The sequence below is a fragment of the Deinococcus sp. AB2017081 genome, from assembly GCF_034440735.1.
Lineage (GTDB): Bacteria > Deinococcota > Deinococci > Deinococcales > Deinococcaceae > Deinococcus > Deinococcus rufus.
In genome coordinates this window covers 3,605,877-3,662,200 of the sequence record NZ_CP140098.1, presented here as the reverse complement: position 1 = coordinate 3,662,200, position 56,324 = coordinate 3,605,877, and the positions used below count along the sequence as shown (strand labels likewise).

Genomic DNA, 56,324 nt, shown 5'->3' with positions numbered 1-56,324 from the left:
CGAACAGCGCATCGCCGACGAGCAGCACGCCGTCCATCACGTCGGCCAGGGGCATGCCGGGCGCGGTGGCGATCGTGATCCGCGCCCCGCCCAGCGTGCCGACCTCGCCGCGCACGCTCTTGAAATACACGCGGCCGCCGTCGGGGCCCGAGGTGGCGGTCAGGCCGGCCACGCCGTCCGGCACGGAATAGGTTCTCAGGATCGTGAGCGGGCTCGGCTGGATCTCCAGCACGCGGTCGTTCGCCGCGTCGGCCAGGAAGACCCGGTCGCCCAGGCGCACCCCCTCGGTGAACCATGCAGCCTCGCGGCCGCCGGAGGACATGCTGGCGCTCACCCGGCCGCCCGCCACCACGCTCAGGGTGCCGGCGCGGTCGTTCGAGGCGATCAGCAGGGAGGTGCCGGTGCTGACCACCACTGCCGGATCTGGGAGCGTGGCCGCCGTGCCCCGCGAGGGCGTGAGCAGCGTGCCCAGGGCCAGGACGCCGCTGATCGCCGCCGCCACACCCAGCGCGGCCGGCCACCAGCGCCGGGCCGGGCCGGGAGTCTTCCGGGCCGCATCCAGAACGTGCATCCTCATGGCTGGGGGCGGCGTCACCTCGGGCACGTCCTCCAGCAGGGCAAGTGTCACGTCGCGCAGCAGTTCCAGGTGGGCGCGGCACGCCGGACAGCCCGCCAGATGCGCCATGACCGCCGGGGGCAGCGCCGCGCCCGTCCCGACGTGTGCCTCCAGCTCGTCCTGAACCTGCGCGTGGGTCAGGTCGTCCGGGGTCAGTCCAGCCATCCCTCCACCTCCTCTCCCAGCACCCGCTTGAGGTGCCGCAGGGCATACGTGATCCGGCTCTTCACAGTGCCCACGGGCACGTCCATGTGGGCGGCGATCTCCTCGCGGGTCTGCCCGTGCAGGAACGCGCGTTCCACCGACTCCCGGTGCGCAGGTGACAGCACGTCCAGAGCGGCCCGGACGCGGTCGCGGCGCTGGGCTGTCTCGGCGACGTGCGCCGGGCCCGGGCGGTCGTCTGGCAGGGGCAGCTCCGCGCCGTCGTCGGCGTACAGCGGCGTGGTCGGCCGCGTGGCCCGCAGGCGATCCAGGCCGCGTGACCGGGCCTTGACCAGCAGATACGCCCGCAGTCCCGCCCGCGCCGGGTCGAAGGCGCCAGGGTGCTCCCACAGGTGCAAGAAGATGTCCTGGGTGACCTCCTGGGCACTGGCCTCGCCGAGCAGCCGAACCAGCACGCCGTACACCGCGCCGGCATGTCGGTCATAGATCTCGGCCAGGGCAGACTCGTCGCGCCGGCGCAGCCGGGCGGCCAGGGCCACGTCGTCCGGCACGGCGCCGCGCCGGTCGGAGCGCAGGCCGCCCAGCGTGGGAGCGTCAGCCATGGGTATCCATGTCACGTCCAGGGTACGGGGCTGACGGGGTGAACGGTTCAACGCCGCGAAAACCCCCCGCTCGGGGCGGGGGGGATTGGCCGTTTCAGAGGTTCAGGCGGTGGTCTGGGGCATCGGGGTGGGCTGGCCGCCCGCGCGGGCCACCGCCTCCCGCACCACGTCGCCGGTGATCAGCTCCTGCGTCAGCAGGGCGTCGGCGACTTCCTGCATGGCCACGCGGTACTCGCTGACGATGTCGCGGGCCCGCTCGAAGGCGCGGGTCAGGATGCGCTTCACGTCCTCGTCGACGAGCTGCGAGGTGTGCTCGCTGAAGGCCTTGGGCTTGGTCATGTCCTCGCCGAGGAACACCGGGCCGGAGTCGGTGGTCAGGGCCATGTTCTTGAAGTTGTCGCCCATGCCCCACTCGAGCACCATCTTCCTTGCGATGTTGGTCGCCTTGCGGAAGTCGTCGGCGGCCCCCGAGGTCACGCTGCCCATGAAGACCTCCTCGGCGGCGCGGCCTCCCAGCGCGACGACCAGCTGGTTCTCCAGGCGTTCCTTGCTCATGAGCACCTGTTCTTCCGGCAGATAGAACGCGGCGCCCAGCGCCCGGCCGCGCGGGATGATGCTGACCTTCTGGAGCTTGTCGCTGCCGGGGATCACGGCGGCGGTCACGGCGTGCCCGGCCTCGTGGAAGGCGATGGCCTTCTTCTCGGCGTCGCTGATGGTCAGCGAGCCGTTCTCCAGACCCAGCGTGATCTTGTCGAGCGCGCGGTAGAAGTCGCTCATCTCGATCACAGTCTTGCCGATCCGGGCGGCCTCCAGCGCGGCCTCGTTGGTGACGTTCTTGAGGTCGGCCCCCGAGAAGTACGGCGTGCTCTTGGCGACCTCGTTGACGTCCACGCCGCTGGCGATGGGCTTGTTGCGCAGGTGCACCTTGAGGATCGCCTCGCGCTCCTTGAGGTTCGGCAGGTCGATGGTCACCTGACGGTCGAAGCGGCCGGGGCGCAGCAGCGCCGGGTCGAGCACGTCGGGGCGGTTGGTCGCGCCCAGCACGATCACCGACGAGGTCTTGTCGAAGCCGTCCATCTCCGAGAGGATCTGGTTCAGGGTCTGCTCGCGCTCGTCGTGGCCGCCGCCGATGCCCGCGCCGCGCTTGCGCCCGATCGAATCGATCTCGTCGATGAACATGATGGCCGGGGCACTCTTGCGGGCGTCCTCGAACAGCGTGCGCACGCGGCTGGCGCCCACGCCCACGAACATCTCCATGAATTCCGACGCGCTGACGCTGAAGAACGGCACGTCGGCCTCGCCGGCAATCGCGCGGGCCAGCAGCGTCTTACCGGTGCCGGGAGGGCCGACCAGCAGCACGCCCTTGGGGATCTCCGCGCCAATCTGGTGGTACTTGCCGGGGTTCTTCAGGAAGTCCACGACCTCGACGAGTTCCCGCTTGGCTTCCTCGTGTCCGGCCACATCGGTGAACTTGGTGGGCACGCGGTTTTCCTTGCCGTACTTCTTGGCCCGGGACTGCCCGAACTGCATGACGCCGTTCTGGCCGCCCTGGGCGCGCATGAAGAAGAAGTACATCATGCCGATCAGCAGGATGATGGGCAGGAAGTTCAGCAGGATGTTCAGCCACTGGCTGGGCTGCTCGAAGCGCAGGTTCACGTTCTGCGCCTGGAGCTGCTGGATCAGGCCGGAGTCCGGCGTGGCCAGCGAGTTGGGCAGCCGCACGGTGAACGCGCTGACGTTGTTGGTCGCGGTGCCCCGCGCCGTGTTGACGGTCACCGGGGTCTGCTCCTTGAGCGTGACGGTCGCCTCGCTCTCGCGCACGACGACGCGCTCGACCTTGCCCTGATCGAGCAGGGTCTTGAATTCGTTGTAGTTCACGCTGACGCGCGACAGGTTGGATGACTGCGAGAACATCAGGAACAGTGCCAGCACGAACAGCACGATCAGCCAGGGGTTAAGCCGCCTCAAGAACAGTCCTCCGGGAAGGTGAAAGGGTGGGCAGGGCGCAGGTCGCCCCGTGAAGTTGAGTGTACCAGACTCAAGGCTGACTGGACCGTGGGCCGGCACACAGCGGCGCAGTGGCGGGGAGGCCGGCACCGCCGACAGGTCGTGCCACAGAGCCGGCGCCGGCACTTCACGCAGGCTTAACCGCCCCCCGTACACTGCGGGCGTGAGACTGCTGTTCGTCGAGGACGACCCCCGGATCGCCCAGCCCACGGTCGCGGCGCTGCGCGAGGCGGGCTACGCGGTCACGTGGGAACAGACCGGCCCCGGCGGTCTGGAGGCCGGCATGCTGGGCGAGTATCCGCTGGTCATCCTGGATGTCATGCTGCCCGGCCTGGACGGCTTCGAGATCGCGCGGCAGCTGCGCGCGGGCGGGGTGGCCTCGGCCATCCTGTTCCTGACGGCGCGGGGCGACCTGGGTGACCGCGTGCAGGGCCTGGATCTGGGCGGCGACGCCTATCTGGTCAAGCCCTTCGCCACGGCGGAACTGCTCGCCACGCTGCGGGCCCTGAGCCGCCGCGAACGTGGTCAGAGCGCTCCGAATGCTGCCTTCGCGGGCGGTCGCGGCACCATCGATACCGTGGCCCGCACCGTCACCTGGGACGGCCAGGAAGTCGCCGTGACGGGCCGCGAATACGGTCTGGTCGAGGCGCTGGCGCTGGCCCCGGAGCGCTGGTTCACCCGCGAGGAACTGCTCGACCGCGTGTGGGGGCCGGAATTCGAGGGCGAGCCGCGCATCGTGGACGTGTATATCCGCTACCTCCGGCGCAAGCTCGCCCCCGAGGCCGTCACCAGCGAACGCGGACGCGGCTACCGCGTGGAGCGCTGAGGGCCGTGTCCAGCGCTGTCCGCCCCCTGCCCGTGGCCCTCGGCTCTCTGCTCTCAGCCCTCTGCTCTCCCTGCCCCCCATGCGCCTGACCCTGCGGGCCCGCCTGGCACTGTTCTCGGCGCTGGCGACCGCGCTGGCGGTGGTGCTGGTGGCCGCAGGACTGTATTTCGCGGTCAGCGGGCTGCTGTGGCGCAGTCAGGTGCAGCAGGCCCTGAGCGCCGCCGGAGCCGTGCAGACGCGGCTGGAAGCCATGCTGCGCGGGGGCGGCCCGCTGGGGCTGGAGGGCTGGCCTGGTGGTGTGGTGGTGGACGAGAACGATCTGGAACGGGTGGCCGACGAGAGTGGCCCGCGCTCCGGTCTGGAACTGCGGCTGGTGGGCGTGCAGGACGGTCAGCTGGCCCAGCTGAGCACGCCGCGCTTCCCGGCGGGCATTCCGGCCGAGCAGCGCGAGGGGGCGTACCAGAAAAACGAGCAGGTGATCATCGTGCGGCCCCTGCGCGGCACCCAGGCGGTACTGACGGTGGCCTCGGATGCGCGGGCGCTGGGCGTGGCGCGGCGGGCCTTCGGACAGGCGCTGCTGCTGTTGCTGCCCCTGGCGCTGCTGTCCACGCTGGCACTCGGCTGGATCGTCGCGGGGCGGCTGCTGCGGCCGGTGCGGGATCTGGAGGGCGCCGCCCGTGCCATCGGCTCCGGCGGCGACCTGCGGCGCCCCCTGCCCGGTGCCGGCGACACCGATGAACTCGCCCGGCTGGCCGGTACCCTGCAGACCAGCTTTCACACCCTGGCCGATGCCCGTGACCGCGAACAGGCCTTCCTGCGCGCCGCCGCACACGACCTGCGCAGCCCGCTGGCGGCCCTGACCGCCCGCGTGGACGGCGCCCTGGCCCGCGACCGCGACGCCGAACGCTACCGCGACGACCTGCGCGAGATCGGCACGGACATCACGCGGCTGTCGCAGCTGGCGAACCACCTGCTGCTGCTGGCCCGCGATCCGGCCGCGCTGGGCCACGCCCCGGTGCCGCTGCGCGACCTGGCCGCCGATGCCGTGGACCGGGCCCGCGAGTTCGCGCCGGAGGCCGACGTGGATCTCGACGCCCCCCAGGCCGTGACCGTACCCGGCGACCGGGTGCTGCTGGGGCAGGCGATCTGGAACCTGACCATGAATGCCGTGCGGCACGCGCCGGGCGCGACGGTCACCGTCCGGGTGGACTGTGTGTCCGGCCACGCCCGCGTCACCGTGCACGACGACGGCCCCGGCGTGTCCGGGGAGGTCCTGGCCCGACTGGGCGAGGCCTTCTACCGTCCCGACGAGAGCCGCAGCGGCGACGGGCACGGCCTGGGACTGGCCCTGGCCCGCCGCGCGGCCGAACTGCACGGCGGCACCCTGACGCTGGAGAGCGCCCCCGGCCAGGGGTTCACGGCCACGCTGGAGGTGCCCGCCCCGTCCTGAGCGCAGCGGTGCCGGGTACTGGATGCGCTCTGCTACGCTGAACCGCAATGTCAGAACCCGAGACCCGCTGGAGCGCCGTCGTGCTGGGCGGTGGCGATCCCGGCGACCCGTTTGCTGCCGCGCACGGTGTGAACGTCAAACCCCTGATCCCGGTGGGCGGGATCCCGATGGCCGCCCATGTCCTGCACGCCCTGCGCGGCAGCGGCCGGATCCGCTGCGTGGCGTATGTCGGCCCCACCACGCCCGAGATCGACGCGCTGATCGACCTGCGCGTCACCGACGTGGGCACGCTGCTGGGCAACCTGGAGGCCGGTCTGGAGGCGCTCGCGGCGACCGGCAGCGCCCCCGGCGAACGGGTGCTGGTCGCCACGGCCGATATCCCCATGCTGACCGGTGACCACGTGCGCGACGTGCTGGACAGTGCGCCGCCGGAGGCCGCCCTGGTCTATCCGGTCGTGCGCCGCGAGGTCTGCGAGGCCGCGTACCCCGGCGTGAAACGTACGTATGCCCGCCTGAAGGACGGCAGCTTCACAGGCGGGAACCTGTTTCTGGTCGATCCGGCCCTGGTCGGTCAGTTCCTGCCGCGCCTGCGCGACGTGCTGGCCGCCCGCAAGGCTCCGCTGCGGCTGGCGGGCCTGATCGGCCCTGGCGTGCTGCTGCGGCTGCTGACGGGTCGCCTGACGGTGCACGCGCTGGAGGAGACGGTCTCGGGGCTGCTGGGCGTGACCGCCCGGGCGCTGGTCACGCCCCACGCCGCTGTGGGCACCGACGTGGACAAGGACGCGGATCTGATCCTGGCAGCGGCACATCTGGGTTCCCCGGCGTCCTGACGCCAGCCGTCCGGGGTGACAGACGCCCCCGGAGGCCGCGACAGCGCATGAAATCCTGTCCATCTTCGCCCTTGCGCCCCCCTGGCGGCGTGTGCATACTGTCCCCCATGCCGCACATCATCACCAGCCCCTGCATTGGCACCAAGGATCAGGCCTGCACCGAAGTGTGCCCGGTCGAGTGCATCTACGACGCCGGCGAGATGTTCCTGATTCACCCGGACGAGTGCATCGACTGCGGTGCGTGCGTGCCCGCGTGCCCGGTCAGCGCCATCTTCCCCGAGGAGGACACGCCCGCCGGCGAGGAAAGCTACATCGAGAAGAACCGCGCGTTCTTCGGTCTGTAAGACCAGCGCAGCTCCGAGGCCCCCGGTTCGCTGGGGGCCTCGTGCTGTGTGGTGGGGTGTGGCTTGCCTCCGGTCATGCCCGCCCGCTACGATGACCGCGCCCATGCGGGAGCCCCGCGCTCCTGCCCGCCCCAGCCCGGCCGCGCGTCCGGCCCCCCACTCCGGCCAGGAGGTGATGTCCGTGAACCCCGAACCCGAACCGCCCAGTTTGCAGCCCGGCCACCGGATCACGCCACCTGCTCCCCGGAGGACGCGCCATGCCCCACACTGACCCGCGCCGGCAGGCCACGCCATGCTGACGTACTACCGCTCCATCGGCGGCAAACTCACCACCCTGGAGGCCTATACCGACGGCTGCTGGGTGAACGCCGCCGACCCCACGCCCGAAGAACTGGCCCGCGTGTCGCGCGAGACAGGGCTGGATCTCGACTACCTGTCGTATCCCCTCGACCCGGACGAGAGATCGCGCTTCGAGCGCGAGGACGGGCAGCTGCTGATGATCATGCAGACCAGCTACCGCCTGCCCGAGGAGAGTGACATCCCCTACGACACGGTGCCGCTGGGCATCCTGCACACGGATCACTGCGTCGTGACGGTGTGCAGCCTGCCGGAGAACCCGGTGATCAAGGACGTGTTGAGCGGTCTGGTCCGCCGCGTGAGCACCGTCAAGAAGAACCGCCTGACGCTGCAACTCTTCCTGCGCAACGCCCAGCGCTTCCTGATCGACGTGCGCCAGATCAACAAGCGCGTGGACGCGATCGAGGACAAGCTGGAGAACAGCCAGCAGAACCGCGAGCTGCTGAACCTCCTGAAGCTGGAAAAGAGCCTGGTGTACTTCATGACCGGCCTGAAGGCCAACGAGGCCATGATGGAGCGCGTCAAACGCGACCGGATCTTCGAGATGTACGAGGAGGATTCGGATCTGCTCGACGACGTCCTGATCGAGAATCTCCAGGCCATCGAGATGGCGTCGATCGCCAGCAACATCCTGACCAGCATGGCCGGGGCCTTTGCCAGCGTGATCAGCAACAACGTGAATCAGGTCGTGAAGGTGCTGACCGTGACCACGATCCTGGTCGCCATCCCGACCCTGGTGACCAGCATCTTCGGGATGAACGTGCCCGTGCCCTTCCATGACGATCCCTACGGCATCTGGATCGTTCTGGGGATCGCCGTGGCGCTGGCGGGCACGCTGGCCCTGGCCTTCCACCGGCTGCGGGTGCTGTGAGCACTTCCGATCAACCCTGGCCGCAGCCAGACGATGATTACGACGAGGCCGTGATCAGGAACATCAAGCAGTTTGGTTGGCATGTGGTTCTAATCCCGGAAGAAGATGATCTCCCAGCGTTTGCGTATACCATCGGACTCCAGAAAAGTTATGGCCATCCAGAAGTGATCGTGTTCGGGATGTCACTGGAGAACATGCACCTCATGCTGAACAATGTCGGGATCCTTGCAAGAGACGGGCATCGTCAATACGACAAGAACCCCTCCTCCGAGGTGATCGAAGGATACGAGGTTGCCTTTCGGACAGTGGATCAACAGCATTACCGCGAGTATCTTGGCACCGGTATGTGGTTCTACCAGGGCTTCAACTTCGCTACCTTGCAGATGATCTGGCCTGACCGGGAAGGGCGTTTTCCTTGGGATGACGGCTTCCATGCCGCGAATCTGCCGCGACAGCCGCCACTGTACTTGTAAGCGGCATATCTGCTACCGCTGTGCCTCAGTCCTGGCTGGTCACGTACAGCAGGGCACCGAACAGGGCGAGGTTCTTCAGGAACTGCACCTGCTGCTGCTGGCGTTCCTTGCCCTGTTTGTCCCAGAACGGGTGGCCGATCACGGTGGTCGGGATCAGGCTGGTCGCCAGGGCCGTGCTCATCAGGCGCGGGGCGACGCCCAGGGCCATCAGGGCCCCGGCCCCCAGCATGACGCCGGAATTGACCTTCACGGCCAGTTCAGGCTCGGGTACCTCGGCCCCCCGCGCCGCGCGCACGATCGGCTCCGGGTTCTGGAAATGCTCGATTCCCTGTTTGATGAACAAGCTCGACAGTAGCGCCCGCCCGATGAATCCCGTCACACTCATGCCAGACCTCCTTGGAATGCCGACGAGTCTAGCGCAGGCGTCTGCCCGGACAGCGCGGGCGGTGCTTCAGAGACCCTGAATCGCCGCGAGCTGCCGGGTCAGGTCGGCCATCACGCGCTGGACGGCGTCCGTCCCCGCCGTGAGGAGCTGCACGTACTCGGAGGGCGTGACCGGGCCGTCCTCGGCCCCGCCCTGCACCTCGATGATCAGGCCGGTGTCGGTGGCGACGACGTTCAGGTCGGCCCGCGCGGTGCTGTCCTCGGCGTAGTCCAGATCCACGCGCAGCTCAGTGCCGATCAGGCCCACGCTGATCGCGCCGACGTTGTGCCGGATCGGCCACTCGGTCAGTTTGCCCTGCTTGACCAGCCGGTCGCAGAAGTCGTGCAGGGCGGCGTGCCCCGCCAGGACGCTCGCCACCCGCGTGCCGCCGTCCGCGACCAGCACGTCGCAGTCCACGTAGATGGTCTGGTTGCGGAACGGGCGCAGATCCATGCTGGAGCGCAGCGCGCGGCCCAGCAGGCGCTGGATCTCGTGGCGGCGGCCATTCTGGAGGTTGCGCTCGCGGGCCTGCCGGTCGTGCGTGGCGCGGGGAAGCATGGCGTATTCGGCGGTCAGCCAGCCCTCCTTGCGCCCCCGCATGTGCGGCGCGGGCTTGTCCTCCAGCGTGACGGTCGCCAGGATCTCGGTGCGGCCCAGGATCAGGTGGGCGCTGCCGGGCGCGTGCGGGTTCACGCCGCGCCGGACACTCAGGGGGCGGGGGGTCAGGGCATCCCGGCCCTCACGGACGGGCATGGCAGGGCGGTGCTGGGTCATGTGGCCTGGGTCATGTGTGGATGGACTCGATTCGCAGCGTGGCCGCCGCAGGGAGATGTTCCCCACTATGCCCGTTTTCAGTTCGGGGCATGGCGGTCAGGGGGGTGGCGCTCAGGGCCGCGATGACCGGAGTGGCCGCCTCCACACTGCCCGTCACGAGGTAGGTGACGGTGCCGGGCGTGGTCTGCGCGTTCAGGAGCTGCCCCTGCTCCAGCACGCGCCGCGTGTGCCGCGCCACGCCGGCGCCGCTGTCGACCAGCGTGAAGGTATCCCCGAACTCAGCGTGGATCGCCGGGGCCAGGAAGGGGTAGTGCGTGCAGCCCAGCACCAGCTGATCCACGCCGGCGTCGCGCAGCGGGGCCAGGGTGGCCCGCAGTTCGGCCCGCGCCTCGGGGCTGTCGGCGTGCCCGGCCTCGACCAGGGGCACCAGCTTCAGGTTCACCACGCCAGTCACCTCGACCCCCAGCGGCTCGGCGTGGTCGCGGATCACGTCCTTCATCAGCTGGCCCTTCAGGGTCACGGGCGTGGCGAGCACGGCGACCCGGCCCGTGCGGGTGGCCTGCGCGGCGGGTTTCACCGCGGGCACCAGCCCGATCACCGGGAACGCGAAGCGCGACCGCACCCGCGACAGGCTGAAGGCCGCAGCGGTGTTGCACGCCACCACGACTGCCTTCACGCCCCGCGCCTCCAGCGCCGCCACCGCCCGCTCGGTCAGGTCGATCACGTCCTCCTCGCTGCGGTCGCCGTAGGGCACGTGCGCCGTGTCGCCCAGGTACAGCACGTCCTCGTGCGGGAGTTCCCGGCGCAGCTCGGCCAGGACGCTCAGGCCGCCCACGCCACTGTCGAACACACCCACCGGAGCCGAGGAAGACATCTGGAGTGATGATAGGTCGTGCGCCGGGGCGAACGCCGGACTCGGTCAGGGGGCCGTGCTATGTTCTTTGCGGAACAGAATTCGCTCAGAAATTCTTTGTATAGCAAAAGGAGTCGGATGGTCACCGAGACGGATGTGACGCTGGACGGCCGTACCCTGCACGTTTACGACGCCGGTTCGACCGACGCCTTCCCGGTCGTGTGGCACCACGGCACCCCGAACATCGGCCCGCCGCCCGAACCGCTGTCCGGGGCGGCCCGGCGGCTCAACCTGCGTCTGATCGGCTACGACCGGCCCGGTTACGGTGGCAGCACGCCCCGCCCTGACCGCTCCGTCGCGTCGGCGGCCGGGGACGCCCTGGCTGTGGCCGACGCGCTTGGCCTGGAACGCTACGCCGTGCTGGGGCACTCCGGCGGCGGCCCCCACGCCCTAGCGAGCGCCGCGCTGTCTCGGCAGCGGGTCGTGGCGGCGGTCAGCATCGCGGGCCTCGCGCCATATGGGGTTCAGGGGCTGGACTGGTACGCCGGGATGCACTCGTCCGCCGCGCTGGAGGCCGCCGCTGCCGGTCGCGCCGCGAAGGAGGCCTACGAGGCCACCGATCCCCCCTTCGACCCGGAGCTGTTCACACCCGCCGACCACGCCGCCCTGCAAGGCCCGTGGGCGTGGCTGAACAGCGTCGTCGGCCCGGCCCTGCCGCATGGCCCCGCGCCCCTGATCGACGACGACCTCGCGTATGTCCGCCCGTGGGGCTTCGAGCCGGCCGACATCCGTGTGCCCACCCTCCTGCTGCACGGCCGGGACGACCGCGTGGTGCCCGCTGCGCACAGCGAGTGGCTGGCCGAGCACATCCCCGGCGCGGAACTGCGCGTGACCGACGGCGACGGCCACCTCTCGGTGCTGAACCACGCCCAGGCGGCGCTGGAGTGGGTGGCGGCCAGCATACCGGGATAGGCCGGGTACACTGACGGCCGATGTCGGTTCTGTACTCGCTGTTCGCCGTGCTGGTCGCCGCAGCCCTGATCCTGTTGCTGCTGCGCCCCGGCGTGGCCCGGCCCATGACCGTGTGGGGGCTGGCCGCGCTGCTGCCGGTGCTGGCGGCCCTGAGCGCGTCGCTGGCCGCGCAGGGCCGGGCGGCGCGGGTGCTGGACGCCGCGCCGGTACAGGGCACGGCGGTGACCATCACCACAGCAGGCCGTACATACCCCGTGACGCTGGACGCCCAGGACGCCGCGTGTCTGGAGCGCGCCCTGCGCCTGAAGGCCCGCGTGATCCTCGACGTGCCGCCGGTGAAGGTGCCCATCCAGCCCGGCACCCGCGTGAGTGGCCCCCTGCCGGATCGCGCCGCCGTGGAGGCGCTGAGCATCCGGGGCACGCTGGCCTGCCCACGGATGCGGGCACAACGGCAGTGACCTGACAGCGGTATTCCGTTACGTTGATGGGTGAAAGGCACCTCCATCAACTCCACGTAGGCCGCTGTCTGTTTCGGCGACTCGCTCCGCTCGCCCCAGAGGAAATGAAGGTATTGGCCTTCAATTCCTCTCGTTACCGCTATGAGTCGGCGCTACTCGCCCAGGAAGCGGCGCAGTTCGTCCAGGTTGTGGCTGGTGCCGATCACGACCAGCCGGTCATGCGGCTTGATGATGTCCTCGGCGCGGGGCGTGACCTCGATCTTCCCGGCGTGGCTGATGGCGATGATCTGCACCCCGAAGCGCCCGGTGAGGTTCAGGTCGCGCAGCGTGCCCTTCAGGCGCTCGTTGGCCTCGATCTCGACGATGGCGTAGTCGCCGCCCAGATCCAGGGTGTCCACGATGTTCGGGGTGGCGATCTGCCGCGCCAGCCGCACGCCCATGTCGTGTTCCGGGCGGATCACGAGGTCGGCCCCGATGCGCTCCAGCACGCGGCGGGCCATCTCGTCGATGGCCTTGCTGACCACGTAGGTCGCGCCCAGGCTCTTGGCGTTCATGGTCGCCAGGATGTTCGCCTGCACGTCCGTGCCGATCGCCACCACGACCACGTCGAACTCCGCGACCCCGATCGAGCGCAGCGCCCGTTCGTCGGTGGCGTCCACGATAGCCGCATGCGTGACGAGGTTCATGACCCGGTCGACGTTCTCCTCGCCGTGGTCGATGGCGACGACCTCGTGGCCCATCTCGTAGAGGGTGGTGGCGACGGCCGTACCGAAGCGGCCCAGGCCGATCACGAGGCATTGTTTGGTCTTCATGTCAACAGTGTCCTTTCGCGCATTCCAGGGTAGCGCGGCCGCGCCCCTACCCGATCAGGATGTCCTTGTCGGCCGGGTAGCGCACCAGGTCGCGGCTCTCCGGGCGGCTGAAGGCCACGGCGAAGGTGAGCGGCCCGATCCTGCCCAGGAACATCAGCAGGATCAGGATGACGTGCTGGCCCGGATTGAGCAGTGGCGTGGTGTTCATGCTCAGGCCCACCGTGCCGAAGGCGCTGACCGCCTCGAAAAACAGCTGCACGAACAGGATCTCCGGACGCGAGTTGAGCATCAGCAGCGCGATCAGCATGACATTGACCAGCCCGATGCTCAGCAGGCCGACCGTCATGGCCCGCAGCACCGTCTCGGTGTCCAGGCGGCGGCGGAACAGGGTGATGTCGCGCCGGCCGCGCACCATGCTCCACGCCGAGGCCATCATCACGTAGAAGGTGCTGGTCTTGATCCCGCCCCCGGTACTGCCGGGGTTCGCGCCGATGAACATCAGCAGGATCGAGATGAAGATGACCGGCACGCCCATCGCGCCGTAGTCCAGCGTGTTGAAGCCGGCCGTGCGCGTGGTCACGCTCTGGAAGAACGACGCGAGCAACTTGTCCCCAAAGCCCAGCGGCCCCAGCGTCTTCGGGTTGCTCCACTCCAGCGCCAGGTACGCCACGGTGCCCAGGGCCAGCAACACGCCCATCATGGTGAGCACCAGCTTGCTGTGAACCATCAGGCGCTGACGGCGCGGATTGAGCAGCCGCCCCACCACGTTCAGCTGCACCAGAAAGCCCGTGCCGCCCAGGATGATCAGCAGCGAGATCACGATGCTGACCAGCGGATCGCCCACGAAGCCCATCAGGTTGTCGCTGTAGAGCGCGAAGCCCGCGTTGTTGAAGGCGCTGATCGAGTGGAAGATGGCGTAGAAGGTGCCGCGCCCCCAGCCCTCACGCGGGACGAAGGCGGGCAGCAGCAGCAGCGCCCCGACGGCCTCGATCACGAAGGTAAACAGGAAGATGTTGCGGATCAGCGGCAGCACGTCGCCGGCATTCAGGGCACTGACCTGCTGCGCCAGCCGGATGCGGTCGGAGAAGTTCACCCGCCGCCGCGACAGCAGCGCGAACGACGTCCCGAAGGTGATGATCCCCAGGCCGCCCAGCTGGATCAGCAGCATGATGACCACCTGTCCCAGCCGGTTGAAGTCCTTGGAGGGGTCGATGACGTTCAGGCCGGTCACGCACAGCGCACTGGTCGCCGTGAAGAGTGCCTGCAGGAAATTCACGCTGCGCCGTGTGCCGTCCGGATTCACGCCGTGCATGACCGGCAGCCACAGCAGCACTGCCCCCACGAAGATGGCCGCCGCGAAAGACAGGGCGATCAGCTGCGGCGGACTCAGGCGTGACAGCAGGGGCTTGCGCAGACGACGACCGCCGGGGCCGGGGGGGGTGGAGGGCGGGGCAGGAGGCAGACGGGTCATGAGAACGAGCGGAGTCTACGCCCCCCTCCCCGGACACGGCTATACTCATCTGTCATGCCCCGTCCCGCCCGCCCTGCCCGACCCCCCGCCGACCGACCGCGTGCCGACCACCCACGGGCCGACCGGCCCCACGGCACCGGACGCAAGACCAGCCGCCCGAAGGTCGACCACCGCACCCGCCAGAAGGCGCACGAATACGAACTCGATGCCCTGAGCGGCCTGGAGCGGGTCGCCGAGACCGAACTCGCCGCCGTGCCCCTGGCCCGCGACATCCGTGGCCCGCGCTTCTGGTATCCCGGCGATCCCGACCGCCTGACCCGCATGAAGTCCGTGATCGCCGTGTACCGCATCCAGACCTGGGACGTGCCCCGGCCGCGCGGTCTGCTGGGCAACCAGCAGCTCTCGGAACTGACCGAGTACCTGCGCAGCGTCGTGCAGGTCGGGCACCATGCGTCCTTCCGCATCGGCGCGGCGGGCAGGGAATCCAGCGTCATGCAGCGCCTGGCCGAGGAACTGGAACAGGGTCTGAACCTCCCGCACGATCCCGAGAACGGCGAGCTGCTGATCCGCCTGCGCCCTGAACTGGACGGCCCCGGCTGGGACGTGCTGGCCCGGATCACCCCCAGACCCCTGTCGGCCCGCGCGTGGCGCGTGTGCAACATGCACGGCGGCCTGAACGCCACCATTGCCTACGCCGTGCACAAGCTGGCCGGGCAGCGCGAGGAAGACCGCATCTTCAACCCCATGAGCGGCAGCGGCACGCTCCTGATCGAGCGCGAGCTGATGGGGCCGAGTGCCGCCATGGTCGGCGTGGACATCGACCAGCGGGCCGTGGACTGCGCGAAGTCGAACATCCACGCCGCGAAGCGCGACATCGAGGTCGCATGCATTGACGCCCTGCACACCGGCCTGCCGGCCCGCAGCTTCGACCTGATCGTGGGCGACCTGCCCTGGGGCGACGCGATCGGCACCCACGTCGACAACGAGGCCCTGTACCCCGCCTTCCTGTCGGAGATGCACCGCCTGACGAGCAAACAGGGCCGCCTGGCCGTGATCACCCACGAGATCCGCCTGTTCGAGCGCGTGCTCCAGAACCAGCAGAAATGGCACGCCCAGGAACTCCTCCAGGTTGCCAGCGGCGGGCATCATCCGAAGGTGTACCTGCTGCACAAGCGGTAGGGAAGTGGGATAACCCCTACGCCCCTGCGGGGGATCTCGCCTCAAGGGGAGGCAACGACGTGATGGTTGGCTCCCTCCCAGGGGAGCTGTCAGCGCAGCTGACTGAGGGGTTCGCCCGGCACCCTGCCTCTCACACGCTAGCCTGTCTCCATGACCACCTTCCGCTGGGGCATCCTGGGCGCCGCCCGCATTGCACGCCGTCTTGTTCCCGCCATGCGTGCGGCTGGAGGCGAGGTCGTCGCCGTGGGCGTGCGAGATACGTCATCCGAACACGCCCAGGCGTTCTCGCAGCAGTGGAACATTCCCATCGTGGGCGGGTATCAGGACGTGCTGGACAGTGACGTGGACGCCGTGTACATCCCACTGCCGAACGACGGGCACCAGCCGTGGACGCTGGCGGCGCTGCGGGCCGGGAAGCATGTGCTGACCGAGAAGCCCTACACCCTGGACGCCGCCCAGGCCCGTGAGATCGTGGACGTGGCCGAGCAGACGGGGAAGACCGCCATGGAGGCCTTCGCCCCGCGCTGCCACCCGTACCTCAGGCGTGTGCGGGACATCGTGCAGGGCGGCGAACTGGGCGAGGTGCGCGTGGTGCGCAGCGCTTTCGGCTTCGGCCTGGACAACGCGGGCGATATCCGCTGGGACGCGACCAAGGGCGGCGGGGCGCTGTACGACGTGGGGACGTACTGCGTGAACACCACCCGCCTGCTGCTCGGGGAGCCGGTGGCCGCCACCGCGCAGGCCCTGTGGACACCCGGCGGCGTGGACGCCTCGCTGAGCGGCACGCTGGAGTACCCCGGTGCGCTCGTCACCCTGGACTGCGGCTTCAACTGGGGCAGTCCCGACACGCAGCGCCTGACCGTGATCGGCACGCGCGGCACGATGGAGTCGCCGTACGTGTCCAGCCCGGCCGACGACCAGCCTGTCACGTTGACGATCCGCACCGCTGACGGCACCCGCGAGGAAGTGATCGCTCCCGCCAATGCCTATACCGAGATGGTCACGCTGTTCCAGCAGGCCGCGCAGGGCCACGCCCCCAACCCCTACCCACCCGCCGACGCCGTGGCCCAGATGCGCGTGCTGGACGCCCTGTACGGGTCGGCCCGGACGGGGCAGCGGGTGGACGTCGGGCCGCGTTCAGTCGATACGTGAAGGGTTGATGGTTCAGGTCAGCGGGTCAGGACGACTCACTTCCCGGTCTATGAAGTGGAGTATGTGTTGGATGGCAAAAATGTGCACCTTGAGCACCTGTCGACCCATGAGGTCAGGCGGGAATTGACCCGGCGCACCGATGAAACGAGTCCCTTCCTGATCGGCTGGGGCGATGGGAAGACCTCCTTCGGTGATCTGTATCTCTGGACTCAGGGTGGGCGTGCTGTGCTTGAACTGCACGAGCATCGTGAACACAGCGCGTCTGATCCAGCAGCCGTGAAGGCGACAGGGCTGCCGGATATCACCTTCCAGGATGGCCTTACAGTGCCTTACCGGGAGACCGTGCCATTGTCGAAAGCCCATGCTGCTGTGATGTTCTGGCTCATGACCGGCAGGAGAGATCCCCGGCTGACCTGGGACTGATCACGGTACAGGCCACGTGATCGTCCCCACCTCATCCGTGCGCCAGACCTTCGTGCCTGCCGCCTGAAGCCTGCCCAGCACGTCGGCGTTGGGGTGGCCATAGGTGTTGCGGCCCACGCTGATGACGGCGTGCTGCGGCGTGGCCTGGGCCAGCAGGGCCGCCCCGGTGCTGAAGCGGCTGCCGTGGTGCGCGGCCTTGAGCACGTCAAGGTTCCCCACGCCGATCATGGATTCGGCGGGGTCGGCCAGATCTCCCAGCAGGGCGGTGCTCCACGCTCCGGACTCGACCTTCACGGCCACCGAGTTGTCGTTGTCGGCGGTCGACCACACATTCCCCGGTGGCCACAGGACGGTCACGCTGAGCCCGGCGGCGCTGATCCGGTCGCCGCGCGTGACCTCGCGCACGGGCACGTGGCGTTCCTGGGCGGCAGCCAGCACGGCGTCCAGCACCGGGTCGCCCGCCTTTCGGTGCCCGATCCATAGCTCCCCGACGGGCAACGAACGCAGGACACTCGTCAGCCCCTCGATGTGGTCGGTATCGGCATGGGTGGCCACAACAACGTCCAGCTTCCGCACGCCCAGGGCCCGCAGGGCCGGAACGACCGTGCGGCCCCCGACGTCGTAGTCGCTGTTCACGGAGCCGCCGGCATCGACCAGCATGGTCAGGCCGGGCACGCGCAGCAGGGTGCTGTCGCCCTGGCCCACGTCCAGAAAGACCAGATCGCGCGGGGGGTGCAGGCGGCCGGGCAGCGCGGTCAGGAGCGCACACGCGAGCACGGTGCCCAGAACGGCGGGTGCCCGGACGCGGCCCCGCAGCCACAGCACGCCGGCTCCGGCGCACACGGCGTAGGCGATCACGCCGGCCGGGGAGACCGTGCCCCACGGGAGCACCGGGAACTGCCCGGCGGCCCACGCGATCCCCAGCAGGGCGTCGGCCAGCACGCGGTTCAGGAGGTTCAGCGGTGCGGCCAGCGGCCCCAGCAGTCCTGCCAGGAAGCCGGTGGGCACCAGCACGGCCATGACCGGCGCGGCCAGCAGGTTCGCCGGCAGGCCCACCAGCGGCAGCTGCCCGAAGGTGCCCGCGATGACCGGCAGCGTGGCAAGCTCGGCCAGGACGGTCGCGGCGACCGCCGTCCGCAGCCAGTACGGCAGCGCGGCGGGCAGGCGGTCGGCGGCGCGTCCGGCCAGGGTCAGGCCCAGCACGGCCAGGAACGACAGCTGGAAGCCGATGTCCAGCAGCCACAGCGGGAACAGCAGCAGGCACACCAGGGCGGCCAGCGCGGTCAGGCCGTAGGGGTCGACCTTGCCGCGCCCGATCGCCAGTGCCACCAGCACCACGAAGCCCATGATCACGGCGCGGGTGATGCTCGGCGACAGGCCCACCAGCAACAGGTAGAAGATCAGCAGGAACGCCGGTACGCCGTAGCGCACGCCCGGCGGCCAGCCCACGCGGCCGATCAGCCACACGAGCACGCCCGTGATCAGGGCGACGTTCTGCCCCGACAGCGCCATCAGGTGCGCGAGGCCCGAGCGGGCGAAGGCGTCCCGCACGGCGTAGCCCTCCTCGAAGTCCTCGCGGCCGATGTCGTTGCGGTCACCGAGTTCGATGGCCTGCATCAGGGCCGCCTGGCGCGGGGGCAGGCCGGCGGTCAGGCCGTGGCGGAACCACCCGCGCAGGCCGCCCTCGCGTGTGCTGGAGCGCACGCGGGCTGCCACCAGTACGGCCGTCGGGGTGGGCAGGAACACGCCGCCCTGGGCACGCAGCCACGCGGCCTGGTCGAAGCCGCCAGGGGTGCGCCGGCTGTCCGGAGCGACCAGGCGCCCGCTCACGCGCAGGTGCCCGGGCCGCACGGCCGGTTTCGGGGCCAGCACCACGCGGGCACGCGGCTCCCGCAGCGTCAGGAACTGGCCGTCCCACTCGCCCTCCAGCGTGACCTGGGCGCCCAGCCACGGGCGCAGGACGTCGGGGCGGGCGCTGACCAGCCGCGCCGAACCGAACCCGGCCGCGCCGCCGGCCAGGGCCAGCACGGCCAGCAGCGGCCGGACATCGGACAGGGCCAGCAGCGCCCCGCCCAGCAGGGCCACCCCGCCCCACCACACGCCCAGCGACAGCAGAATGCCGCCGATCACGCCCAGCACGGTGGGGATCGGCCACGCCACCCGGCCGCCATCCGCCGTCAGCGCCGCACCGCTCAGAACGACACCAGCGGCGTGAGCACCCGGAGGGTCGCCACCCCCACGCCCTTCACGCGGTCGAGGTCGGCCAGCGAGCGGTGCGGACGGCCCGCGATGATCGCCCGCGCGAGGCTCGGCCCGACCTCCGGCAGCGCCTCCAGCTGCTCCTGGGTGGCCGTGTTCACATTCACGCGCCCCGAGATCAGCGGCGTGATGCTGCCCGTCGAGGCATACACCGGCGGTTCAGCCGTGGCGGGCCGGGGGGGCGGCAGGGCCACCCGGGTCACGGCCGGCGCGTGCGGACGCGGCGCGAGCACCGGCCCTATGCTCAGGGCACCCACCAGCAGCACGCCCGCTCCCAGCACGGCGCTCCACACGTGATCCGGGCGGGGGATCCAGCTGGGCATGCGGTCATCTTATGGGGTGTGCTGCCGGTTGGGCGCGGCAGATGTGGCGTCGCGCGCCCGTCCACCCGCCCCGATCGCATCCGTCCCCCGGTACGGAGGGCTGTTATGCTGCGGGTATGGTTCTGGACCGCACTCCTGATGACACGCAAGCGCGCCTGACATGGGCGCTGGTCGTGATCGCCGTCGGCGCGATCATCGGGATCGGCACGACGGCAGCCCTGCTGGCCCGCAAGGGCCGCCCCCTGCCCGACGACCCCGACGCCCCGCTGTTCATCTGAGCGGAGCGCCGTTCGCTCATTCCCGGTCGTTCAGGTGGGCGAGGGGATGAAGGGCCACGCGACCTCGCCGGCCGGATCGTCCGGGCCCGCGCTGTTCCAGTCGTAGGGATAGACCTCGCGGCAGGACAGCGGGCCACGTGTGCCGTGCGCGTCGGCATACGCGGCCGTGGCGTCGAAGGCTTCCAGAATGGTGGGGAAGACGAACTGCGCCTTCGTGGCGGTCACGTAGGCCTCGTGGTGTGCGGCTTCCTCGCGGTGGGTGATGTCGCCCTGGGGACTGAGCGATCCGCTGTAGGGCATGCAGACCTCGACCGGGCCGTCGCTGTCGGCGGTCACGGCCCCGTGGTAGATCACGAAGGGCGCGTCCGCGAAGGCGGCTCCCTGATGGCGGACGTGCTCGGTCAGGCGGGCCATGCTCTGGGGCAGGAACGAATCCAGATCCGGCTGGAACACCCGCTGCTTGATGGTGGCGATCTGGCGGGCAGGCAGGTCTCGGGTGTGGACGGTGAAGGTCTGGGTCATGGTGGCATCTCCTTCCAGGGTGTTCAGGACATAGCGGGTCAGGGCGCGGCGCGTGCCGTGCTGCTGTTCGGCCCCGTCCCAGTACCCACGGATCAGGGTGGGGCGCGCAGCACTGGGAGCGTCCAGCACGGTGCGGATCACGGTCAGGGGCATGTCCAGCTGCCGCAGCAGGGCGATCAACCGGGCCGTGCCCAGCTGGGCCGGCGCGTACCAGCGGTAGCCGGTCTGTGCGTCGACTCGTTCGGGCGGCAGCAGCTCCAGGTCGTCGTACAGGCGCAGGGCCTTGACGCTCAGGCGGGTGGCCTGCGCGAACGCGCCGATCGTCATCAGGGGGATGGTGGGTGGGGTCATGGGCGGGCCTCCGGAGGTGTGTCCAGCATGGAGCCTGCCCCAGGGGACGGGTCAAGCGGCTACCCTGGGGGCATGACGCTGCTGCTCGGTCACCGTGGCACGCCCCGCCTGCACCGCGAGAACACCCTGGCGGGCTTTCAGGCGGCCCTGGACGCCGGACTGGACGGCGTCGAGCTGGACGTGCGGCGCCTGTCCGACGGCACGCTGGCCATCCACCATGACGACACCCTGACGGACGGCCGGCTGCTGCCCTTCCTGACCCTGGACGAGTTGCCACCCGACGTGCCCACCCTGGATCAGGCGCTGGCATGGGCCGCCGACACGGGGGCGTACGTCAATGTGGAACTCAAGTACGAGTCCGCACGTCCGGACGACCGGGTGCCGCGGTCGCTGGACGCCGTCCGGGCCCACGGTCTGAGCCGGCGGGTGATCGTGAGTTCCTTCAATCCGCTGCTGCTCGTGGCCGCCCGGCAGGCCGCGCCAGAGATCGAGCGGGGCCTGCTGATCCACCGCACGTACCGGCTGGGGCCGCTGGACGCCGTGCCGCTCGCCATGCGCGTCACGGGCAGCGCGGCCCTGCACCCGCACCACACCCTGATCGGCCCGTCCCTGATGGAGCGGGCACGGCGCGCAGGCTGGCGTGTGAACACGTGGACCGTGAACGAGGTCGTGGACGTGGAGCGCCTGACCCGGCTGGGTGTGGACGCCCTGATCGGTGACCTGCCCCAGGTGCTGCTGACCGCCCGCTGACGTGGTCATGGCAGGTGGGTCGCGGCGACAAAACGCCCGCGTAGCCGCTTGACAAGCCCCTGACCGGGGGTGCCTACTTTAATCCCATGAAAACAATACTGCTGACGCTGGCCACGATGGGCACCGCTTCCGCGCAGACCACGGTGGAGTTCTGGCATTCCTTCGGGGACGCCAAACGCGCCGGGTGGATCCAGGCCCGCGCCGACGAATTCAACAAGGCCAACCCCGGCGTGAAGGTCGTGCCTGCGTACAAGGGCAGTTACAACGACAGCCTGCAGGCCACCATCCTGGCCGCCCGGCAGAACAAGCCGCCGGCCCTGGTGCAGATCTTCGAGGTGGGCAGCCAGCTCGCCCTGGACAGCGGGGCCTTCCAGCCCGTCAGCTCGGTCAAGAACGTCGACTTCAGCGACTACATCAAGCCGGTCATCAATTACTACACGATTGGCGGCAAGGTGAACTCGCTGCCGTTCAACTCGTCGAGCCCGGTGCTGTACTACAACCGCAACCTGATGACGAAGGCGGGTCTCGATCCCAAGGCGCCGCCCACCACCTACGCCGGCCTGCTGGCCGCGTGCAAGAAGATCCAGGCCGCCAACCTGGGCGTCACGTGCTTCGGCATGAGCCTGAACGGCTGGTTCGTCGAACAGTGGATGGCGCAGCAGGGGGCCACGCTGCTGAACAACGGCAACGGCCGCTCGGGCCGCGCGACCGCCACCAACCTCGACTCGGCCGCCGCGAAGAACATCTTCACCTTCTTCAAGACGCTCCAGGACAGCAAGTACTACACCTACACCGGCAAGCTGGAGGACTGGGACGGCAGTGACGCCATCTTCACGAACCAGAAGGTCGTGTTCCACATCACGTCCACCGCCGACATCGGCAACATCAACGACGCCGCCAAGAAGGCGGGGTTCCAGGTGGGCGTGGGCGTGCTGCCCATCGCGTCCGGCACCAAGCGCAACGGCGTGGTCATCGGCGGCGCGTCCCTGTGGATTCCCAAGGCGATCAGCAAGCCCCAGGCCGAGGGCGCCCTGGACTTCGCGCTGTACATGACGAACACCAAGAACATGGCCGAGTGGCACAAACTGACCGGCTACTACCCGGTACGCCAGAGCAGCATCAACCTGCTGCGGCAGCAGGGCTGGTTCACGCAGACGCCGCTGCAGCTGGTGTCGTTCAACCAGCTCACGCAGACGGTGGCCAGCCCGGCCACGGCGGGTGGCCTGAACGGCGCGGCCATCCAGACCCGGCAGATCATCGAGCAGGGCATCCAGAAGGTGCTGGGCGGCACCCCGGTGGACGCCGCCCTGACCGAGACGAAGACCCGTGCCGACGCGGCCCTGAACGAGTACAACTCGAACTTCAGGTGAAGGCCTGAGCCCCCGCGCCGCCTGTGCCCGAAGCGGGGCGCAGGCGGCCATGTTGTGGCACAGTACGGTCACCCCACCCCGAGCTCCTCACGCCTGCTTCACTGCCGCCAGATCACATCCGTGCTCTTCCGGTGCTCCACCTCAAGGAGGTGTCCGTGCTGAAACCCGCGCAGACCACCGCGCCCGCCGCCGAGGACACGGCCGTCTTTCGGGGCTCGGTGACGCCCTGGCTGTTCCTGATCCCCACCCTGCTGATCCTGGCGGTATTCATCTACCTGCCGGCGCTGCGTACCCTGCGGCTCGCGGCGTTCCAGGCGAACATCATCCTGGGCACCGAGCGCTTCGTGGGCGTGCAGAACGTCACCGAACTGCTCCTGAGCCCGGCGTACCGCCAGGTGGCCCTCCAGACCCTGGTGTTCACAGTGCTGACCGTGAGCCTGGGGCTGCTGTGCTCGCTGTCCCTGGCGTGGCTCGCCAGCCGCAAGGTGCGCGGGGCCAAGGCGTACCGGCTACTCCTGATCTATCCGTATGCCCTGAGCCCGGCGATCGCCGGGACGCTGTGGCTGTTCATGTTCAACCCCGAGATCGGCGTCGTGAACCAGATCCTGGGCAGCCTGACGGCCGGCGAGGTCAAGCCCCGCTGGCTGGACGACCCCATCCTGGCCTTCGGGCTGGTCACGCTGGCGGCCATCTGGAAGGGGCTGGCGTACAACATCGTGTTCTATCTGGCGACCATCCAGAACCTGCCGGGCGACGTCATGCAGGCCGCCGAGATCGACGGGGCCTCGCCGTCGCAGGTGTTCTGGCGCGTGGCGTTTCCGCTGCTCACGCCCATCACCTTCTTTCTGGTGTTCACGAACATCATCGCGGCGCTGTTCGATTCCTTCGCCCTGACGGACATCCTGACGCGGGGCGGGCCGTACTTCCAGAACGCGGGCATCACGACCTTTCTGGTGTACCAGCTGTACCAGGACGGCTTCGTGAACTTCAAGACCGGCGTGGCGGCGGCGCAGGCCGCGCTGATGCTGGCACTGGTGGCCTTCATCACGTGGATGCAGTTCCGCGTGGGCGAGCGGCGGGTGCACTATGGGGGGTAGGCATCATGGCAGTTAGAGGTCTGGAGACGGTCGTGTCCCCGGCCGCCGGGACGTCCCGCCGGCACCGCAGCTGGACGACCCACCTCGCGCTGATCCTCGCGGTGCTGATCATCAGTGCGCCGCTGATCTTCGCGCTGATCAAGTCCACGCAGGAATCCAGCGTGGTGATCAGCCCCAGCATGGTGCCCGGCACATCGTTCTTCGAGAACCTGGGCAACGTCTGGACGAGCGCGAACCTGGGCCGCTACATGTTCAACAGTCTGGTGGTCGCGCTGGCGGTCACGACCGGCAAGACCATCCTGGCGCTGATGGCCGCGCTGGCCTTCGTGTACTTCCGCTTTCCCCTCAAGAGCGTGGCCTTCACGCTGGTGCTGCTCTCGCTGATGCTGCCCACCGAGGTGCTGATCGTCGCCCTGTTCGATCTGGTCAGCCGCGACCTGAAGTGGGCCAACACCTTCGCGGCGATCATCGTGCCGTTCCTGGCCTCGGCCACCGGCACCTTCCTGTTCCGCCAGCACTTCCTGAACATCCCCACGTCCCTGGCCGACGCCGCCCGGATCGACGGCTGCGGCCCGCTGCGCTACCTGACCCACGTGCTGATCCCCATGAGCTGGAACACCATCGGAGCGCTGGCGGTCATCCAGTTCGTGTACGGCTGGGATCAGTACATCTGGCCGCTGGTGATCATGCAGCAGGACGACAAGCAGGTCGTGCAGGTGGGCCTGCGCAAGCTGATCGACGTGGGCGGTCAGACGGACTGGGGCGGCGTGATGGCCGGCGCGATCATCACCATGCTGCCGCCTCTGCTGGTCTTCACGGCCCTCCAGGAACAGTTCAGCCGGGGCTTTGCCCTGAGCGAGGACAAGTAGCGGCCGGGTCGGTTCCGGCCGGCGATCCGAGGAATGCCGGCACCCGACCGGCACCGCCCGGGCCTCCACTCCACCCCCCCACATCAGGGTGGGGTGTTGTTCTGACTCGCCCTGCGGGACGCGAACCGGCGCGTGGGGTCGGACGACTGACCGTGGGGTGAGCATCTGTTACTCATCCGGCACCGTTGTCATGCTCCAGTCACAGACGCGCACAGATACTGGCGGTATGAACCACTCGGAGCGCGCGCCGATGGGCGACCTGAACGTCCTGATCGTGGACGACAGTCCAGAGGACGCCGAGATCCACGCGCGGATGCTGCGTCAGGCGTGGCCGGGGCGTGTGGTCGTCCGGGTCGCTCCACTGGGCGAAGATGGACTGTCGCAGCTGCAGGTCGAACCGCCGGACTGCGTGTTGCTGGACTACAACCTGCCGGACATGACCGGCCTGGAATTCCTGGCCGCGTTCCCCGGGACATGCGCGGTGATCTTCGTGACGGGCCTGGGCGACGAGAACCTGGCCGTCAAGGCGCTGCAGGCGGGCGCGCAGGATTACCTGACCAAAGGTCGCGTCACGCCCGAGCACCTCGGGCGGGATGTGGTGCGGGCCATCGAGAAGTTCCGGCTGCAGCGTGCCGTCACCGAATCGCGCGAGCAGATGGCGGCGGTGCTCAGCAGCGTGGATGACGCGGTGCTGGCGCTGGGCCCGGACTGCGGGCTGCTGTATGTGAACGGCGCTGCACGCGAGCAACTTGGCCTGACGCTGGGTGATCCCATGCCGCAGTGGCTGTGCCTGACGCCGCTGCACGCGGCGGTCACGGCGGTGCTGGGCGGCGCGGCGCGGCAGATGGTGGAATTCACCGACGGGAAGCGGTGGTTCGAGGCGCGGGTGCATCCGCGCCCGGGCGGCGTGACGGCCGTGCTGCGGGACGTGACCCGGCAGCGTCTGGAGCGCGAGCGCCTGCGCCTCCTGGAGAGCGTGACCGTCACTGCGCGCGACGCCGTGGTCATCGCCGAGGCGAACCCGACCCTGCATCCTGGCCCGAAGGTGGTGTACGTGAACGCGGCGTTCACCCGCATGACCGGCTACGCGCCGGAGGACATCCTGGGGAAGACCCCGCGCCTCCTGCAGGGCCCGCAGTCCGACCGTCCCGCGCTCGACCGCGTCCGCCGGAACCTGAAGCGCTGGAAGCCCGTGGACGAGACGCTGCTGAACTACACCAAGTCCGGCACGCCCTTCTGGGTGAACCTCAGCATCGTGCCGGTCGCCGACGAGACGGGGTGGTACACCCACTGGATCAGCGTGCAGCGCGACGTGACCGACGCGGTGCGCCGCGGGCTGCTCGACGCCGCCCGCCGCGACGTGCTGGAATTCACCGCGACCGGACGGGCCCTCGAGGACATCCTCGACGTGGTCTGCGGGCTGCTGTCGTCGAGCCTGCCCGGGCACGCGGCCACCATCTGGATCCGCAGTGGCCAGACCCTGCACCTGCGTGCCGCCACCGGTCACCTCCCCGAGGATCTGCGCGTGGACTACACCGGGAGCGGGCGAACCGTGGATCTCGGCCTGCAACGTGGCGTCATCCATCAGGCGGTGCAGTCAGGCCGCGACGTGATCGTGCCGGACCTGCTCGCCTCTGACGTGCCGCTGTACCCGACGATGCACGACCTGCTCACCCGGCACGGCGTGCGCAGCCTGTGGACGGTGCCGCTGCCCGCCAGCGACGGCTCACAGGTGCTCGGTGTCGTGTCCCTGACCGGCGACCGGCCTGGCGCGCCGGATGCCACAGAATCGGCCCTGCTGCGCGAGGTGGTGGAGCTGACCGTCACGCTGCTCGAACGCCTGGACGCGCGGGCGCAGCTGCAGCGCCTGGCGCTGTATGACAGCCTGACTGGCCTGCCCAACCGCGTCCTGTACCTGGAGCACCTGGGCCGCGCCCTGGGCGACGCCGGCCGCAGCGGCGAACAGGTCGCGGTGGGGCTGCTGGACCTCAACCGCTTCAAGCAGGTGAACGACACCCTGGGGCACAGCGCCGGGGACGACCTGCTGCGCCAGGTGGGGGCCCGACTGCGCGCCGCCCTGCGCCCCACGGACATCCTGGCCCGCATGGGCGGTGACGAATTCACCCTCGTGCTGCCCTTCCGTGACCAGACGCAGTTCGAGTCGGGCATCGCGCGGCGTCTGCGCGAGGTGTTCCGCGAACCGTTCGTGGTCGCCGGGCAGTCGGTCTTCGCCTCGGCCAGCCTGGGCCTGGCCCTCGCGCCCCTGCACGGCCAGGAACCCGAAACGCTGCTCAGTCAGGCGGACGTGGCCATGTACGGGGCCAAGCGCGCCGGCCGCCTCCTGCAGGTGTTCGATCCGCGCTCGCAGCTCAATCCGCAGGCCGTGAGCCTGGAGGCCGACCTGCACCGCGCCCTCCCGAACCATGAACTCGAACTGCATTACCAGGGTGTCTACCGTGCAGGCACCCGCGACCTCGTGGCGACCGAAGCGCTGCTGCGCTGGCGACACCCGGTGCGCGGTCTCGTGAGCCCCGGCGAGTTCATCGAACTCGCCGAGACGACCGGCCTGATCGTCCCGATCGGCGCGTGGGTGCTGCGCGAGGCGTGCCGTCAGGCGGCCGCGTGGCAGGCGCAGCGGCCCGGCTTGAGCGTCAATGTGAACCTCAGCGCCCGGCAGTTCTGGCAGCTGGACCTGCCGGACGTGGTGCGCGCTGCCCTGGACGCCAGCGGCCTGCCGGCGCCGCTGCTCACGCTGGAGATCACCGAGAGTGTGCTGCTGGACGTCCCCGACGCGGCCGAGACGCTGAATGCCCTGAGCGCCCTGGGCGTGCACCTGAGCCTGGACGACTTTGGTACCGGCTACAGCAGCCTGAGCTACCTGCACCGGCTGCCCCTGCACGGCCTGAAGATCGACCGCTCCTTCGTCCGTGCCCTCGGTCAGGCCCCAGGGGCGGCAGAGAACATCGTGCGTGCCGTGGTGCTGCTCGCGCACGCCCTGAACCTCCATGTCACCACCGAAGGTCTGGAGCAGGACATGCAGATTCAGGTGGTCGAGGCGCTCGGCAGCGACTACCTGCAGGGCTACCTGCTGGCCCGACCGCTGCCGGCACCCGACTTCCAGGCACAGGTGCTCTCCCATGCTGTCCAGGCGCAGGTACCCCTGCGCGCCCGCACGGCCGAGCACGATCCTGCGTAGGAAGTGAGCCACGCCGCCGCGCACCTGCGGTCACGGCAGGGCAGTGAACCTCCTAGACTGCACGGGTGCCCACCCTGCCAGCTTTATCGATGCCCACAAAGACGGGTCGTGTCCCGATGCTCTGCTGCCTGCTGAGCCTGTCGGCCTGCGGTACGCTCCCAGGGCCGACGCCAGAGCCCCTGCCAGCGGCACGCCCAGTGACCTACACGCTGACGAGCGTAGTCAAGCAGTTCGATCCAGGTACCAGAGCCCTCAGGAACTATGTCAACTTCCCCACCAGAGGCGGGCGCAGCCTGCCGGCGTATTACGACGTTACCGCGACCGATAGCACTGGAACGGCCGTGACGACCCCGCTCGTGATGTGCGGCGACACCGCCGCCGTCGCCATCACCGACATCAGGACGACTGCCCACCCTCGGCGGTTCCGCGTGGAGGTGCAGGAACTCGGAGACCATCTCCTCACGGTGCAGGCAGGCTCCACGTGTACACCGTCCGGCACGGCACTGGTGGCCCAGCCTGTGCGGGGCACTGCCCTGGCCCCACAGGGGTTCACGCTCTCGGCAGGCGGGCTTCACAGCCTGGCTCTGATGACCGATGACGCTGTGAAGGCGTGGGGTGACAACTCCTTCGGTCAACTCGGCGACGGCACCAACAGCAACGTCGACCGCACCTTTGCGCCGATCAAGGGCCTCAGTGGTGTGGTGGCCGTCTCGGCGGGCGAGGATCACAGCCTGGCGCTCCGATCCGACGGCACTGTTCTCGCGTGGGGATCGAACAGCCGAGGTCAGCTGAGTGACGCCTCGACCTATCAGTATCAGCGGGCTACTCCGGTAGCCGTGGGTGGGCTGTCTGGCGTGATCTCGGTCACCGCAGGCTATTGGGCCAGTCTGGCGATTGTGTCGGACGGAACTGTGCGCGCATGGGGATGGAACCAGAACGGGCAACTGGGTGACGGCACCACGACCGATCACCTGACTCCTGTGGCAGTGAAAGGACTGGACAACGTGGTCGCGCTCGCGACTGGTGAGGTTCACACGCTGGCGCTCCGCTCCGACGGCACTGTGCGGGCGTGGGGATTCAACGGCGCCGCACAGCTCGGTGACGGCACCACCACGGCCCGGACAACGCCCGTGGCCGTAGATGACCTGACAGATGTGGTGGAGCTTGCAGCAGGCCATGGTCACAGCCTGGCGCTGAAAGCGGACGGCACCGTCGAGGCGTGGGGAAACAACATTTTTGGTCAGCTGGGCGAACCGCCCTCGGCCATCGTGCGGGCCACCCCGGCACCGGTCAGTGGACTGTCGGGGATCGTCCACGTGTCGACAGGGGCCTCCTCCAGCCTGGCGTTGACGTCGGACGGCACGGTGCTGGCCTGGCCATCAGACGCGGGGACGCCGGCCAGCACCGGAGGCGCACCTCCCCACGTGCCTGCAGTGGTGGGTGGGCTCAAGACCGTGATTGCGGTGGACGCGGGATCCGGCCATCATCTGGCGCTCCAGTCGGACGGCACGGTGCAGGCGTGGGGTGGCGGCGGTGCTGGACAGCTTGGTTACGACGTCGCTGGGAACCGGTCAACACCTGCTCCGGTCACCAGCCTGGGCAGCGTCAAGCTTCCCACTCCATAACACTCACGCTGACGAACCCCCGACCGCTCATGGCGTCGGGGGTTCGTGCAGTTGGTCTGTCCGGAGGGCAGTTGCTCCATCCGTCGGGGATCAGGGCGTGGGCATGGCGGCGGTGCTGATTCCGACAACGGTGACGGGCGTGAGGCTGCTGGTGTTGGTGCCGTCACCGAGCTCATCATAGGTATTGTTCCCCCAGCTTCGGAGCGTGCCATCCGCCAGCAGCGCCAGCGAGTGGCCACTTCCGCCCATGACACTGACGACATTCCCCAGACCACTGACGGGCACTGGTGTGGTGCGGGGGATGGTTCCACCGTTGCCGAGCTGACCGGCGGCGTTCTCGCCCCACGTGCGGACGGTTCCGTCAGCAAGCAGGGCCATGGAATGCGAAGAACCCCCGGCGATACGAATCACGCCATTCAGGGTGCTGACCGCGACTGGGACGGGGGTGTCTGTGGACGTCGCGTTCCCCAGCTGACCGAGGTCGTTGTGGCCCCAGGTACGTACGGTGCCGTCGGCGAGGAGCGCCAATGAGTGGTCATAGCCGGCTGCAACAGCGACGACGCCGCTCAGGCCGCCCACAGTGACGGGTGTGGCGCTGGCGACGGTGGAACCGTTGCCGAGCTGACCGAACGAGTTGGCGCCCCAACTGCGCACCGTCCCGTCGGCCAGCAGGGCCAGGCTATGGGAGCTGGTGGACGAGACACTGACGACGTCGGTGAGCCCACTGACCTTGACGGCGACGCGGCTGTCGGTCGTCATCCCGTTGCCGAGTTGGCCCTCACCGTTGTACCCCCAGGCCCGCACGGTGCCGTCCGCGAGCAGCGCCATGGCGTTGTACATGCCGGCGGCGACGCTCACCGCGCCGCCCACACTGGTGACGGTGACTGGTGTGCTGCTGGCGACCATGCTGTCGTTGCCGAGTTCACCGAAGTAGTTGTAGCCCCAGGCACGCACCGTGCCGTCGGCGAGCACCGCCACCGAGTGGGTATTGCCAGCGGCGACGCTGACCGCACCCGTCAGGCCAAGGACGGTAACGGGCGTATTGGTGCGAACGGTGGTGCCGTTGCCGATCTCCCCGTTGTAGTTGGGCCCCCAACTGCGAACCGTGCCGTCCGCCAGCACCACCAGCGAATGGGAATAGCCGCTGGCGGTGGGGTTCGGGCGTGCCATCACCCCTCTGACCTCCTGAGTCGTCAACGCTGCGCCGCCCGGCGTACAGCTTCCACCCTGCTGCACCGTCAGGGTGGCCGTGGTCAGTGCCTGCACTTCGACCCGGTATCGGCTGGGATGCGCCGCGTCGCTGGTCGGCGCGATCTGAACACTGGGGCTGTCAGCACACAGCACCGCGGCAACGGGATGCCCGAGGCTGTCGGACGCTGTGACGTCATAGTACGCAGGCAGGCTCCGACCGCCCTGGGTAGCGAACCTGCTGTAGTTGCCGAAGGCCTTCGTGGCCGGATCGTACTGCTTGACGGCGCTGCTCAGGGTCGCGCTGACGGTGGCCGTGACGATGATGGTCACGTCAACCTGCTGGGCGCCGGCGCTGAAAGTGACCGTGCACGAGCCCGCTGCCATCGGTGCCACCGTGTAGGTGCTGCTGGTGCCGGTCGAGGCCCCTGGCGTGACGCTCGCGACCCCGTCACACGTGCTTGTTACGGTCGGCAGCGGCAGGGTGGCCGTGCGGGTGACCGTCACGGTCTGTGTCGTGGGATCCTTGAAGGTCAGACTCTGGGGAGAGGCGCTGAGCGTGGTGGCAGGGGGCGTTGCTGGTGCGCCACAGGCCGTGAGGAGGGCGAGCAGTCCACTCAGGATCCAGGGGCGGGCGATGGATGGCTTGATCTCAGATGTCATGGGAAGCGCTCCAAGGAGAGAGGGGCATGGCGTCGACGATCGGGCATATTCCGCAGCCACCTGTCGCGTGCTGATCGCTGGCGTCAGATCGTTCTGGTGCTGGGGATGTTCCTGAAGAATACTGGGAAGTGGGTCGACCTGCCGACAATCCCAGCAGTGGGCGAGCCAAGGATCACGTCGCCTGAGTACAGGCGACCCTCCCCTGCAACCTGCGTTCCACTCCGCACAGTCGCAGACCCCAGAACGCCAACGTGGCCCTGGGGTCTGCGACTGTGCCATCCGTGCTGGACGGCGGTTCTGGGTGGCGCGCCCTGCAGGACTCGAACCTGCGACCGACCGCTTAGAAGGCGGTTGCTCTATCCAGCTGAGCTAAGGGCGCATAAAAAAGGCCCCCGGACGGGAGCCTTCCTGGAGCGGGATCACGGATTCGAACCGAGGCCAGAAGCTTGGAAGGCTGCTGTGCTACCACTACACCAATCCCGCATCGCGTGGCCCGGATGGTGTGTCCGGGCGGGTGGTCGAGGCGACTGGATTCGAACCAGCGACCCCTTGGTCCCAAACCAAGTGCGCTACCGGCCTGCGCTACGCCTCGTTCCCTGCACGCGCCCGGAATGATAGCAGATGCCCGGCGGGGGGGCCACTGCGGGCGTATGCTGCGGGGCGGTGATGGTGGCATGGTGAGTGGCGGCGCGGCACGCGTGAAGACGTTCCTGGATCTGGTCAAGTTCGAGCACACGGTGTTCGCCCTGCCCTTCGCGTATGCGGGGATGCTGCTGGCGAGCATGCAGGAACGTGGCACCGGCTGGCCCGGATGGCACACCCTGCTGTGGGTGACGGTCGCCATGGCGGCGGCCCGCACGGCGGCCATGGGAGCCAACCGTGTGATCGACCGCGTGATCGATGCCCGCAATCCCCGCACGGCGGGGCGCGAGGTGCCGGCCGGCAAGGTCTCCCCGGCACAGGCATGGGCGCTGGTGGCGGTCAGTCTGGTGGTGCTGGCCGTCGCGTCCGCGCAGCTCAATCCCCTGTGCCTGCTGCTGATGCCCCTGGCAGTGGTCTTCCTGATCGGATACCCGTATACCAAGCGTTATACGTGGCTGTGCCATGTGTGGCTGGGCATCACGGACGGTGCGGCGGCGGCGGGCGGGTGGATCGCGGTGACGGGTGAGTTCGCCCCCGGCGCGTGGGCGCTGTGGGCAGTCGTCATCTTCTGGATGGTCGGTCTAGACGTGATCTACGCGACCATGGACTACGCCTTCGACGTGGCGAACGGCATCCGGAGCATTCCGGCCCGCTTCGGGATTCCAGCCGCCCTGAAGATCGCGGCAGCGAGCCACGCCCTGACCTTCGTGCTGCTGCTGGTCGTGGGGGCGGTGACGGGCGCGAGTTTCTGGTACGTGCTCGCGGCCCTGGTCATGGGCGGCATCCTGCTGTACGAACACCGGATCGTGAACCCGCAGGATCTGGGCCGGGTGAACGTGGCGTTCTTCGACGCCAACATGTGGCTGGCCCTCACCATGCTGGTGGGCGTGATCGTGGACGTGACGTGGCGCACCCTGACCTGAGGGCGGTGGTGCCGCCGGAGGCGTGCCGGGCGGTGCACGAGGGCCGGGAGGTCTGGGCGCTGACGCTGCTGGCCCGTGCCCGAGACGAGCAGCCGGCGGCATCGCTGCCGTGGGCCGTGCTGGAACGCATGCACGGACTGCTCCTGATCCACGTCCAGCGCGAGGTCGAGGGCACCTTCGCGCTGGAGCGGGCCGACGCGCTGCTGGACGCGGCGGGGATGGCGCGGCCGGGGCTGGAGTGGCTGGAATGCGACGATGCCGGGCCGGTAGAATCCCGGTGATGTCCTCCTGTGCCCCAAGGCTGTCCACGGATCTCCCGCGAAGTGAACGTGTGTGGCCGCGTCCTGCCGGGGGGGCGGGATGACCCTGGAGAGTTCCGAGCGGGAATTCACGGCCCGGTATCTGGAGTTTGCGGCAGACGGCCTGCTCTATCCGCAGACCGAGGGAAGCCCGCTGCTGGAATTCTCGTCCGGGGGGCGGGTGCTGTACCTGTTCGATCGCTGTGGGCCGTACGCGGCGGCGCCGGGGCCGGCCCACGTGGTGGTTCACGGCATCCTGCATGACCTGACCCTGCTGCCGGACGGCGAGGAACAGGTGGAGCAGCTCTCGGTGCAGGGCGTGTCCAGCGTCGAGGGTCGGGGGCGGGTACTGACGGCGGGGCCACGACAGACGTGGGTGGTGCAGGCGCGGATTCCGCTGGTGCTGTCGAGCTTCTCCGTGAACCCGGCGCTGTCTCCCGGTGACTGGGTCACCTTCCGCACCACGCCGCCGCTGCACGGATTCGTCGTGGGCCGCGACAGCCGTTCCCACCGCTAGCGGGGCATGATCCGGTGGTGGAACCACCGCAACCATTTGTGAACGCCCACATGAACGCCGGGTGATAGGGGCGTTCCATTGAATTCATGTGTGCGCCATGATGGGCACATCCCATGACCAAGCTGCTGCCGCTGCCGGATCCACCTGCTGACACCACTGTGGCGTGCCTGGTGCTGGTGGATCTGGTCGGCAGCACTGAGCTGGCGCACCGCCTGCCCATCCAGAACTACATGGCGCTGATGACGGAATTCGTACAGGTCATGATCCTGAGCCTGGAGGCCCGGGGGGCCCAGGTGCTGCAGCATCAGGGCGACGCCGTGCTGGCCTACTGGGACGCGCGCCACACGGCCGACGCGTGTGGTGCCGCCCTCGACGCCCATGACCGGGCGGCACGGCTGTCGCTGGCGGAACTGCTGGGTGTGAACCTGCGGCTGCGGTCCGGTGTGGCCGTGGGCGAGGTGCTGACCGGGATGGTCGGTGGGCAGCGCAGCGCGTACGGACTGCCGGTCAACTATGCCCGGCGGCTGTGCGACGCTGCCGGGGCTGGGGAAACCCTGGTCTGTGGACAGGTGGCGGCCATGCAGCTTCCCGGCCTGCTCAGGGAAGCCCGTGCCCCGCTCGCCCTTCAGGGCTTCGGCTCCGAGTGCGAGACGTTCACGCTGCGCCACGCGGGCGCGCTCCACATGAAAGTAGATTAAGCGCCACAGCCCTCTTCTCATGAGAGCCGTCCCTAGACTGCGGGCATGGAACGCAAGCCCCTGGTACTCGTCATTGAGGACGAGAAAGACATTGCCCGCTTTATCGAGCTGGAGCTTGCCGCCGAGGGCTACGCCACCGAGGTGGCCTTCGACGGCGTGACCGGCCTGTCCAAATTCCGTGAAGTCAACCCGGATCTCGTCATCCTGGATCTGATGCTGCCCGTGCTGGACGGCCTGGAAGTGGCGCGGCGCATCCGCAAGACCAGCAATACCCCGATCATCATCCTGACCGCCAAGGACGGCATCCAGGACAAGGTCGAGGGCCTCGATTCCGGTGCGGACGACTACCTGATCAAGCCCTTTTCCATCGAAGAGCTGCTGGCGCGTGTGCGTGCCCACCTGCGCCGTGTGAACCCGGCGGTGACCGGAGAGGTGCGCGTGGCCGACCTGGTCATGAACCTCGACGGCCGCGAGATCTTCCGTGGAGGCCGGCGCGTGGAGCTGTCCGCCAAGGAGTTCGAACTGCTCGAACTGCTGGCGCGCAACCCCGGCAAGGTCTTCTCGCGCTTCGAGATCGAGGAGAAGGTCTGGCCCGAGTACACCGGCGGCAGCAACGTCGTGGACGTGTACATCGGATACCTGCGCCGCAAGCTGGAGGAGGGCGGAGAGCGTCGCCTGATCCACACCGTGCGCGGTGTCGGCTACGTGCTGCGCGAGGAGTAAAGCTTTCAGCGGCCAGACGGTGTCAGCGTGACGTCGTCTGGCCCGTCTGCGCCGCCACGGGGAACGCCACGCCAGTCAGTTCCTCTGAGACCCGCCACAGGCGTTCGGCCGCTGAGCGGTCTGTCGCCTGGGGTGGAATCCGCGCCTCGGCCGGGTGCCCGCGCGTCTCGCCCAGGCGGTTCGGGCCGTAGTAGTGACCCGGCCGCGCGGCCGGGGCGGTGGCGGCGTACAGCGTGGGCACCGCCCCCTGGGCGGCCGGCTGGAACAGGAACCACAGCACACTGCGGGCCAGGCCGGCGGCGCTACGGCGACCGGGCGCGTTGTGGAGCAGGTCGGTGCGGGAAATGCCGGGGTGGGCTGCCACGCTGTCCACGCCCCAGCGGCCGGTTTCACTGCGCCGCTGCAGCTCGAAGGCGAACATCAGGCAGGCGAGTTTGGACTGGCTGTACGCTGCCATCGGCTGGTAGGTTCGTCGGGCCTGAAGGTCGTCGAAGTCGAGGCGGCCCGCACGGCTGGCGACGCTGGACAGCGAGACCACCCGCCCGTGCGGGGCGCGGCGCAGCAGCGGCAGCAGCCGCGCCGTGAGGGCGAAGTGGCCGAGGTAATTGGTTCCCAGCTGAAGTTCGAAGCCGTCTGAGGTCTCCTCGCGCTTCGGCGGCGTCATCACGGCGGCGTTGTTGATCAGCAGGTCGAGGCTGTCCTGCTCACGGCCCAGCCGTTCGGCGAAGGCCGCGACGGACGCAAGACTGGCGAGGTCGAGCGCCTCGAAGCGGATCGATGCCGTGGGCAGCTCGGCCCGGATCCGGGCCACCGACTCGGCTCCTTTCTGTGGACTGCGGCCCGCCAGGATCACCTGTGCGCCGGCCCGTGCAAGGGCCAGGGCGTCCTCGTAGCCCAGGCCCCCGGTGCCGGTGATGACGGCGGTTCGCCCGTGCTGGGGCGGGATGTCGGTCTGCGTCCAGTTCGTCATGGTCATCTCCTTCTGGCGGACGCCGGGTGGTCGCTGCTTCTGGCAGCGCCTGCGGCATCGCGACAGGGCATGGCTGTCCACAGCCGATCCGGCGGTGGCGTGGGTGGTGTGGGGTGCCCGCGTTTTGGGTCGGTACCGGCTGGGGCCGCTCAGCCCTCCACTGGCCGCGCTTAGCCAGCCAGGGTCATGAAATGGCCCGCCAGTAGGCCTTGAACCCGAGTTCGCACAGCTGGGCCGCGTGCTGTGGCTCCCGGATCATGGCGTCCATCGTCACCTCGGTCAGGGCATTGATGACGCTGTCGGCAAACGCCGGAGGAGCGTCACGCAGCGATCCGTGATCGCGCAGCCGGGTCATGAAGTGCAGCATGTCGTGGGCCATCTCCTGCGCCGCCGCCCGCGTCTCGGGCGTGATCTCCTCGGACAGCACCAGGTGGGTCAGCGCCCGGCGCTTCTCCGGGAAGGCCACCGCGAACGCCATCCAGTTCTGCCACACGTGGTAGGCCTGCTCACGCAACGGGGCGCCCTGGGGCACGCCGTCCATCGACGAGGCGGCCACCTCGGCCTTGAGTTCCAGATAGAGCTGATTGAGCAGATCCGTCTTGCTGCTGAAATAGGTGAAGAACGACCCCGTCGCCACGCCGGCCCCCTGGGCGATGCCGGCCGTCGTGGCCCCCAGGCCGTGGGCGACGATGGCGGCCGTCGCGGCATCCAGCAGGGCACGGCGCTTCTCGCTGCTCTTGGGTCTCACCATGACGCCACCGTATCATTGATTGATTAGTCAGTCAATATAGGTAGGTGCAACTGGGCGGGATCACTGGGTTGAGAACGCTCCAGGGGTTCCTGCCGGACACTGTGCCGTCTGCACTGCCGTCGGCCCACAGGGGACGGGGAGACACCCCTCGCTGTCATTGAACGACGACTGGGTGTGAATGGCGCACCGGTGACCATGCCCTCCTCGTGTGTGGGCCGGGGAGACCGCTTACCCCACCGGATCGGTGCCGTGCTCCGTGTCCCTCATCGTCCGGCCGCTAGACTGCGGAACGTGTCCGCTGATCTCGGCCGTGTTCACCGCAACGGCATCCCGCACGCGGCGGCGGAGTCCACGTGACCCTGCGCTGGCGGCTCACGCTGTTCTACACGGCGCTGCTGGCGGCGCTGCTGCTCGCGGTGGGCATCACGACCCTGTACCTGATGCGCACCAGTCTGGTGAACACGCTGGACAACAGCCTGCTGCAGGACTACTCGCGCTTCTCGACGACCTCGACCAGCATTGCACTCAACCCGTGCGATCCGGAATCCATCCAGAGTACGGCTCCATACGACGCGACCCTGACGGCCCGGTACCAGTTCCCGAACTCGAACCTTCAGGTCGAGCCGCTGGAGTTCTACACGCGCCAGGGCCTCATCGACGAGCTGAGCAGCGTGAACCGTGACGCGACGCTGGCGACCCTCAAACGGGTGCAGGATTTCAGCCGGCGCTCACTGGGCTTCGACTGCGCGTACCCGGTGCGCCTGAGCGATGCCCAGCTGAGCGAACTCGTCCGGTCGAGCACCGGACGGCTGTACCTGAACTACCCCCTGCGGGATTCGTTCAACACGCAGCCGGTGATGGTGCGCCTGCTGGTGATGCTCGCTCCCCTGCGGCAGGCCAGCAGCCCGCTGCTCGGCGGCGAGGACAGTGTCCTGAGCATCGTCTACGTGAGCAGCCGGCTGGATGATCTGGAGACCACCCTGAGCGAGCTGAGCCGCGTGATCCTGCTGCTGTTCCTGGCGGGCCTGCTCACCGCCGGCACCGGCGCGTTCCTGCTGGCCGGACAGGCGTTGCGGCCGCTGCGGCAGGTGCAGCGGGCTGCCGAGAAGATCGGTGGACAGACCCTCGCGCAGCGCGTGCCGGAACCGGCCACCGGCGACGAGGTGCAGTCGCTGGCGCAGGCCCTGAACGGCATGCTGGGCCGTCTGGAAGCCAGTTTCGAGGCGCAGCGCCGTTTCACCAGCGACGCCAGCCACGAACTGCGCACGCCGGTCACGGCGATCAGTGGCCACGCCAGCTACCTCCTGCGGCGCACCAGTCCGACCGGGCAGCAGCAGGAGAGCCTGAAGATCATCCAGAGCGAGTCCGAGCGCCTGACCAACCTGATCGCCAGCCTGCTCCAGCTGGCCCGCAGCGATTCCGGGGCGCTGGTCATGCAGAAGGCCCCGATCCTGTCGACGCTGTTCCTCTCGGAGATCGCGCGGGAACTGGGGCCCCTGGCACAGGCGCAGCAGACCGTCATCGCGGTGCGGGGGCAGGAGGTGGCCTTCGAGGGCGATCCCGACCGGCTCAAGCAGGTGATCATCAATCTGGTGAGCAATGCGCTGAAGGCCGGCGCGAAGAACGTGACGCTCCAGAGTCAGGCGGTGCTGGACGGCCAAGAGGTGCGCCTGAGTGTCCGCGACGACGGGCCGGGCATTCCGGCCGACCAGCTCGAGCGCCTGTTCGACCGTTTCTACCGCCTGGAGGACAGCCGCAGCCGCGACCAGGGCGGCGCGGGCCTGGGCCTGAGCATCGCGCGGGGCATCGTGGACGCGCACGCGGGGCGCATCTGGCTGGAGAGCACCGTGGGTGAGGGCACCGCCGCCCATGTCCAGCTGCCGGTGGGCAACCTGCCGGATCTGGACGACGACGTGCCGTAGGGGCGGCAGAGGGCTCAGGATGGTGTGGCGCTCTGCCCTCTGCTCTCGGCCCCTCTACCCCAGCATCAGCTCGTGCAGTTCCTCCATCAGGGCCTCTCCCTCGGCCACGGTGCGGGCCAGGACGAAGATCGTGTCCTCGCCGGCGATCGTGCCCACGATGTCGTCGCGGCGCAGGCGGTCGAGGAGCATCGCCACGCCGGTCGCGTGGCCGTCGGCGGTGCGGATGACCAGGGTGTTCTCGCCCCGGTCGATGTCGTGCACGAAATTCTGGAAGAGCCGGGCGAGTTCGCCCTCGACATTGGTGTGGCCGCTCATCTGCGCCAGCGCATAGCGGTGCCGGCCCTTGCCGACCGGGACGCGCACCAGCCGCAGCTCGTTGATGTCGCGGCTGACGGTCGCCTGCGTGACCTGGATCCCGCCCTCTTGGAGGCGCTGCACCAGTTCGCCCTGCGTGGCGATGCTCTCGCGGGCGATGATGTCCTGTATGCGTTTCTGACGCTGTTCCTTGCTCAGGGCGGCGGGCACGCCCTCCATCATTGCATAGACGGTGAATACTGCAAGGCGTGTCCAGACACGAACTGGGACTCCAGGGCGGTGTCGACGTGGCGGCGGACGCTCGCCCGCGTGCGTTCAGCCCGCAGGAGTGCCGACGGCCCCACGCCGGGCAGAGGTCACCGGGGGCCGGCCACGCCCATGAGGTGTCCCTGTGGATCCCGGAAGTGGCCGAGCATCAGCTGGCCGTCGGGACGGGCGACAGGACCCAGGACGCGGGTGCCGCCCAGCGCTGCGGCGCGGGTCAGGGCCGCCTCGACATCCGGGACGCCCACGTAGACGATGACATGCTCCGCGTACCCCGGCCCACCCCCGATGCCGCCCGCCACCACCGGGCCGCCCTGCGCGGGGGACAGAAAGCCGTAGCTGCCCGGCTCCGAGATCTCCGGCGCGACCGGATGGCTGGTGTCGGAGGTCCACCCGAAGAGCTCGGCATAGTAGTGCTGGAGCTGCCGGGGGTCACGGCCGATGATCTCGAAATGCACGACTGCGTGTTCCACAGGTCTCCCCCCGAAGCCTGACACGGCACACGCACGGCTTCACTTGCGTTGCGCCACGGTACCAGCAATGGTTGTGAAAAACAACCGTCGGGTTGTACACTGCAACCACAGAGGTTCGACTGCCATGCCCACATGCCGGAGCTACCACGATGCCTGCCCGATTGCCCGCGCCCTGGACGTGATCGGTGAGCGCTGGGCCCTGCTCGTCGTGCGGGAACTGCTGTTCGGCCCACAGCGGTTCTCTGATCTGCGCCGGGCGCTGGCGGGGGCCAGTTCGAACCTCGTGGCCGACCGGCTGCGCGAGCTTCAGGAGCGGGGCGTGGTGGAGCGCCGCCAGCTCCCGCTCCCGGCCGGTGCGTGGGTGTATACCCTCACCGACGCCGGACGCCGCCTGGAGCCGGTGCTGCTGGCCATGGGCACCTGGGGCGCCCACCTGCCGCCGCCCCCGGGGCCGACCACCCTCAGCGCGGCCTCGGTGCTGCTGTACCTGCGAACCACGGCCCGCCCCGCGGCCGACGCGCCTCCGGCCAGTCTGCGGCTCGATCTGGATGGAGCGGTCTGGACGGTGGACGTGGCCGACGGGCAGATCCACATCCAGTCCGGGGCAACGGGGCCGGGCGACGCGCAGCTCACGACCACTCCGACCACCTTCCTGACCCTGCTGGAACATCCGGAGCGGCTGGAGACCGTCACTGACGGCAGCGCAGTCGTGCGTGGTGACGTTCAGGCGTGGCGCCGCGTGCTGGAGTCGGTGGCCGGAGGGCAGCCCCGGCGCAGGAGCGGTTGAGGGTGAGCTGTGCTGGCTTCAGGCAGGCTGCGGGGTGGTGGACGGGCGCAGCCCCCGGACGGCCTCGTCCAGCAGCCGGCGGGCCACCTCGCGCTTGCTGGTGCGCGGCCAGTCCTCGTGCGTGCCGTCCGGGCGCACCAGTGTGACCTGGTTGTCGTCGCCCCCGAAGGCCGTGCCCTCGCGCGTGGGGTAGTTCAGCAGGATGAAGTCGGCGTTCTTGCGCTGGGCCTTGGCGGCGGCACGTTCCACCCCGGCATGCGTCTCCATGGCGAAGCCCACCAGCACCCGCTCCCCCTTGTCGGCCCCGAGCTGCGCCAGGATGTCAGGGTTCGGCGTCAGGTGGATGGTCACGTCGCCCGCGACCTTGGCCTGCTTCTCGGTCGCCTGGTCGGCCGCCCGGTAGTCCGCGACGGCGGCGGTCATGACCACGATGTCCGCGTCCTGTGCGGCACGGATCACGGCGTCACGCAGTTCCAGCGCCGACTCGATCCGCACGGTGGTCACGCCCGGCGGGTCGGGCAGCGTCACGGGGCCGGTCACCAGCACCACGCTCGCTCCCCGGTCACGCGCCTCCTCGGCCACGGCGAAGCCCATCTTGCCGCTCGACGGATTGCTGATGAACCGCACCGGGTCGAGGTACTCGCGGGTCGGGCCGGCCGACACGACGACCGTGCGGCCCGCGAGGTCACGCGTGACTGGCCGCAGCAGCGCCAGCACGTGTGCGGCGATGTCCTCCGGTTCGGCCATGCGCCCCAGGCCCGAGCCCTCGCCCCGTGTGCCGAAGGCTCCGACCTCCGGCCCCAGGAAGGCGTGGCCCCATCCGCGCAGCCGCTCCACGTTGGCCTGGACGGCGGGACTGCGCCACATGGCCTCGTTCATGGCCGGCACCCACAGCACCCGCCCCCGCACGCTGAGCAGGGTCGCCAGCGCCAGATCGTTCGCGTGCCCGCCGGCCGCCCCCGCCAGCAGCTCGGCCGACGCGCCCACGACCACGGCGGCATCGACCCTGGCGTGGGTCAGGTGCAGGGCGTCCGGTCGGGGCTCGAACCAGTGGACATCGGTGCCGACCGGGCCGTCGGCGGCGGTGCTCAGGCTCAGTTCCGTGATGAAGGCCAGGGCCGAGCGCGTGGCGATCACGCGCACGGCCGCGCCCTGCTCGCGCAGGCGGCGCAGCACGGACGGGGCCTTCACGGCCGCCATCGAGCCGCCCACGATCACCAGAACGGCCGGGGTCGTCGGATCGGTCACGCCCTGAGTGTACCGAGCAACGGCGCCCGCGTGCTCACTCGGGACGTCCGCGCAGCGCGTCCAGGCCCCCCGAGATGAAGACCGGGAGCGTCTGGTGCAGGGCCGGCGGCGTGTTCTCCGGGTGGCGCAGGGCCTCGACCGCCACGGCCTCCAGCAGCAGCGTGATGATCACGAGCGCGCCGGTGTCCCCGGCACTTGGTGCGGGCCGGTACGGCGCGAGCCGCGTGGCGAGCTGATCCAGGAAGTGCCGGCGCTGTTCGCGGAAGGTGGGGCCGCCCCCGGAGTGCATGAGCAGCAACAGGTCGCGTTCCTGGAGCAGCGCGGCATGGATGGCGGCGTAGTCGACGGCGGCCGGATCGCGGCCCTGGCCGGCCTCCAGCACCGGCCGGAGCCGGGCCCACAGCGCGGGCAGCCGGGCCTCCAGCAGCGCCCCGAGCATGTCTGTGGTGGATGTGAAATAGGTGTACACCGTCGGCCGGGACGTGCCCAGCGCCCGCGCGACATCGGTCATGGCGACCCCCTCGAAGCCGCGCTCGATGAAGAGGGCCTGGGCGGCATTCAGGATCTGCTCCCGGCGCGTGTCGGCGTCCAGGCGGCGGGCGGGGGGCATGGCCGGCATGCGTCACAGCGTACCAGAGAAGTGACAGTCTGTCACTTGACGATCTGTCAACTACTGAGCATACTCACCTGTGCAGCGGGCATACTCCGGGCACTTTCAGTCCACAGCCCAGTGCCTGCCAGGAGAGCCCATGCCGTCACGTGCCCCCCTTCGCCTCCATACCCTGCTGGACGACTACCGCCGCCTGAGTTCCGCCGAGCGCCGGCTGTGGCGCTGGCCCATGATGTGGGTCTCGGCCGCCGCGATCACCGCCGTGCCGCTGGCCTACGCCACCATCTACCTGAGCAGCGCCCTGGATCCCTACGGCCACCTGGAGAACCTGCCGGTGGCCCTGGTCGATCTGGACGCCGGTACTGTGAGTGACGGCACGACCTATCGCCTGGGCCAGGAAGTCGTGCGCGACCTGACCCGCACCCCCAGCTTCCGCTACACCACGTACTCCACCGAGCAGGCGGCCCATGACGCCGTGCGGCGCGGCGACGCCTACTTCGCGCTGGTGATCCCGAAGACCTTCAGTGCGCACGCGGTTGCCGGCAGCAGTGCGGATCACGGCACCCTGAACTTCTATGTCGCCGAGGGCAGCAACTACTTCGCCAGCCGCGTGGCCGCCACCTTCGCCAGCACCCTGGCCGACGACCTGAACGCCACCCTGGGCGAGACCCGCTGGACCGTCGTGCAGCGCACCCTGGCCCAGGCCCAGCGCGACCTGACTGGCCTGCGGGACGCCACCGGCCGCCTGACCGAGGGAGCCTCGCAGCTCAAGATCGGCACGCGGCAGCTCGCGTACAGCGCCGGTACCCTGGCCACGGGTGCCCGCAGCGCGGCGGGGGGCGGTCAGGAACTCGTGACCGGGGCCACCGAACTCTCGGGCGCGGTCACCCGCCTGACCGATGGCAGCGCCGCGCTGGGCCGTGGCCTGAAGACGCTGAACGCCGCCGTGCCCACGGCCGAGTCCCTGGCCCCCCTGACCGCTGGTTCGGCCCGCGTGGCCAGCGGGGCCGGCGCCTTGGCCGGCAGCCTGGATTCACTGGCCGGCGGTGCCCAGACCGTGGCGGGGGGTGCCCGGAGTGCCGCCGACGGTGCCCGGCAGCTCGCGCAGGGCAGCGGCACCCTGGCCACGACGCTGCCCGACGTACAGGATGGCGTGGGCCAGCTCGCGGAGGGCGCTGGCCGCCTGGCCGAGTCTGCTCAGGCCGCCAGCAACGGTGCCGCCCAGCTCGCCACCGGGAGCAGCCAGATTGCCGAGCGGCTGCCGGCCCTCCAGACCACCCTGGACGGGCTGAGCGGCCGCGCCACGCAGCTCGCGGCCAGCGCGTCCCGCCTGGACACGGCGGCGCGGCAGCTCACGCAGCCGGTCACGCCGCTGAGTGTGCAGCTGCCCGCCCTGAATACCGGCGTGACCCAGGCGACGGCCAGCGCCCGTCAGTTCGCCGCCAGCGCCAGCACGTTCTCTCAGACGATGGCTGCCATGAATGTCAGCCTGCGCTCGCAGCTGCTGGTGCCGCAGGTCGTTCGCGAGGACGTGGCCACCCTGACCGCCCAGGCCGAGCGCGTGCGCACCGAGAGCGTGGCGCTGCGCACCCGTCTGGAGCAGCTGGGCACGCCCCTGCGCCGCGCGGTCGGCACCCCTGTGTCCGCCCCCGCCCCGGCCGGGCCCCGGTTGCCGGGGGTGGGGCAGACCAGCGAGGCTGCCACCGACCTGGCCACTGCGCTGACGGCCGCCCGTGACAGCGCGGCCAGCACCGTCCAGGCGGCCGGTGCCCTGGAGTCCGACGCCACGCGCCTGGCGGAGACCCTGCGCGACCTGGCGGGCGGCGCGGACACGCTGGCGACCCAGGCGGGCACCGCCCGCAGCGGCCTGTCCGGGGCCGTCCAGGGCGCGCAGACCATATCGGGCAGCGCCACGGCCCTGGCCCGTGGCCTTCAGGACGTGCAGCAGGGAGCGGCCACCCTGGCCGACCGCACCACGCAGGCGGCGGCCGGTGCCCGGTCGGTGCAGACCGGTGCGGCGACCGTACAGACCGGCGTGGCGTCGCTGGTGGACGGCACCGCGAAGCTCAGAACCGGCCTGGGCGAGATCACCCGCCAGCTGCCTGCCCAGGACGACCTGAACGCGGTCAAGGGCGGTGCCCGCACCCTGGCGGCCAGCAGTGAGACGCTCGGCCAGGGCCTGACCCGCGTGGCCACCGGGGCCGACAAGCTGCAGGCCGGGGCCGACGACGTGAACGCCGGGGCCGGCCGGCTCCTGGACGGGCTGACGGCGCTCCAGGCGAAGATCCCCACCCGTGTGGACGCCCTGACCGGCGACCCCCAGGGCCTGAGCGTGAGCGTGACGCCCGACATCCAGACCTTCGCCGCCGTCAAGAACAACGGCGCGGCCTTCGCCCCGTACTTCATGGCCCTGAGCCTGTGGGTGGGCGTCACGCTGACCACGTTCATCTTTCCGTACCAGCAGCTGCCGCGCAGCGGTCGGCGCTCGTCGCAGCTGGCGCGGGTGCTGCGCAAGGCCGCCGCCCCCGCCGTGCTGGTGACCGTGCAGGCGCTGCTGGTCGTGCTCGGGGTGCACCTGCTGGGCGTGGACTTCCTGCACCCTGGCCAGGTGGTGCTGACCGCTGTGGCCTCCAGCATGACCTTCCTGATGATGGTGCTGGCCCTGATCGTCTGCTTCGGTGCGGCGGGCCGCCTGCTGGCCCTGATCCTGCTGGTGCTGCAACTCGCGGCGTCCGGTGGCAGCTATCCCGTCGAGGTCGCGCCGCGGGTGTTCCAGGTCATCCACGACTGGCTGCCCGTCACGCAGAGCGTCGGGGCCTTCCGGCACGCCCTGAGCGGGGCGTTCGAGGGCCGCTACCCCACCTTCATGCTGATCCTGCTGGCCCTGTTTATAGGGAGTCTTGCGTTCGCCCAGCTGGGCCGCCGCCGCTGGGAATTCGTGGCTGACCAGGACTTCAGGCCCCTGATCAGCGCGCCGATCACGTCCCGGGACGTGCCCCCCGATCCCTATATCGACGCACCGACCCCCGAGGAGCTGAAGGATCGCACCGTAGACGGCTGAGGGCGTCCTTTCCACGGTTTTCGTGTTCTGGCCGGAGACTGCCGATCCCACGACATCAACGTATTCATCCTCGCTCCATATCGTGATCGTTGTTACCGAGCCATGCTCTGTCGTGCGGCCTGATGACCGGGTCACCCTCCCGGACGGGGACGCTGGTCTGCTCCTGTGGAGGACTGCATGAATGTCAGCTCTGGTCTACAGTCGCTGTTTGTCGCTGCCAGCCTGCTGCTGTCTGCCGCTCAGGCGCAGACGGTCACGGTGCCCACCACGCAGGGGCCGGTGGTGGGCTCGGCCACGCCCGTCCAGCAGTTTTTGGGGATTCCGTATGCTGCGCCTCCCACCGGCCCCAACCGCTGGAAGGCCCCGCAGCCCGCGCCCACCTGGACGGCCCCGCGTGACGTTCGCACGGCTGGGAACATCTGCCCGCAGGTTGTGATCGCGCTGTTCCCCGTGCCAGGCCGCACCCCCGGCGAGATCCTGGGGAACGAGGACTGCCTGACCCTGAACGTCTACGCACCGCAGGGAGCCACGGCCGCGAGCAAACTCCCCGTGATGGTCTGGATCCACGGAGGTAGTTTCGTCGCCGGGGCGGGCAGCAGCTATGACGCCAGCGTCCTGGCGCAGAAGAACGGTATCGTGGTGGTCACGCTGAACTACCGGCTGGGTGCCCTGGGCTTCCTGGCCCTCCCGGCCCTTGACGCCGAGGCCCAGGGCGGGGCGTCCGGCAACTACGGCCTGCAGGATCAGCAGGCGGCTCTGACGTGGGTGAAACGCAATATCGGGGCCTTCGGGGGTGATCCGGCCCGCGTGACTGTGGCCGGAGAATCGGCCGGCGGCATGAGCGTGTGTGCGCAGCTCGCCTCCCCGCAGGCGGCGGGGTTGTTCCAGCAGGCGATCATCCAGAGCGGGCTATGCACCAGCCCCGGCAACGCCGTCCTGCAGAAGGACGCCGCCACCCGCAACGTGAAGTACGCCGAGAACCTCGGGTGCCGCAGCACCGACGTGGCGTGCCTGCGCGGTGCGGACGTGTCGAAGCTGCTCACCACGAGGGTGCCCGGCCTGCGGCCGATCAGCAATCTGGTGTGGTCGCCCACCTACGGCACGCCGCTGCTGCCCCGGACATTGAACGACGCCTTCACCCAGGGGGCCTTCAACCGCGTGCCGGTCATGACGGGCACCAACCACGACGAGGGCCGCCTGTTCGTGCCGGTCGCGTCCCCGGACGGCTCGCCCGTGTCTCTGGTGAAGTACTGGGCCAGCGCGGGCCTGCTGGTGGGGGCTCCCCGTGCCCAGCGGGTGCTGCTCCAGTACCCCTTCCGGCGCTACGGCACGCCCGCCCTGGCCTTTGCCACCATGTTCACCGACGGCGTGTTCAGCTGTCCGGCGATCCGGGTGAACACGGCGCTGTCTCGGTACGTGCCGGTCTACGCCTACGAATTCAACGACCCCCAGGCCGTGAGCGTGATCAAATCGCCCTCCGACCTGCCGGGGCTCGGCTCGTACCACAGCAGCAGTCTGGTCTACGCCTTCCAGACGCCGCTGCCAGGGGTGGCCGATTCGGGCGCGTTCACGCCGGCCCAGCGGGCGCTCTCGGACGCCTTCAGCGCGGCGTGGGCGACCTTCGTCAAGACCGGGAAGCCGGAGGTCGGCGGTCAGGCGGCGTGGCAGGTCTTCGATCCGGCCCATGCGAACGTGCAGGTCTTCACCCCGGTCAGCATCCGCGAGAGCACCACCTTCGCCACGGATCACAAGTGCGCGTTCTGGCTCGCACTGGATGTCCAGTGAGGGGATGGATGGTTATGCTGGCCGCGCTGCTCGGCGCGTCCGGGGCTGCCCAGACCGGAAGCGGACAGATCGCGGACGGCACATGGTCGCTGACCCGCCTGACGGATGCCGCCGGCACGCTCTCGTTCGGTGGCCCGGATGCCCCGACCCTGCGGCTGCTGGGCACTGGCATCAGCACCGAGGAGGGCACCCGCGTCTCGGGCTTCGCGGGCTGCAACACCTTCATGACCACCGCCATCTTCACCGCCCAGACGCTGAAGCTGCGGTCCCTCGCCACGACCCGCCGCGCGTGCCCGGCCCCCGTGCTGGCCGCCGAGGGGCGGTATCTGAAGGTACTGGCGCAGGCCCGCGTGTTCGTCCGCCGGGGCACCACGCTCACCCTGACGACCGGGAAGGCCCGCGCCGTCTTCGTCTATGGCAGCTCCGCCGAACGGAGCCTGGTCGCGCCGTGGCGGCTCGTCGGCGGCCAGGGTGAGCAGCCGCTGACCCTGCGCTTCGGCCCGGACGGCCGCGTGGACGGATTCGCCGGCTGCAACACCTTCCGGGGACAGTACAGCGTGCAGGACGACACCCTGAGCATCGGCCCGCTGGCGACGACCCGCCGCGCCTGCGTCAGTCCGGCCCTCTAGACCCAGGAACAGACGTATCTGAACGACCTCCAGACCACGCGCACCTTCAGGGTCGGGGGTGGCCTGCTGACGCTGGTGACGTCGGCGGGCAGGTCGGTGCAGCTGGCGCGGCCGGTGCCGTGAGGGGGGAGCTGCGGGCGAACCCCTCCGCCCCTTCGGGGCACCTCCCCTCAAGGGAAGGCAACCATCAAATCATTGGGGGAGCTGGCACCGAAGGTGGCTGAGGGGTTTACGCAGCTTCACTGAACCCTGCCGTCTCAAACGACCTTCATGCAAGCCTGCCTTGAGCACCAACCCTCGTCCCTCCCTCTCACCTCACCACCCCGCCCCCTACTCCAGGCGGAAGGGCAGGTGCTTGGGTTGCCAGAACTTGCGCTCGACGAAGGCCCGCAGTTCCTCGCCCGACAGGCGGCGCACCTCGAACTCGGTCGCCACGCCGTCCGCGAGGGCCTGCCGGATGACGGCCACGGCGACTTCCACGCTGGCCTTCGACAGTTCAGCAACCGGCGGGTACAGGCGCGTGGGGTGGTGCGCCTCGGTGTACGCGGCCAGGGCGTACGCGGCGGCCGTGACCATGCCGTCCGTGATCTCGCGCACGCGCGCCAGGATCGCGCCGAAACCCAGGCCGGGGAAGATGAACGCGTTGTTCCCCTGCCCGATCTCGTACGTCTGGCCAGCCTGCGTGACCGGCGCGAAGGGACTGCCCGTGGCGACCAGCGCCTTGCCGTCCGTCCAGCGCAGGATGTCCTCCGGCAGCGCCTCGGTGTTCGCGGTGGGGTTGCTCAGGGGGAAGACCATGGGCCGCTCGGTGTTCGCGGCGGCGGCGCGCACCATCTCCTCGCTGAAGATGCCGCCCTGCCCGCTCAGGCCCAGCAGCACGGTCGCCTTTGCGTCGCGGATGACGCTCAGCAGATCGGTGCCCGACCACCCGGCCGCGAGTTCCCTCGGCGTTGCCAGCTCGCGCTTATAGGGCTCCATGTCGCGGTCGTCGGTCAGGAGCCCGCGCGAGTCGAGCACGAACACCCGCGCGCTGATCGCCGCGTCGTCCAGGCCCTCGCGGCGCATCCCCTCGCGGATCGCGGCGGCCACGCCCGCGCCGCCCGCGCCCGCGCCGTGCACGACCACGACCTGCTCCGCGAGGCGCTCGCCCTTCACGCGGCACGCGTTCAGCACGCCCGCCAGCACGACCGCGCCCGTGCCCTGGATGTCGTCGTTGAAGCTCGGCACGACCCGTCTATAGCGGTGCAGCACCTCGAACGCCGCGTCCTTGCTGAAGTCCTCCCACTGGATGATCGCCTTCGGGTAGCGCTCCAGCGTGGCCTCCACGAAGGTGTCCACGAACTGCAGGTACGCCTCGCCCGTCAGGCGCTCGTGCTTGACGCCCAGGTAGTGCGGGTCGTCGCGCAGATCCTGGCGGCCCGTGCCCACGTCCAGCTCGACCGGCAGGGTCTTGTCGGGGCCCACGCCGCCCGCCACCGTGTACAGCGAGAGCTTGCCGATGGAAATGGCCATGCCGCCGAAGCCCTGATCCCCGATGCCCAGGATCGCGCTGGAGTCCGTCGCCACGATGATCCGCACGTCGTTCAGCGGCACGTTCGCCAGCGCCTGCCGTGCGCGCGCCACGTTCTGCGTGCTGATCGTCAGGCCGCGCGGGTAGCGGTAGATCTGCGAGAAGCGCTTCACGGCCTCGCCCACCGTCGGCGTGTACACGATCGGCAGCATCTCCTCCACATGCCGGGACAGCAGCGCGTAGAACTGCACCTCGTTGCGATCCTGCAGGTTGCGCAGGAACGTGTGCCTCCGCATGGGGTCGTCCAGCTTCGAGTAGTCGCCGTACAGGCGCTCCACGAGCACCTCCAGCGAGTCCACCTGCGGCGCGAGCAGCCCGTCCAGGCCCAGCAGCTCGCGCTCCTCGGCCGTGAACGCCGTGCCCTTGTTCAGCAGCGGAATGCGCGTCAGGTTGAAGCCCCGGATCAGCGGCACGATGTACCGGTGGCCGTCCTCGCCGCGCTTCACGTCGTAGTGGTCGGTCAGGGGCAGCTCACGTCTGGTCATGGCGTCCATCCTCCCACCGTCAGCGGATGACGGTTCATGTCCTTGTACAGCAGGTACTTGCTCCAGTGACGCCCCAGCGCCGCGTACCACTGCGGGCAGTACGCGCCCATCCAGATCACGTCCCCCCGCGCCACCGGGTAGTACGTGTCCTGGAGCTTGTACAGGCCCTCGCCCTCCAGCATCAGCAGGCCGTGCTCCATGTAGTGGATCTCCGCGTATGGCAGCGTCGCGCCCGGCGCGAAACTCATGGTGCTGACCATGAAATCGAACTCCGGGCTGTCCGGCAGCAGCTTACGCGCGATCAGGTGGTCGTCGCCCTCGAAGGCGTATCCGGCGTTCTCCCGCTCGTTCCCCCAGTACACGGCCGGCGTCGTCACGCCCGAGACCTCGTACGGCTTCTCGAACACCGACACGCGCGCGGCCGAGGAGGCCGTGATCGTGTGCGCGACCCCCGCCGGGAGGAACACGTAGTCGGACTCGCGCAGCGTCCGGGCCTCACCGTCCACCGACACCGTGACCTCGCCGTCCAGCACGAAGGCGAAACGCTGGTACCCGTGCGCGGACTCCCGCGCCACCGCGCCCGCCGGCATCTCCGCCGTGAACTGCACGAACCGCGCCCCCAGCCCGATCACCGGCGCGATGTGCAGCACGACCGCACTGCCCGGCCACTCCGCCAGCGCCGTGCGCACGAAGGTCTCCGGCGTGATGACCGCATGGGACTGCTGCAACGAACTTCGCGTGACGCCGAGATGTTTCACAGAGGAGCTCCTTGGGGGTCTGAGGGTCTGAACGGGTGAGGGCCGGGGCAGAGGGGGGGGTCGACGTTCAGGCGTTCCGACCTTCCGACGCGCCCACCGGGCGCACCAGCCGTCCCCGCACCGAGTCGTCGAACACGCCCTGCCCGTAGATCTTGCGGCCGCGCAGGTACGTGGCATGGACGCGGCCGCGGAAGGTCTCGCCGCGGTAGGGGTTCTGCTGCCAGCGGTCGTGCAGGTCGGTCAGAGTGAAGGCCTCGTCCAGCTTCACCAGGGCGAGGTCGGCGTCCGCACCGACCTCCACGCGGCCCTTGCCGGGCAGGCGGAAGCGGCGGGCGGGGTTCAGGGCACTCAGGGCGGCGACGAGTTCCAGCGGGAGGCCCCGGCGGTGGTGGCCGCCGTCCAGCAGGACGTTCAGGGTGCTCTGCGCCCCGGAGATGCCGCCCCACAGGGCGAAGAAGTCGTCGCTGGTCTTCATGTCCGGCGGGGCGGGGGAGTGGTCGGAGCCGATGGTATCCACATCCCCGTTCAGCACGTGTCGCCACAGGTCGTCCTGCACGGAGCGGGGGCGCAGGGGCGGCGCGCACTTCAGGGCCGCGCCCATGCGCTCCACGTCCTCGTCGGTGAAGTGCAGGTAGTGGGGGCAGGTCTCGACGGTCACGTCCACGCCCCTCGCCTTCCACTCGGCGGCCATCGCCACGGCCGCGCCGCTGCTGAGGTGCACGAGGTGCAGGGCCGCGCCCGTCTCCTGCGCGAACAGGAGGGCCCGCCCCACGGCCTCCAGCTCCGTCACCACGGGCCGCGACGCAAGGTAGTCGCGCACGCCGCGTTTCCCCTCGGCCCGCGCCGTCTGCGTGAGGCGGCGGGTGAAGTCGTCGCTCTCGGCGTGCGTGCCCACCACCAGGCCCAGGCGGGCGGCCGTGCGCATGCCCTCGTACAGGGTCACGTCGTCCACGGCGGGGAATTCGTCCAGGCCGGAGTTCGACATGAACGCCTTGAAGCCGATCACGCCCGCGTCCGCCAGATCGTCCAGTTCACCCAGGTTCAGCGGGGTCAGGCCGCCCCACAGCCCGAAGTCCAGCCGCGACTTCGCCTCGCCCAGCGCGCGTTTCTCGTCGAAGCGTTCCCTGCTCAGGAGGGGGGGGCTGGAGTTCAGCGGCATGTCGAGGAAGGTCGTCGCGCCGCCCGCCGCGAGCGCCCGCGTGCCCGTCTCGAAACCCTCCCACTCTGTGCGGCCCGGCTCGTTCAGGTGCACGTGGGCATCGACCACGCCGGGGAAGACATGCAGGCCGGTGGCATCCACCTCCGCGCCGCCGGTGAGTTCCTCGCCCAGCTCCACGATCACCCCGTCCGCGATCCCGATGTCCAGCCGGCGCACACCGTCCGGCGTGACGACCTGCGCGCCGCGCACGATCGTGTCGAAACTCACGCGCGCACCTCCTGCGCCAGCTCCTCCACGAAGCGCACGCCGACGCGCAGGGCGGCCTCCACGTCCTCCGCGTTCACCATCTCGTCCGGGTGGTGGCTCAGCGCGTTCGGCGAGCGGATGAACAGCATCGCGGCGGGCATGACGGTCGCCATGACCATCGCGTCGTGCCCCGCGCCGCTCACGAGCTCCGGGTGCGCGAGGCCCTCGGCCTCCGCCGCGCGGTGCAGCAGCGCCCGGAAGCCCGCGTCCATCGGCGTGGCGGGTTCCTCCATCTTCGGCGTGACCGTCAGCGTGACGCCGCGTTCGGTGGCGAAGCGCTCGGCGTCGGCCAGCAGCAGCGGCAGCTTCTCCAGCCGCACGGCGTCGTGCTCGTGGCGGATGTCCAGCGTGCAGTGCACGTCCCCCGGCACGATGTTGATCGCGCCCGGCCGCGCGTGCATGACCCCCACCGTCGCCACGAGGCCCGGCGTGTGCCGCGCCCGGTCTTCCGCCGCCACCACGAATCGCGCCGCCGCCGCCAGCGCGTCCCGCCGGTGCAACATGGGCGTGGTGCCCGCGTGCGACGCCCGGCCCGTGAAGTCCAGCAGCACGCGGTTCTGCCCGGCAATCGCTGTGACCACGCCCACCGCCGCGCCTGCCGCCTGGAGCACTGGCCCCTGCTCGATGTGGAATTCCAGGAAGCCCAGCGACTGACCCTGCACCCGCGCCTCCGGCAGCTGATCCGGGTTCAGGCCGAACTGGGTAATGGCGTCCGCGACGGTCAGCCCGTCCGCGTCCGTCAGGCCCAGCATCGCGTCGGCCGTGCCGGTCAGCGCCCGCGACCCGATGAATGGCACGCCGTAGCGCACGCCCTCCTCCTCCGAGAACGCCAGCAGCTCCAGCGCGAACGGCAGCTCCTGCCCCTGCACCGCCTCGGCCAGCGCGTACGCGAGCAGCACGCCAAGAACCCCATCGAAGGCCCCCGCGTTCGGCACCGTGTCGATGTGCGACCCCGCGTACAGGGTCGGCGCGTCCGGGCGCGGCCCCTCACGGCGCGCGCGGAGGTTCCCCACCGCGTCCACCCGCACGCTCAGATCCAGCCGGGCCGCCCACGCGAACAGGAAGGCGTGCACGTCGCGCGTGCTCGGGCACAGGTACGGGCGGGTCGTCTCGCCCGGCACCTCTGTCAGCCGCGCCAGCTCCGCGCACGCGGCCAGCACGCGGGCATTCAACTCACTCAGGTTCACGCTCGGATTCACGGTCAAGGGCTCACTCCTTGGAAGAGGTCAGGGAACAGAGATTGCGCCTCACGTGGGAAGTAGGCTGGGCACACCTCGGCCAGCACCAGATGATCAAGTAACCGTGATGCTCCCGCATTGTCCGGCATCAGCGCCCCCCGCTCGCTCCGGTACCGCGCCGGGGTCAACACCTCCCCGTCGTCCAGCCGCGCGCCCACCCGCACCCACTGCCACACCAGCGCCCGCGCCAGCTCCGCCGTCGCCGTGTCCTCCACCCGCCCCGCGCGCACCACCACGCCGCGCCCCTCCAGCCACGCCGCGAACACGTCCAGCGCCAGGGAGATGGAATCTCGGAGTTCCGCCACGGGGATGGCGGGTGGGGTGGGGAGGGCGGTGAGGGTCGCGGAGAGGCCAGGCCCGGTGAACCCCTCCGCCCTTCGGGCACCTCCCCTCAAGGGGAGGCAATGATCTGCTCGTTGGCTCCCCTCAAGGGGAGCTGGCCGCGAAGCGGACTGAGGGGTTTCACTCGACTGACTCGCAATCCCCTCCCGCACCACCCCGACCAGTTCCGGCAGGCCGGCCCACGCGGCGGTGAAGCCCTGGGCGGCCTCGCGCTGCTTGTCGGCGCGCACGGCGTCGAGGGCGGGGGTGGGGTCGGCGGGGTCGGGGGCGAGGGACGCGGTGCCGCCGATGGCCTCCGCGCCGTGCTCGCGGCACACGGCGACGAGGTGCTCGGCGTAGGCGCGCATGGCGGGCACGTCCATGGTGAGCTGTGAGCGTGTGGGCACGGGGCCGGCGCGGGTGGGGCCGACGTGTTTGACAAGGCTGAACACGTAGTCCCACCGCCCGGCGTTCAGGCCGTACGCGCGGGGGTGGAGGGCGTGCAGCAGCGCTTCGGCGTGCAGCAGGCCGGGGAAGGTCTCGATCTGGAGGCACACGTGCACGGTGTCCGCAGGCAGGCCTAGGTGCGCCTCTGCGAGGGTCAGGGCGTCGTGCCAGAACTGCGCCTCGGCCACGGTCTCCAGCTTGGGGATGTACAGGTGCGGCGGATCGCCTGGGCGGGCAGCCAGGATGGCGCTCAGGTCGCACAGGGCGGCGATTCCGGGCCCGCCGAGGGTCAGGTGCGGTTCCGTGGCGTACAGGGCGCGGGGCCGCACGAGGAGCGGCTTTCCTGTGGTGGCCGCCCACTCCAGCGCGTCGTACGCGGCCTGCACGTTCGCGCGGGTGGGGGAGAAGGTGTCGTCGAGGTCGATGACGACCGCGTCGGCGTCCGAGTCGAGGGCGCGGCGCAGGGCGGGCAGGTCGGACGCCTCGACGATCAGCTCGGCGCGGCGGCCGTGCAGGTCGTCGGGGATGGGCGCGGCGCGGAAGGCGGGCACCGGGCCAGGCGGGGGTGGGGAGGCATCCGGCAGGGTCGTCCAGCGGCCGCGCAGCTCGGCGTGCAGGTGCGCGGCGAGGGCGTGCGCGGCGGGGGTCAGGCTCAGGGGTGGCGTGGGCATCGGCTCCTCCGGGTCAGCCGATCATACGGACTGGGCTGGCGGTGTCCACCCCAGCGCCCGCGAGATGTCCTGCGCGGCCTGCGTGATCCGCGCGGCGAACCGGGGCACCTCGGCCTCCGTCAGGCGGGAGGTGGGCGCGGAGACGCTCAGGGCGGCAACCACGCGGCCCGCGCCGTCGCGGACGGGGGCGGCGACGCAGCGCACGCCGAGTTCACGTTCCTGGTCGTCCAGCGCGTGGCCCTGGGCGCGGACGCGCGCCAGTTCGGTGCGGTAGGCGTCCAGCGTGGTCAGGGAGTGCGGCGTGAACGCCGGGTACGGCCCGGGGCCGAGGCGCGCGGCGACGTCCGCGTCGTCCCGCCATGCCAGCAGGGCCTTGCCGACGCCGCTGGCGTGCAGGGGCGCGGCGGCCCCGAGCTGCGTGAACATCCGCACCAGCTGCCGGCCCTCGACCTGCGCGACGTACACGGCCCCCTCGCCCCGCAGCGCGGCGAGGTTCGCGCTCTCGTTCAGGTCGTCCACCACGGCCCGCATGACGGGGTGCGCGGCGGCCAGCAGGGCGTCGTGCGCGTCGTAGGCGTGCCCGACCTGCGCGGCGCGCGGGCCCACGCGGTACGCGCCCCCGTCGCCGACCTCCGCGAAGCCCTGCTGCACCAGCGTGTCCAGCAGCCGCGACACGGTGCTGGCGCTCAGGTTCACGTCCCGCGCGAGCACCGTCAGGGTGGCCGCGCGCCGCTCCGCGAGGGCGGCGAGCACCGCCAGTCCGCGTTCCAGCGTGCGGACGCCCGTGCCGCCCTCGCCCGTGGTGGCGTTCACGTCAGGCGAGCTGCGCGTAGCCGGGCAGGGTCAGGAAGTCCATCAGGGGGCGCTCGGTGGCGGTGCGGCGGAACAGCGCGGCAGCGTCCGCGAAATCCGGGCCGAGCTGGCCCACCTCGTCGGCGTACAGGGTGTCGAACAGTTCCGGCGTGAGCGTCCGGCCGTCCTCCAGGGTCACGGCGTGGTTCAGCCACTGCCACAGCTGCGCGCGGGAGATCTCGGCGGTGGCGGCGTCCTCCATCAGGTTGTGGATCGGCACCGCGCCGCTGCCGCGCAGCCACGCCGCGAGGTACTGGATGCCGACGTTGATGTTCGTCCGCACGCCCGCCTCGCTCACCGCGCCGTCCGGCGGGGTCAGGAGGTCGGCGGCCGTGATCGTCAGTTCCCGCTGT

The 56,324-nt window shown here is 69.8% G+C and carries 53 protein-coding genes and 3 tRNA genes (2 of these 56 cut by a window edge); 28 read left to right on the top strand and 28 right to left on the bottom strand.

Going from position 1 to position 56,324, the window contains the following annotated elements; translation table 11 throughout:
* The 3 genes from U2P90_RS17880 to ftsH form a co-directional block, all read right to left on the bottom strand.
* Positions 1–781, bottom strand: partial view of a hypothetical protein gene (locus U2P90_RS17880; RefSeq protein WP_322473193.1) — the 5' portion only. 425 nt of this gene lie to the left of the window's left edge; 781 of the gene's 1,206 nt are visible here — the first part of the coding sequence; its start codon is at positions 779–781; its stop codon lies beyond the left edge, outside the window.
* Positions 769–1,380 carry a sigma-70 family RNA polymerase sigma factor gene (locus U2P90_RS17875; RefSeq protein ID WP_322473192.1) on the bottom strand — a complete coding sequence of 204 codons (612 nt, stop codon included), beginning with the start codon at positions 1,378–1,380 and terminating at the stop codon, positions 769–771. Before U2P90_RS17875 ends, U2P90_RS17880 begins: the two co-directional genes overlap by 13 nt.
* 102 nt (positions 1,381–1,482) lie before the next feature.
* Complete coding sequence (gene ftsH, locus U2P90_RS17870) at positions 1,483–3,348, bottom strand: ATP-dependent zinc metalloprotease FtsH (RefSeq protein WP_322473191.1); 1,866 nt, start codon at positions 3,346–3,348, stop codon at positions 1,483–1,485.
* A 202-nt stretch (positions 3,349–3,550) separates the two neighbouring features.
* Between ftsH and U2P90_RS17865 the strand changes: the two genes are divergently transcribed.
* The 6 genes from U2P90_RS17865 to U2P90_RS17840 all read left to right on the top strand — a co-directional run bounded on the left by U2P90_RS17865 (position 3,551) and on the right by U2P90_RS17840 (position 8,538).
* Complete coding sequence (locus tag U2P90_RS17865) at positions 3,551–4,213, top strand: response regulator transcription factor (protein ID WP_295819007.1); 663 nt, start codon at positions 3,551–3,553, stop codon at positions 4,211–4,213.
* Between the two features lie 79 nt (positions 4,214–4,292).
* Entirely contained in the window at positions 4,293–5,663 is a 1,371-nt protein-coding gene (locus U2P90_RS17860; RefSeq protein WP_322473190.1) for a sensor histidine kinase, read from the top strand.
* Positions 5,664–5,710: 47 nt separating this feature from the next.
* Complete coding sequence (locus tag U2P90_RS17855) at positions 5,711–6,493, top strand: NTP transferase domain-containing protein (RefSeq protein ID WP_322473189.1); 783 nt, start codon at positions 5,711–5,713, stop codon at positions 6,491–6,493.
* A gap of 107 nt (positions 6,494–6,600) precedes the next feature.
* Positions 6,601–6,837 carry a ferredoxin gene (locus U2P90_RS17850; RefSeq protein WP_295819001.1) on the top strand — a complete coding sequence of 79 codons (237 nt, stop codon included), beginning with the start codon at positions 6,601–6,603 and terminating at the stop codon, positions 6,835–6,837.
* A gap of 292 nt (positions 6,838–7,129) precedes the next feature.
* Positions 7,130–8,065, top strand: a complete 936-nt coding sequence (locus U2P90_RS17845) for a magnesium transporter CorA family protein (RefSeq protein ID WP_322473188.1) — start codon at positions 7,130–7,132, stop codon at positions 8,063–8,065.
* Complete coding sequence (locus tag U2P90_RS17840) at positions 8,062–8,538, top strand: DUF4262 domain-containing protein (protein ID WP_322473187.1); 477 nt, start codon at positions 8,062–8,064, stop codon at positions 8,536–8,538. The genes U2P90_RS17845 and U2P90_RS17840 overlap by 4 nt, the downstream gene beginning before the upstream one ends.
* A 25-nt stretch (positions 8,539–8,563) precedes the next feature.
* On the opposite strand, the gene U2P90_RS17835 is transcribed toward U2P90_RS17840, so the two are convergent.
* The 3 genes from U2P90_RS17835 to murI all read right to left on the bottom strand — a co-directional run bounded on the left by U2P90_RS17835 (position 8,564) and on the right by murI (position 10,610).
* Entirely contained in the window at positions 8,564–8,923 is a 360-nt protein-coding gene (locus tag U2P90_RS17835; protein ID WP_295818998.1) for a DoxX family protein, read from the bottom strand.
* Between the two features lie 66 nt (positions 8,924–8,989).
* Positions 8,990–9,736 (bottom strand): ribonuclease PH, encoded by a 747-nt coding sequence (gene rph, locus U2P90_RS17830; protein WP_322473186.1) that lies wholly within the window; start codon positions 9,734–9,736, stop codon positions 8,990–8,992.
* Between the two features lie 10 nt (positions 9,737–9,746).
* Positions 9,747–10,610 (bottom strand): glutamate racemase, encoded by an 864-nt coding sequence (gene murI, locus U2P90_RS17825; RefSeq protein WP_322473185.1) that lies wholly within the window; start codon positions 10,608–10,610, stop codon positions 9,747–9,749.
* 117 nt (positions 10,611–10,727) lie between these two features.
* Between murI and U2P90_RS17820 the strand changes: the two genes are divergently transcribed.
* Both U2P90_RS17820 and U2P90_RS17815 read left to right on the top strand, forming a co-directional pair.
* The gene (locus U2P90_RS17820; RefSeq protein ID WP_322473184.1) at positions 10,728–11,561 is read left to right on the top strand and encodes an alpha/beta fold hydrolase; all 834 of its coding nucleotides are present in this window, start codon (positions 10,728–10,730) and stop codon (positions 11,559–11,561) included.
* A gap of 20 nt (positions 11,562–11,581) precedes the next feature.
* Complete coding sequence (locus U2P90_RS17815; RefSeq protein WP_322473183.1) at positions 11,582–12,019, top strand: hypothetical protein; 438 nt, start codon at positions 11,582–11,584, stop codon at positions 12,017–12,019.
* A 152-nt stretch (positions 12,020–12,171) separates the two neighbouring features.
* Here the strand turns inward: U2P90_RS17815 and U2P90_RS17810 are convergent, their stop codons facing one another.
* A complete protein-coding gene (locus tag U2P90_RS17810; protein WP_295818989.1) occupies positions 12,172–12,831 on the bottom strand; it encodes a potassium channel family protein in 660 nt (219 codons plus the stop codon).
* Between the two features lie 46 nt (positions 12,832–12,877).
* On the bottom strand, positions 12,878–14,302 hold the full coding sequence (locus U2P90_RS17805) for a TrkH family potassium uptake protein (RefSeq protein ID WP_322473182.1): 1,425 nt from the start codon (positions 14,300–14,302) through the stop codon (positions 12,878–12,880).
* Positions 14,303–14,356: 54 nt separating this feature from the next.
* On the opposite strand from U2P90_RS17805, the gene U2P90_RS17800 reads away from it, so the two are divergent.
* From U2P90_RS17800 to U2P90_RS17790, 3 genes are all read left to right on the top strand, one after another.
* Complete coding sequence (locus tag U2P90_RS17800) at positions 14,357–15,481, top strand: methyltransferase domain-containing protein (protein WP_322473181.1); 1,125 nt, start codon at positions 14,357–14,359, stop codon at positions 15,479–15,481.
* A 150-nt stretch (positions 15,482–15,631) separates the two neighbouring features.
* Positions 15,632–16,633, top strand: coding sequence for a Gfo/Idh/MocA family protein (locus U2P90_RS17795; protein ID WP_322473180.1), 1,002 nt, complete (start codon positions 15,632–15,634; stop codon positions 16,631–16,633).
* Positions 16,634–16,696: 63 nt separating this feature from the next.
* Positions 16,697–17,056, top strand: a complete 360-nt coding sequence (locus U2P90_RS17790) for a hypothetical protein (protein WP_322473179.1) — start codon at positions 16,697–16,699, stop codon at positions 17,054–17,056.
* On the opposite strand, the gene U2P90_RS17785 is transcribed toward U2P90_RS17790, so the two are convergent.
* Entirely contained in the window at positions 17,057–19,216 is a 2,160-nt protein-coding gene (locus tag U2P90_RS17785; protein ID WP_322473178.1) for a DNA internalization-related competence protein ComEC/Rec2, read from the bottom strand.
* Positions 19,217–19,248: 32 nt separating this feature from the next.
* Entirely contained in the window at positions 19,249–19,638 is a 390-nt protein-coding gene (locus tag U2P90_RS17780; protein WP_322473177.1) for a ComEA family DNA-binding protein, read from the bottom strand.
* 116 nt (positions 19,639–19,754) lie between these two features.
* Here U2P90_RS17780 and U2P90_RS17775 point away from each other — a divergent pair, with 116 nt between their 5' ends.
* Positions 19,755–19,916: a hypothetical protein gene (locus U2P90_RS17775; RefSeq protein WP_295820750.1), complete on the top strand. Its 162-nt coding sequence runs from the start codon at positions 19,755–19,757 to the stop codon at positions 19,914–19,916.
* A 30-nt stretch (positions 19,917–19,946) separates the two neighbouring features.
* Here U2P90_RS17775 and U2P90_RS17770 read toward each other — a convergent pair whose 3' ends face one another.
* Positions 19,947–20,789, bottom strand: a complete 843-nt coding sequence (locus U2P90_RS17770) for a MerR family transcriptional regulator (RefSeq protein ID WP_322473176.1) — start codon at positions 20,787–20,789, stop codon at positions 19,947–19,949.
* 72 nt (positions 20,790–20,861) lie between these two features.
* Here U2P90_RS17770 and U2P90_RS17765 point away from each other — a divergent pair, with 72 nt between their 5' ends.
* The 6 genes from U2P90_RS17765 (at position 20,862) to U2P90_RS17740 (ending at position 29,696) form a co-directional block, all read left to right on the top strand.
* Positions 20,862–21,539 carry a glycerophosphodiester phosphodiesterase gene (locus tag U2P90_RS17765; RefSeq protein WP_322473175.1) on the top strand — a complete coding sequence of 226 codons (678 nt, stop codon included), beginning with the start codon at positions 20,862–20,864 and terminating at the stop codon, positions 21,537–21,539.
* An 86-nt stretch (positions 21,540–21,625) separates the two neighbouring features.
* Positions 21,626–22,909 (top strand): ABC transporter substrate-binding protein, encoded by a 1,284-nt coding sequence (locus U2P90_RS17760; protein WP_322473174.1) that lies wholly within the window; start codon positions 21,626–21,628, stop codon positions 22,907–22,909.
* 155 nt (positions 22,910–23,064) lie between these two features.
* A complete protein-coding gene (locus U2P90_RS17755) occupies positions 23,065–24,006 on the top strand; it encodes a carbohydrate ABC transporter permease (protein WP_322473173.1) in 942 nt (313 codons plus the stop codon).
* A gap of 5 nt (positions 24,007–24,011) precedes the next feature.
* Complete coding sequence (locus U2P90_RS17750) at positions 24,012–24,875, top strand: carbohydrate ABC transporter permease (protein WP_322473172.1); 864 nt, start codon at positions 24,012–24,014, stop codon at positions 24,873–24,875.
* A gap of 226 nt (positions 24,876–25,101) precedes the next feature.
* The gene (locus U2P90_RS17745; protein WP_322473171.1) at positions 25,102–28,071 is read left to right on the top strand and encodes an EAL domain-containing protein; all 2,970 of its coding nucleotides are present in this window, start codon (positions 25,102–25,104) and stop codon (positions 28,069–28,071) included.
* 197 nt (positions 28,072–28,268) lie between these two features.
* Positions 28,269–29,696, top strand: a complete 1,428-nt coding sequence (locus U2P90_RS17740) for an RCC1 domain-containing protein (RefSeq protein ID WP_322473170.1) — start codon at positions 28,269–28,271, stop codon at positions 29,694–29,696.
* Between the two features lie 90 nt (positions 29,697–29,786).
* Here the strand turns inward: U2P90_RS17740 and U2P90_RS17735 are convergent, their stop codons facing one another.
* From U2P90_RS17735 to U2P90_RS17720, 4 genes are all read right to left on the bottom strand, one after another.
* Positions 29,787–31,547: an RCC1 domain-containing protein gene (locus U2P90_RS17735; protein WP_322473169.1), complete on the bottom strand. Its 1,761-nt coding sequence runs from the start codon at positions 31,545–31,547 to the stop codon at positions 29,787–29,789.
* Positions 31,548–31,849: 302 nt separating this feature from the next.
* Positions 31,850–31,926 (bottom strand) — tRNA-Arg (locus U2P90_RS17730).
* A 30-nt stretch (positions 31,927–31,956) separates the two neighbouring features.
* Positions 31,957–32,030 (bottom strand) — tRNA-Gly (locus U2P90_RS17725).
* A gap of 32 nt (positions 32,031–32,062) precedes the next feature.
* A tRNA-Pro gene (locus U2P90_RS17720) sits at positions 32,063–32,139 on the bottom strand.
* An 82-nt stretch (positions 32,140–32,221) separates the two neighbouring features.
* Here U2P90_RS17720 and mqnP point away from each other — a divergent pair.
* From mqnP to U2P90_RS17695, 5 genes are all read left to right on the top strand, one after another.
* Positions 32,222–33,112 carry a menaquinone biosynthesis prenyltransferase MqnP gene (gene mqnP / locus U2P90_RS17715; protein ID WP_322473168.1) on the top strand — a complete coding sequence of 297 codons (891 nt, stop codon included), beginning with the start codon at positions 32,222–32,224 and terminating at the stop codon, positions 33,110–33,112.
* Positions 33,094–33,393 (top strand): hypothetical protein, encoded by a 300-nt coding sequence (locus tag U2P90_RS17710; protein ID WP_295818802.1) that lies wholly within the window; start codon positions 33,094–33,096, stop codon positions 33,391–33,393. The genes mqnP and U2P90_RS17710 overlap by 19 nt, the downstream gene beginning before the upstream one ends.
* A gap of 79 nt (positions 33,394–33,472) precedes the next feature.
* The gene (locus tag U2P90_RS17705) at positions 33,473–33,928 is read left to right on the top strand and encodes a hypothetical protein (protein ID WP_322473167.1); all 456 of its coding nucleotides are present in this window, start codon (positions 33,473–33,475) and stop codon (positions 33,926–33,928) included.
* Positions 33,929–34,041: 113 nt separating this feature from the next.
* A complete protein-coding gene (locus tag U2P90_RS17700) occupies positions 34,042–34,626 on the top strand; it encodes an adenylate/guanylate cyclase domain-containing protein (protein ID WP_295818807.1) in 585 nt (194 codons plus the stop codon).
* Positions 34,627–34,671: 45 nt separating this feature from the next.
* Positions 34,672–35,349, top strand: coding sequence for a response regulator transcription factor (locus tag U2P90_RS17695; protein ID WP_010887388.1), 678 nt, complete (start codon positions 34,672–34,674; stop codon positions 35,347–35,349).
* Positions 35,350–35,371: 22 nt separating this feature from the next.
* Here the strand turns inward: U2P90_RS17695 and U2P90_RS17690 are convergent, their stop codons facing one another.
* The gene (locus tag U2P90_RS17690) at positions 35,372–36,319 is read right to left on the bottom strand and encodes an SDR family oxidoreductase (protein ID WP_322473166.1); all 948 of its coding nucleotides are present in this window, start codon (positions 36,317–36,319) and stop codon (positions 35,372–35,374) included.
* Positions 36,320–36,503: 184 nt separating this feature from the next.
* Positions 36,504–37,070 carry a TetR/AcrR family transcriptional regulator gene (locus U2P90_RS17685; RefSeq protein WP_322473165.1) on the bottom strand — a complete coding sequence of 189 codons (567 nt, stop codon included), beginning with the start codon at positions 37,068–37,070 and terminating at the stop codon, positions 36,504–36,506.
* A gap of 353 nt (positions 37,071–37,423) precedes the next feature.
* On the opposite strand from U2P90_RS17685, the gene U2P90_RS17680 reads away from it, so the two are divergent.
* The gene (locus U2P90_RS17680; protein WP_295818829.1) at positions 37,424–38,992 is read left to right on the top strand and encodes a sensor histidine kinase; all 1,569 of its coding nucleotides are present in this window, start codon (positions 37,424–37,426) and stop codon (positions 38,990–38,992) included.
* Between the two features lie 54 nt (positions 38,993–39,046).
* Here U2P90_RS17680 and argR read toward each other — a convergent pair whose 3' ends face one another.
* Positions 39,047–39,526, bottom strand: a complete 480-nt coding sequence (gene argR / locus U2P90_RS17675; RefSeq protein WP_416173939.1) for an arginine repressor — start codon at positions 39,524–39,526, stop codon at positions 39,047–39,049.
* Between the two features lie 137 nt (positions 39,527–39,663).
* Positions 39,664–40,044 (bottom strand): VOC family protein, encoded by a 381-nt coding sequence (locus U2P90_RS17670; protein ID WP_322473164.1) that lies wholly within the window; start codon positions 40,042–40,044, stop codon positions 39,664–39,666.
* A 124-nt stretch (positions 40,045–40,168) separates the two neighbouring features.
* Here U2P90_RS17670 and U2P90_RS17665 point away from each other — a divergent pair, with 124 nt between their 5' ends.
* A complete protein-coding gene (locus U2P90_RS17665) occupies positions 40,169–40,831 on the top strand; it encodes a winged helix-turn-helix transcriptional regulator (RefSeq protein WP_322473163.1) in 663 nt (220 codons plus the stop codon).
* Positions 40,832–40,849: 18 nt separating this feature from the next.
* On the opposite strand, the gene coaBC is transcribed toward U2P90_RS17665, so the two are convergent.
* On the bottom strand, positions 40,850–42,079 hold the full coding sequence (gene coaBC, locus U2P90_RS17660) for a bifunctional phosphopantothenoylcysteine decarboxylase/phosphopantothenate--cysteine ligase CoaBC (protein WP_322473162.1): 1,230 nt from the start codon (positions 42,077–42,079) through the stop codon (positions 40,850–40,852).
* Positions 42,080–42,113: 34 nt separating this feature from the next.
* Positions 42,114–42,698 carry a TetR/AcrR family transcriptional regulator gene (locus U2P90_RS17655; RefSeq protein WP_322473161.1) on the bottom strand — a complete coding sequence of 195 codons (585 nt, stop codon included), beginning with the start codon at positions 42,696–42,698 and terminating at the stop codon, positions 42,114–42,116.
* Positions 42,699–42,828: 130 nt separating this feature from the next.
* On the opposite strand from U2P90_RS17655, the gene U2P90_RS17650 reads away from it, so the two are divergent.
* The 3 genes from U2P90_RS17650 (at position 42,829) to U2P90_RS17640 (ending at position 48,164) form a co-directional block, all read left to right on the top strand.
* Positions 42,829–45,750 carry a YhgE/Pip domain-containing protein gene (locus U2P90_RS17650; RefSeq protein WP_322473160.1) on the top strand — a complete coding sequence of 974 codons (2,922 nt, stop codon included), beginning with the start codon at positions 42,829–42,831 and terminating at the stop codon, positions 45,748–45,750.
* 177 nt (positions 45,751–45,927) lie between these two features.
* Complete coding sequence (locus U2P90_RS17645) at positions 45,928–47,535, top strand: carboxylesterase/lipase family protein (protein ID WP_322473159.1); 1,608 nt, start codon at positions 45,928–45,930, stop codon at positions 47,533–47,535.
* 8 nt (positions 47,536–47,543) lie between these two features.
* The gene (locus U2P90_RS17640) at positions 47,544–48,164 is read left to right on the top strand and encodes an META domain-containing protein (RefSeq protein WP_322473158.1); all 621 of its coding nucleotides are present in this window, start codon (positions 47,544–47,546) and stop codon (positions 48,162–48,164) included.
* A 330-nt stretch (positions 48,165–48,494) separates the two neighbouring features.
* Here U2P90_RS17640 and U2P90_RS17635 read toward each other — a convergent pair whose 3' ends face one another.
* The 7 genes from U2P90_RS17635 to aceB form a co-directional block, all read right to left on the bottom strand.
* The gene (locus tag U2P90_RS17635) at positions 48,495–50,219 is read right to left on the bottom strand and encodes an NAD-dependent malic enzyme (protein ID WP_322473157.1); all 1,725 of its coding nucleotides are present in this window, start codon (positions 50,217–50,219) and stop codon (positions 48,495–48,497) included.
* On the bottom strand, positions 50,216–50,977 hold the full coding sequence (gene allE / locus U2P90_RS17630) for a (S)-ureidoglycine aminohydrolase (RefSeq protein WP_322473156.1): 762 nt from the start codon (positions 50,975–50,977) through the stop codon (positions 50,216–50,218). Before allE ends, U2P90_RS17635 begins: the two co-directional genes overlap by 4 nt.
* 67 nt (positions 50,978–51,044) lie before the next feature.
* Entirely contained in the window at positions 51,045–52,403 is a 1,359-nt protein-coding gene (locus U2P90_RS17625) for an allantoinase (protein ID WP_322473155.1), read from the bottom strand.
* Positions 52,400–53,641 (bottom strand): allantoate amidohydrolase, encoded by a 1,242-nt coding sequence (locus U2P90_RS17620; RefSeq protein WP_322474722.1) that lies wholly within the window; start codon positions 53,639–53,641, stop codon positions 52,400–52,402. Before U2P90_RS17620 ends, U2P90_RS17625 begins: the two co-directional genes overlap by 4 nt.
* A gap of 2 nt (positions 53,642–53,643) precedes the next feature.
* Positions 53,644–55,119 carry an aldolase/citrate lyase family protein gene (locus U2P90_RS17615; RefSeq protein WP_322473154.1) on the bottom strand — a complete coding sequence of 492 codons (1,476 nt, stop codon included), beginning with the start codon at positions 55,117–55,119 and terminating at the stop codon, positions 53,644–53,646.
* Positions 55,120–55,140: 21 nt separating this feature from the next.
* The gene (locus tag U2P90_RS17610) at positions 55,141–55,932 is read right to left on the bottom strand and encodes an IclR family transcriptional regulator (protein WP_322473153.1); all 792 of its coding nucleotides are present in this window, start codon (positions 55,930–55,932) and stop codon (positions 55,141–55,143) included.
* 1 nt (position 55,933) lies between these two features.
* A protein-coding gene (gene aceB, locus U2P90_RS17605; RefSeq protein ID WP_322474721.1) for a malate synthase A crosses the window boundary here: on the bottom strand, positions 55,934–56,324 show its 3' portion. 1,148 nt of this gene lie beyond the right edge of the window; the window shows 391 of its 1,539 coding nt (coding positions 1,149–1,539); the start codon falls outside the window, past its right edge; its stop codon occupies positions 55,934–55,936.

Coding starts and splice junctions, on each gene's coding strand:
- U2P90_RS17805 (WP_322473182.1), bottom strand. CDS start 14,302: ATGACCCGTCTGCCTCCTGCCCCGCCCTCCACCCCCCCCGGCCCCGGC.
- U2P90_RS17850 (WP_295819001.1), top strand. CDS start 6,601: ATGCCGCACATCATCACCAGCCCCTGCATTGGCACCAAGGATCAGGCC.
- U2P90_RS17665 (WP_322473163.1), top strand. CDS start 40,169: ATGCCCACATGCCGGAGCTACCACGATGCCTGCCCGATTGCCCGCGCC.
- U2P90_RS17775 (WP_295820750.1), top strand. CDS start 19,755: ATGGTTCTGGACCGCACTCCTGATGACACGCAAGCGCGCCTGACATGG.
- U2P90_RS17800 (WP_322473181.1), top strand. CDS start 14,357: ATGCCCCGTCCCGCCCGCCCTGCCCGACCCCCCGCCGACCGACCGCGT.
- U2P90_RS17640 (WP_322473158.1), top strand. CDS start 47,544: ATGGTTATGCTGGCCGCGCTGCTCGGCGCGTCCGGGGCTGCCCAGACC.
- U2P90_RS17845 (WP_322473188.1), top strand. CDS start 7,130: ATGCTGACGTACTACCGCTCCATCGGCGGCAAACTCACCACCCTGGAG.
- U2P90_RS17875 (WP_322473192.1), bottom strand. CDS start 1,380: ATGGCTGACGCTCCCACGCTGGGCGGCCTGCGCTCCGACCGGCGCGGC.
- U2P90_RS17780 (WP_322473177.1), bottom strand. CDS start 19,638: ATGCCCAGCTGGATCCCCCGCCCGGATCACGTGTGGAGCGCCGTGCTG.
- U2P90_RS17705 (WP_322473167.1), top strand. CDS start 33,473: ATGACCCTGGAGAGTTCCGAGCGGGAATTCACGGCCCGGTATCTGGAG.
- mqnP (WP_322473168.1), top strand. CDS start 32,222: ATGGTGAGTGGCGGCGCGGCACGCGTGAAGACGTTCCTGGATCTGGTC.
- U2P90_RS17700 (WP_295818807.1), top strand. CDS start 34,042: ATGACCAAGCTGCTGCCGCTGCCGGATCCACCTGCTGACACCACTGTG.
- U2P90_RS17650 (WP_322473160.1), top strand. CDS start 42,829: ATGCCGTCACGTGCCCCCCTTCGCCTCCATACCCTGCTGGACGACTAC.
- U2P90_RS17760 (WP_322473174.1), top strand. CDS start 21,626: ATGAAAACAATACTGCTGACGCTGGCCACGATGGGCACCGCTTCCGCG.
- U2P90_RS17815 (WP_322473183.1), top strand. CDS start 11,582: ATGTCGGTTCTGTACTCGCTGTTCGCCGTGCTGGTCGCCGCAGCCCTG.
- U2P90_RS17615 (WP_322473154.1), bottom strand. CDS start 55,119: ATGCCCACGCCACCCCTGAGCCTGACCCCCGCCGCGCACGCCCTCGCC.
- rph (WP_322473186.1), bottom strand. CDS start 9,736: ATGACCCAGCACCGCCCTGCCATGCCCGTCCGTGAGGGCCGGGATGCC.
- U2P90_RS17655 (WP_322473161.1), bottom strand. CDS start 42,698: ATGCCGGCCATGCCCCCCGCCCGCCGCCTGGACGCCGACACGCGCCGG.
- U2P90_RS17855 (WP_322473189.1), top strand. CDS start 5,711: ATGTCAGAACCCGAGACCCGCTGGAGCGCCGTCGTGCTGGGCGGTGGC.
- U2P90_RS17835 (WP_295818998.1), bottom strand. CDS start 8,923: ATGAGTGTGACGGGATTCATCGGGCGGGCGCTACTGTCGAGCTTGTTC.
- U2P90_RS17750 (WP_322473172.1), top strand. CDS start 24,012: ATGGCAGTTAGAGGTCTGGAGACGGTCGTGTCCCCGGCCGCCGGGACG.
- U2P90_RS17765 (WP_322473175.1), top strand. CDS start 20,862: ATGACGCTGCTGCTCGGTCACCGTGGCACGCCCCGCCTGCACCGCGAG.
- U2P90_RS17645 (WP_322473159.1), top strand. CDS start 45,928: ATGAATGTCAGCTCTGGTCTACAGTCGCTGTTTGTCGCTGCCAGCCTG.
- U2P90_RS17810 (WP_295818989.1), bottom strand. CDS start 12,831: ATGAAGACCAAACAATGCCTCGTGATCGGCCTGGGCCGCTTCGGTACG.
- U2P90_RS17735 (WP_322473169.1), bottom strand. CDS start 31,547: ATGACATCTGAGATCAAGCCATCCATCGCCCGCCCCTGGATCCTGAGT.
- U2P90_RS17685 (WP_322473165.1), bottom strand. CDS start 37,070: ATGGTGAGACCCAAGAGCAGCGAGAAGCGCCGTGCCCTGCTGGATGCC.
- U2P90_RS17635 (WP_322473157.1), bottom strand. CDS start 50,219: ATGACCAGACGTGAGCTGCCCCTGACCGACCACTACGACGTGAAGCGC.
- U2P90_RS17795 (WP_322473180.1), top strand. CDS start 15,632: ATGACCACCTTCCGCTGGGGCATCCTGGGCGCCGCCCGCATTGCACGC.
- U2P90_RS17690 (WP_322473166.1), bottom strand. CDS start 36,319: ATGACGAACTGGACGCAGACCGACATCCCGCCCCAGCACGGGCGAACC.
- U2P90_RS17695 (WP_010887388.1), top strand. CDS start 34,672: ATGGAACGCAAGCCCCTGGTACTCGTCATTGAGGACGAGAAAGACATT.
- U2P90_RS17770 (WP_322473176.1), bottom strand. CDS start 20,789: ATGACCCCACCCACCATCCCCCTGATGACGATCGGCGCGTTCGCGCAG.
- U2P90_RS17820 (WP_322473184.1), top strand. CDS start 10,728: ATGGTCACCGAGACGGATGTGACGCTGGACGGCCGTACCCTGCACGTT.
- U2P90_RS17745 (WP_322473171.1), top strand. CDS start 25,102: ATGAACCACTCGGAGCGCGCGCCGATGGGCGACCTGAACGTCCTGATC.
- U2P90_RS17860 (WP_322473190.1), top strand. CDS start 4,293: ATGCGCCTGACCCTGCGGGCCCGCCTGGCACTGTTCTCGGCGCTGGCG.
- argR (WP_416173939.1), bottom strand. CDS start 39,526: ATGGAGGGCGTGCCCGCCGCCCTGAGCAAGGAACAGCGTCAGAAACGC.
- murI (WP_322473185.1), bottom strand. CDS start 10,610: ATGTCTTCCTCGGCTCCGGTGGGTGTGTTCGACAGTGGCGTGGGCGGC.